At 70.1% G+C, this 55310-nt stretch carries 54 protein-coding genes (1 of these 54 running past the window's edge); 26 read left to right on the top strand and 28 right to left on the bottom strand.

Going from position 1 to position 55310, the window contains the following annotated elements:
- Nucleotides 1-104, bottom strand: the beginning of a protein-coding gene (gene phnF, locus HW577_RS01350; RefSeq protein ID WP_198374248.1) for a phosphonate metabolism transcriptional regulator PhnF. Its footprint begins 628 nt before the window's first position; 104 of the gene's 732 nt are visible here — the first part of the coding sequence; the start codon lies at nt 102-104; its stop codon lies beyond the left edge, outside the window.
- An 87-nt stretch (nt 105-191) separates the two neighbouring features.
- On the opposite strand from phnF, the gene phnG reads away from it, so the two are divergent.
- Genes phnG through HW577_RS01310 form a run of 8 tightly spaced genes read left to right on the top strand, consistent with a single transcriptional unit; the run spans nt 192 to nt 6428 of the window.
- Nucleotides 192-647, top strand: coding sequence for a phosphonate C-P lyase system protein PhnG (phnG, locus tag HW577_RS01345; RefSeq protein ID WP_232474592.1), 456 nt, complete (start codon nt 192-194; stop codon nt 645-647).
- A gap of 2 nt (nt 648-649) precedes the next feature.
- On the top strand, nt 650-1219 hold the full coding sequence (gene phnH / locus HW577_RS01340; protein ID WP_198374247.1) for a phosphonate C-P lyase system protein PhnH: 570 nt from the start codon (nt 650-652) through the stop codon (nt 1217-1219).
- 3 nt (nt 1220-1222) lie between these two features.
- Nucleotides 1223-2311: a carbon-phosphorus lyase complex subunit gene (locus HW577_RS01335; RefSeq protein ID WP_198374246.1), complete on the top strand. Its 1089-nt coding sequence runs from the start codon at nt 1223-1225 to the stop codon at nt 2309-2311.
- Nucleotides 2308-3162: an alpha-D-ribose 1-methylphosphonate 5-phosphate C-P-lyase PhnJ gene (locus tag HW577_RS01330; protein WP_198374245.1), complete on the top strand. Its 855-nt coding sequence runs from the start codon at nt 2308-2310 to the stop codon at nt 3160-3162. The genes HW577_RS01335 and HW577_RS01330 overlap by 4 nt, the downstream gene beginning before the upstream one ends.
- Nucleotides 3159-3917, top strand: coding sequence for a phosphonate C-P lyase system protein PhnK (gene phnK / locus HW577_RS01325; protein ID WP_198374244.1), 759 nt, complete (start codon nt 3159-3161; stop codon nt 3915-3917). The genes HW577_RS01330 and phnK overlap by 4 nt, the downstream gene beginning before the upstream one ends.
- The gene (gene phnL, locus HW577_RS01320; protein WP_198374243.1) at nt 3914-4612 is read left to right on the top strand and encodes a phosphonate C-P lyase system protein PhnL; all 699 of its coding nucleotides are present in this window, start codon (nt 3914-3916) and stop codon (nt 4610-4612) included. The genes phnK and phnL overlap by 4 nt, the downstream gene beginning before the upstream one ends.
- Nucleotides 4609-5751 carry an alpha-D-ribose 1-methylphosphonate 5-triphosphate diphosphatase gene (locus tag HW577_RS01315; protein WP_198374242.1) on the top strand — a complete coding sequence of 381 codons (1143 nt, stop codon included), beginning with the start codon at nt 4609-4611 and terminating at the stop codon, nt 5749-5751. Before phnL ends, HW577_RS01315 begins: the two co-directional genes overlap by 4 nt.
- On the top strand, nt 5748-6428 hold the full coding sequence (locus tag HW577_RS01310) for a DUF1045 domain-containing protein (RefSeq protein ID WP_198374241.1): 681 nt from the start codon (nt 5748-5750) through the stop codon (nt 6426-6428). Before HW577_RS01315 ends, HW577_RS01310 begins: the two co-directional genes overlap by 4 nt.
- Here the strand turns inward: HW577_RS01310 and phnN are convergent.
- Complete coding sequence (gene phnN, locus HW577_RS01305; RefSeq protein ID WP_198374240.1) at nt 6394-6945, bottom strand: phosphonate metabolism protein/1,5-bisphosphokinase (PRPP-forming) PhnN; 552 nt, start codon at nt 6943-6945, stop codon at nt 6394-6396. The genes HW577_RS01310 and phnN overlap by 35 nt on opposite strands.
- Before the next feature lie 77 nt (nt 6946-7022).
- Between phnN and HW577_RS01300 the strand changes: the two genes are divergently transcribed.
- From HW577_RS01300 to HW577_RS01290, 3 genes are read left to right on the top strand one after another with little or no spacing between them, the layout of a single operon-like run.
- Nucleotides 7023-8861, top strand: a complete 1839-nt coding sequence (locus HW577_RS01300) for a gamma-glutamyltransferase family protein (protein WP_332837304.1) — start codon at nt 7023-7025, stop codon at nt 8859-8861.
- On the top strand, nt 8861-9703 hold the full coding sequence (locus HW577_RS01295; RefSeq protein ID WP_198374239.1) for a hypothetical protein: 843 nt from the start codon (nt 8861-8863) through the stop codon (nt 9701-9703). The genes HW577_RS01300 and HW577_RS01295 overlap by 1 nt, the downstream gene beginning before the upstream one ends.
- Nucleotides 9704-9705: 2 nt before the next feature.
- On the top strand, nt 9706-10527 hold the full coding sequence (locus HW577_RS01290) for an amidohydrolase family protein (protein WP_198374238.1): 822 nt from the start codon (nt 9706-9708) through the stop codon (nt 10525-10527).
- Here HW577_RS01290 and HW577_RS01285 read toward each other — a convergent pair.
- Nucleotides 10524-11015, bottom strand: coding sequence for a flavodoxin family protein (locus HW577_RS01285; protein WP_198374237.1), 492 nt, complete (start codon nt 11013-11015; stop codon nt 10524-10526). The two genes, HW577_RS01290 and HW577_RS01285, sit on opposite strands and share 4 nt — an antisense overlap.
- Nucleotides 11016-11065: 50 nt before the next feature.
- Here HW577_RS01285 and HW577_RS01280 point away from each other — a divergent pair, with 50 nt between their 5' ends.
- Nucleotides 11066-11461, top strand: coding sequence for a carboxymuconolactone decarboxylase family protein (locus tag HW577_RS01280; protein WP_198374236.1), 396 nt, complete (start codon nt 11066-11068; stop codon nt 11459-11461).
- Here HW577_RS01280 and HW577_RS01275 read toward each other — a convergent pair whose 3' ends face one another.
- From HW577_RS01275 to HW577_RS01255, 5 genes are all read right to left on the bottom strand, one after another.
- On the bottom strand, nt 11462-13225 hold the full coding sequence (locus tag HW577_RS01275) for a thiamine pyrophosphate-dependent enzyme (RefSeq protein WP_198374235.1): 1764 nt from the start codon (nt 13223-13225) through the stop codon (nt 11462-11464).
- Nucleotides 13226-13288: 63 nt separating this feature from the next.
- Nucleotides 13289-16414 carry an efflux RND transporter permease subunit gene (locus tag HW577_RS01270; RefSeq protein ID WP_198374234.1) on the bottom strand — a complete coding sequence of 1042 codons (3126 nt, stop codon included), beginning with the start codon at nt 16412-16414 and terminating at the stop codon, nt 13289-13291.
- Nucleotides 16415-16432: 18 nt separating this feature from the next.
- Nucleotides 16433-17545, bottom strand: a complete 1113-nt coding sequence (locus tag HW577_RS01265; RefSeq protein ID WP_198374233.1) for an efflux RND transporter periplasmic adaptor subunit — start codon at nt 17543-17545, stop codon at nt 16433-16435.
- Between the two features lie 74 nt (nt 17546-17619).
- A complete protein-coding gene (locus HW577_RS01260) occupies nt 17620-18612 on the bottom strand; it encodes an ABC transporter ATP-binding protein (RefSeq protein WP_232474591.1) in 993 nt (330 codons plus the stop codon).
- Nucleotides 18609-19661: an ABC transporter ATP-binding protein gene (locus HW577_RS01255; RefSeq protein WP_198374232.1), complete on the bottom strand. Its 1053-nt coding sequence runs from the start codon at nt 19659-19661 to the stop codon at nt 18609-18611. The genes HW577_RS01260 and HW577_RS01255 overlap by 4 nt, the downstream gene beginning before the upstream one ends.
- 164 nt (nt 19662-19825) lie before the next feature.
- Here HW577_RS01255 and HW577_RS01250 point away from each other — a divergent pair, with 164 nt between their 5' ends.
- Entirely contained in the window at nt 19826-20080 is a 255-nt protein-coding gene (locus tag HW577_RS01250; RefSeq protein ID WP_198374231.1) for an Lrp/AsnC ligand binding domain-containing protein, read from the top strand.
- A gap of 101 nt (nt 20081-20181) precedes the next feature.
- Entirely contained in the window at nt 20182-20445 is a 264-nt protein-coding gene (locus tag HW577_RS01245; RefSeq protein ID WP_198374230.1) for a hypothetical protein, read from the top strand.
- 152 nt (nt 20446-20597) lie between these two features.
- Here the strand turns inward: HW577_RS01245 and HW577_RS01240 are convergent, their stop codons facing one another.
- From HW577_RS01240 to ggt (HW577_RS01230), 3 genes are read right to left on the bottom strand one after another with little or no spacing between them, the layout of a single operon-like run.
- Nucleotides 20598-22094, bottom strand: a complete 1497-nt coding sequence (locus HW577_RS01240; protein ID WP_198374229.1) for an amidase — start codon at nt 22092-22094, stop codon at nt 20598-20600.
- Entirely contained in the window at nt 22091-22594 is a 504-nt protein-coding gene (locus HW577_RS01235; protein WP_198374228.1) for a macro domain-containing protein, read from the bottom strand. The genes HW577_RS01240 and HW577_RS01235 overlap by 4 nt, the downstream gene beginning before the upstream one ends.
- Nucleotides 22595-22604: 10 nt before the next feature.
- On the bottom strand, nt 22605-24209 hold the full coding sequence (gene ggt, locus HW577_RS01230) for a gamma-glutamyltransferase (RefSeq protein ID WP_198374227.1): 1605 nt from the start codon (nt 24207-24209) through the stop codon (nt 22605-22607).
- A 122-nt stretch (nt 24210-24331) separates the two neighbouring features.
- Here ggt (HW577_RS01230) and HW577_RS01225 point away from each other — a divergent pair, with 122 nt between their 5' ends.
- Together HW577_RS01225 and gpt are read left to right on the top strand one after the other, a co-directional pair.
- Nucleotides 24332-24673, top strand: a complete 342-nt coding sequence (locus tag HW577_RS01225; RefSeq protein WP_198374226.1) for a tRNA-binding protein — start codon at nt 24332-24334, stop codon at nt 24671-24673.
- Nucleotides 24673-25149 (top strand): xanthine phosphoribosyltransferase, encoded by a 477-nt coding sequence (gene gpt, locus HW577_RS01220; protein ID WP_198374225.1) that lies wholly within the window; start codon nt 24673-24675, stop codon nt 25147-25149. The genes HW577_RS01225 and gpt overlap by 1 nt, the downstream gene beginning before the upstream one ends.
- Before the next feature lies 1 nt (nt 25150).
- Here gpt and HW577_RS01215 read toward each other — a convergent pair whose 3' ends face one another.
- On the bottom strand, nt 25151-26449 hold the full coding sequence (locus tag HW577_RS01215; protein ID WP_198374224.1) for a hemolysin family protein: 1299 nt from the start codon (nt 26447-26449) through the stop codon (nt 25151-25153).
- A gap of 253 nt (nt 26450-26702) precedes the next feature.
- Between HW577_RS01215 and HW577_RS01210 the strand changes: the two genes are divergently transcribed.
- The 3 genes from HW577_RS01210 to HW577_RS01200 all read left to right on the top strand — a co-directional run bounded on the left by HW577_RS01210 (nt 26703) and on the right by HW577_RS01200 (nt 28625).
- Nucleotides 26703-27002, top strand: coding sequence for a hypothetical protein (locus HW577_RS01210; RefSeq protein WP_198374223.1), 300 nt, complete (start codon nt 26703-26705; stop codon nt 27000-27002).
- A gap of 62 nt (nt 27003-27064) precedes the next feature.
- Nucleotides 27065-27691: a bifunctional 4-hydroxy-2-oxoglutarate aldolase/2-dehydro-3-deoxy-phosphogluconate aldolase gene (locus tag HW577_RS01205; RefSeq protein WP_232474590.1), complete on the top strand. Its 627-nt coding sequence runs from the start codon at nt 27065-27067 to the stop codon at nt 27689-27691.
- Nucleotide 27692: 1 nt separating this feature from the next.
- The gene (locus HW577_RS01200) at nt 27693-28625 is read left to right on the top strand and encodes a sugar kinase (protein ID WP_198374221.1); all 933 of its coding nucleotides are present in this window, start codon (nt 27693-27695) and stop codon (nt 28623-28625) included.
- Nucleotides 28626-28658: 33 nt separating this feature from the next.
- Here the strand turns inward: HW577_RS01200 and HW577_RS01195 are convergent, their stop codons facing one another.
- Genes HW577_RS01195 through HW577_RS01155 form a run of 9 tightly spaced genes read right to left on the bottom strand, consistent with a single transcriptional unit; the run spans nt 28659 to nt 39455 of the window.
- Entirely contained in the window at nt 28659-30146 is a 1488-nt protein-coding gene (locus HW577_RS01195; RefSeq protein WP_198374220.1) for a M81 family metallopeptidase, read from the bottom strand.
- A 2-nt stretch (nt 30147-30148) separates the two neighbouring features.
- Nucleotides 30149-30640, bottom strand: coding sequence for a GNAT family N-acetyltransferase (locus HW577_RS01190; protein ID WP_332837307.1), 492 nt, complete (start codon nt 30638-30640; stop codon nt 30149-30151).
- A gap of 5 nt (nt 30641-30645) precedes the next feature.
- On the bottom strand, nt 30646-31884 hold the full coding sequence (locus tag HW577_RS01185; protein WP_198374218.1) for a Zn-dependent hydrolase: 1239 nt from the start codon (nt 31882-31884) through the stop codon (nt 30646-30648).
- A complete protein-coding gene (locus HW577_RS01180; protein ID WP_198374217.1) occupies nt 31881-33119 on the bottom strand; it encodes a M20 family metallo-hydrolase in 1239 nt (412 codons plus the stop codon). The genes HW577_RS01185 and HW577_RS01180 overlap by 4 nt, the downstream gene beginning before the upstream one ends.
- Nucleotides 33116-34411, bottom strand: coding sequence for an ArgE/DapE family deacylase (locus HW577_RS01175; RefSeq protein WP_198374216.1), 1296 nt, complete (start codon nt 34409-34411; stop codon nt 33116-33118). Before HW577_RS01175 ends, HW577_RS01180 begins: the two co-directional genes overlap by 4 nt.
- 9 nt (nt 34412-34420) lie before the next feature.
- Nucleotides 34421-36031 (bottom strand): ABC transporter ATP-binding protein, encoded by a 1611-nt coding sequence (locus tag HW577_RS01170; RefSeq protein ID WP_198374215.1) that lies wholly within the window; start codon nt 36029-36031, stop codon nt 34421-34423.
- Nucleotides 36028-36873, bottom strand: a complete 846-nt coding sequence (locus tag HW577_RS01165; protein ID WP_198374214.1) for an ABC transporter permease — start codon at nt 36871-36873, stop codon at nt 36028-36030. The genes HW577_RS01170 and HW577_RS01165 overlap by 4 nt, the downstream gene beginning before the upstream one ends.
- A complete protein-coding gene (locus HW577_RS01160; RefSeq protein ID WP_198374213.1) occupies nt 36870-37856 on the bottom strand; it encodes an ABC transporter permease in 987 nt (328 codons plus the stop codon). Before HW577_RS01160 ends, HW577_RS01165 begins: the two co-directional genes overlap by 4 nt.
- A gap of 9 nt (nt 37857-37865) precedes the next feature.
- Nucleotides 37866-39455, bottom strand: coding sequence for an ABC transporter substrate-binding protein (locus tag HW577_RS01155; RefSeq protein ID WP_232474589.1), 1590 nt, complete (start codon nt 39453-39455; stop codon nt 37866-37868).
- Between the two features lie 91 nt (nt 39456-39546).
- Between HW577_RS01155 and HW577_RS01150 the strand changes: the two genes are divergently transcribed.
- The 4 genes from HW577_RS01150 to HW577_RS01135 are packed head-to-tail and all read left to right on the top strand — an operon-like array spanning nt 39547 to nt 44808.
- Nucleotides 39547-40581, top strand: coding sequence for a histone deacetylase family protein (locus HW577_RS01150; RefSeq protein WP_198374212.1), 1035 nt, complete (start codon nt 39547-39549; stop codon nt 40579-40581).
- The gene (locus HW577_RS01145; RefSeq protein WP_198374211.1) at nt 40578-41588 is read left to right on the top strand and encodes a dipeptidase; all 1011 of its coding nucleotides are present in this window, start codon (nt 40578-40580) and stop codon (nt 41586-41588) included. The genes HW577_RS01150 and HW577_RS01145 overlap by 4 nt, the downstream gene beginning before the upstream one ends.
- 47 nt (nt 41589-41635) lie before the next feature.
- Nucleotides 41636-43210: a YifB family Mg chelatase-like AAA ATPase gene (locus tag HW577_RS01140; protein WP_198374210.1), complete on the top strand. Its 1575-nt coding sequence runs from the start codon at nt 41636-41638 to the stop codon at nt 43208-43210.
- A complete protein-coding gene (locus tag HW577_RS01135) occupies nt 43207-44808 on the top strand; it encodes a hypothetical protein (RefSeq protein WP_198374209.1) in 1602 nt (533 codons plus the stop codon). The genes HW577_RS01140 and HW577_RS01135 overlap by 4 nt, the downstream gene beginning before the upstream one ends.
- Nucleotides 44809-44823: 15 nt before the next feature.
- On the opposite strand, the gene HW577_RS01130 is transcribed toward HW577_RS01135, so the two are convergent.
- Nucleotides 44824-45216, bottom strand: a complete 393-nt coding sequence (locus tag HW577_RS01130) for a YraN family protein (protein WP_232474588.1) — start codon at nt 45214-45216, stop codon at nt 44824-44826.
- A gap of 62 nt (nt 45217-45278) precedes the next feature.
- Here HW577_RS01130 and ggt (HW577_RS01125) point away from each other — a divergent pair, with 62 nt between their 5' ends.
- Both ggt (HW577_RS01125) and HW577_RS01120 read left to right on the top strand, forming a co-directional pair.
- Nucleotides 45279-46916: a gamma-glutamyltransferase gene (gene ggt / locus HW577_RS01125; protein WP_332837298.1), complete on the top strand. Its 1638-nt coding sequence runs from the start codon at nt 45279-45281 to the stop codon at nt 46914-46916.
- The gene (locus HW577_RS01120) at nt 46909-47649 is read left to right on the top strand and encodes a hypothetical protein (RefSeq protein WP_198374207.1); all 741 of its coding nucleotides are present in this window, start codon (nt 46909-46911) and stop codon (nt 47647-47649) included. Before ggt (HW577_RS01125) ends, HW577_RS01120 begins: the two co-directional genes overlap by 8 nt.
- Nucleotides 47650-47655: 6 nt before the next feature.
- On the opposite strand, the gene HW577_RS01115 is transcribed toward HW577_RS01120, so the two are convergent.
- The 6 genes from HW577_RS01115 to HW577_RS01090 are packed head-to-tail and all read right to left on the bottom strand — an operon-like array spanning nt 47656 to nt 54353.
- Complete coding sequence (locus tag HW577_RS01115; protein ID WP_198374206.1) at nt 47656-48687, bottom strand: ABC transporter ATP-binding protein; 1032 nt, start codon at nt 48685-48687, stop codon at nt 47656-47658.
- Nucleotides 48680-49666 (bottom strand): ABC transporter ATP-binding protein, encoded by a 987-nt coding sequence (locus HW577_RS01110; RefSeq protein WP_198374205.1) that lies wholly within the window; start codon nt 49664-49666, stop codon nt 48680-48682. The genes HW577_RS01115 and HW577_RS01110 overlap by 8 nt, the downstream gene beginning before the upstream one ends.
- Nucleotides 49666-50580, bottom strand: a complete 915-nt coding sequence (locus HW577_RS01105; protein WP_198374204.1) for an ABC transporter permease — start codon at nt 50578-50580, stop codon at nt 49666-49668. The genes HW577_RS01110 and HW577_RS01105 overlap by 1 nt, the downstream gene beginning before the upstream one ends.
- 3 nt (nt 50581-50583) lie before the next feature.
- A complete protein-coding gene (locus HW577_RS01100; protein WP_198374203.1) occupies nt 50584-51567 on the bottom strand; it encodes an ABC transporter permease in 984 nt (327 codons plus the stop codon).
- A 54-nt stretch (nt 51568-51621) separates the two neighbouring features.
- Complete coding sequence (locus HW577_RS01095) at nt 51622-53205, bottom strand: ABC transporter substrate-binding protein (protein WP_198374202.1); 1584 nt, start codon at nt 53203-53205, stop codon at nt 51622-51624.
- Nucleotides 53206-53264: 59 nt separating this feature from the next.
- Entirely contained in the window at nt 53265-54353 is a 1089-nt protein-coding gene (locus HW577_RS01090) for an AI-2E family transporter (RefSeq protein ID WP_198374201.1), read from the bottom strand.
- Between the two features lie 105 nt (nt 54354-54458).
- On the opposite strand from HW577_RS01090, the gene otnI reads away from it, so the two are divergent.
- Nucleotides 54459-55235, top strand: a complete 777-nt coding sequence (gene otnI, locus HW577_RS01085; protein WP_198374200.1) for a 2-oxo-tetronate isomerase — start codon at nt 54459-54461, stop codon at nt 55233-55235.
- Nucleotides 55236-55310 lie beyond the last annotated feature (75 nt).

The raw sequence follows: 55310 nt of genomic DNA, 5'->3' as shown, positions 1-55310 counted from the left end.
TCGCCCGCACCCTTGCCGCCGCCGGCAATCTCGCCTTCCAGTGCCGCCGCGATCTGGCGCCACAGCGCGACGCCCTGGCCGCGGGCGAGCGGCGTGCCTGTCATCGAAACTTCAACCATGGGCGGTCAGGTCCGTGGGATATCCGTGTGGACTTTGTGCCGGGCGGATGTCTATTTGTCTAGATAAGTCAGATGAGCACCATGGACACCGCCCACACCGAACAGCGCCGCCATTGGATGGCCGTGCTCGCCCGCGCCTCCGGCGAGGACATCGCGGGACGTCTCGCGACGCTGCCGCCGCTGCCCCCGCACACACCCCTGCGCCCGGCCGAGACCGGCCTTGTCATGGTCCGCGGGCGCGCCGGGGGCGACGGCGCGGCCTTCAACCTCGGCGAGATGACCGTCACCCGCTGCGCCGTGCGCCTCGGCGAGCGGGTCGGCCATGCCTATGTCGCCGGGCGTGACAAGCGCCAGGCGGAACTCGCCGCGCTACTCGACGCGGCGTTGCAGGACCCCGCCTGGCATGACGCGCTGATGGGCGGTGTGGTCGTCCCCCTCGCCGCGGGCCAAGCGGCACGACGGGATGCGGAAGCGCGCCGCGCGGCGGCGACGAAAGTGGAGTTCCTCGCCATGCAGACGACGCGATAACGATGCTGACGCCAGGTTTCGCCGATCCGGTCCTCCACGCTCAGGCAGCCTTCCGCGCCGTGCTGGACGCGATGAGCCGCCCGGGCCGCGTGCAGCTTGCGGGCCCGGGCCTCGCACCCCCTGCGCCGCTGATGCGGGCATCAGCGGCCGTGCTGCTGAGCCTCGCCGATGCCGCAACGCCGGTGTGGCACGACGCCGGCGCCGATGCGGATGCCTGGCTGCGCTTTCATGCCGGCGCGCCAGTCGCGACGACGCCACGCGACGCTGCCTTCGTGCTGGCCACGGGCGCGCCGCCCACGCTTGCCGCGCTGGATGCGGGAACGGAGGAAGAACCCGAGCGCGGTGCGACGCTGCTGATCCAGGTCGAGGCCATCGAAGAAGGAACCGGCCTGCGCCTGACGGGCCCGGGGATCGAGCATGAGCACCGCCTGCTGGTGCGTGGCCTGCCGGATGGCTTCGTCGCGGCCTGGGCGGCAAACCGCGCGCTGTTTCCTCGCGGCGTCGATGTCATCCTGTGCGCGTGGGACCGGCTCGCCGCCCTGCCGCGTACCGTCGCGATCGCGGAGGGCTGATCCATGTATGTCGCGGTGAAGGGGGGCGAGCGCGCGATCTCCGCCGCCCATGCCTGGCTCGACGAGACGCGGCGCGGCGACCCGGCCGTGCCGGAACTCACCGTCGCGCAGATCGAGCAGCAGATGGGTCTCGCGGTGGATCGCGTGATGGCGGAAGGATCGTGCCATGACCGGTTCCTCGCTGCGCTCGCGATCAAGCAGGCGAAGGGGGATCTGATCGAGGCCGCCTTCCTGCTCCGCGCCTACCGCACCACGCTGCCGCGCTTCGGCGCGAGCGAACCGCTGGACACGGGCGCGATGCGGCTGCGCCGGCGGATCAGCGCCACCTACAAGGACCTCCCCGGCGGCCAGGTGCTGGGGCCGACCTTCGACTACACGCACCGGCTGCTCGATTTCGCGCTGGCCGCGGAGGGCGCGCCGCCGCCAGCCGCCCCGGAAGCCGCGGCGCCGGTCGCGCCCACGCCGCGCGTGACCGAACTCCTGGCGCGCGAGGGGCTGATGCAGCGCGAGGCGGCGGAACCCGGCGAGCCTGGCGACCTGACGCGCCAGCCCCTCACCTTCCCGGCCCCGCGCGACGTGCGGCTGCAGAATCTCGCGCGCGGGGATGAGGGCTTTGTGCTCGCCCTCGGCTATTCGACGCAGCGCGGCTATGGCGGCAACCATCCCTTCGTCGGCGAGATCCGCGTCGGCCACGTCACGGTGGAATTCACGCCGCCCGAGCTCGGCTTCCCGATCGAGATCGGCGAGATCGGCATCACCGAATGCCAGATGGTCAACCAGTTCAAGGGCAGCCGGACGGAGCCGCCGCAATTCACCCGCGGCTACGGGCTGGTGTTCGGGCATGGGGAGCGGCGCGCCATGTCGATGGCGCTGGTCGACCGCGCGCTGCGCTCCGCCGAACTGGGGGAGGACGTGACTGCGCCGGCGCAGGACCAGGAATTCGTGCTGTATCACTCCGACAACATCGAGGCGACCGGCTTCGTCGAGCACCTGAAGCTGCCGCACTATGTCGATTTCCAGTCGGAGCTCGAGAATCTGCGCACCATCCGCGCCGCGCTCGCCCGCGACAGCATGGCCGAGGCCGCCGAATGAACGCCCCCCTGGCAGGATACAACTTCGCCTATCTGGACGAGGCGACGAAGCGCATGCTCCGCCGCACCATCCTCAAGGCCGTCGCCGTCCCGGGCCACCAGATCCCCTTCGGCGCGCGGGAGATGCCGCTGCCCTATGGCTGGGGCACCGGCGGGATCCAGGTGACGGCGGCGATCCTCGGCCCTGCGGACACGCTGAAGGTCATCGACCAGGGCGCGGACGACACGACCAACGCCATCTCCATCCGTCGCTTCTTCACCCGCGTCGCCGGCGTGGCGACGACGGAGCGGACGGAGGAGGCGACGATCATCCAGACGCGCCACCGCATCCCCGAAGCGGCGCTGCGGGAGGACCAGATACTTGTCTACCAGGTGCCGCAGCCCGAGCCGCTTTCGAAGCTCGAGCCACGCCGCGCCGAGACCAAGCGCCTGCATGCGCTGGCCGATTACGGGCTAATGCATGTGCGGCTCTATGAGGACATTGCGCGGCTCGGCCACATCGCCAAGGCCTACGACTATCCGGTGATGGTGAACGGGCGCTACCTCATGTCCCCCTCCCCCATCCCGGCCTTCGACAATCCGAAGATGCACCGCATGGCCGCGCTGCAGTTGTTCGGCGCGGGGCGGGAGAAGCGCATCTACGCGATCCCGCCCTACACGGAGGTCCGCAGCCTCGACTTCGAGGACCATCCCTTCCGCCCGATCCGCGCGCCGCAGGCCTGCGCGCTGTGCGGCTCGCGCGAAAGCTACCTGGACGAGGTGATCACCGACGATCGCGGCGGGCGGGTCTTCGTCTGCTCGGACACCGATTACTGCGGCACGCGCGTTGCCGCGCAGAAGGGGGTGGCATGACGGGCGCGCTGCTTACGGCCGAGGGGCTGGACCTTCATTTCGGCGCCATCCCCGCCCTGGTGGATGTCGCGATCGGCGTCGCCGAGGGCGAGGTCGTCGCCATCGTCGGCGAGAGCGGGTCGGGAAAGACCACGCTGCTGCGCGTGCTGTCGGGCCAGATGGCCCCCGATGCCGGGACGGTGCGTTGGCTCGGCCAGGATGTCCACGCGATGGGCGAGGCCGCGCGCCGCCGCCTGATGCGCACCGATTGGGGCTTCGTCCACCAGAACCCGCGCGATGGGCTGCGTCTCAACGTCTCGGCCGGCGGCAATGTCGGCGAGCGGCTGATGGCCGTGGGCGCGCGCCACTACGGCAATATCCGCGCCCAGGCACTGGAGTGGCTGGCCAAGGTGGAGGTGGACGCGGCGCGGATCGACGACCTGCCACGCACCTTCTCGGGCGGCATGCAGCAGCGGCTGCAGATCGCGCGCACGCTGGTGACGCGCCCGCGCCTGGTGTTCATGGACGAACCCACGGGCGGGCTCGACGTCTCGGTGCAGGCGCGCCTGCTCGACCTGATCCGCGGCCTGTCGCGCGAACTGGGGCTGTCGGTGCTGATCGTCACGCACGACATCGCCGCCGCCCGGCTGCTCGCCGACCGCATCCTCGTGATGCGCCGCGGGCGCGTCGTCGAACAGGGGCTGACCGATCGCGTGCTGGACGATCCGCAGCATCCCTACACGCAGTTGCTCGTCTCCTCGGTGCTCGCGGCATGAGCCCGCTGCTCCGCACCGAGGGCCTCGCGAAGGCCTTCACGCTGCACCTCCAGGGCGGCACGCGCATCCCAGTCCTTGGCGGCGTCGACCTTGCCGTCCATCCGGGGGAGTGCGTGGCACTCTGGGGGCCGTCGGGCGCGGGAAAATCCACGCTGATGCGCTGCCTCTATGGCAATTACGGCGCGGGTGCGGGGCGCATCCTGCTGCGCCATGGCGGGGCGGAGATCGACCTCGCCACCGCCGACCCCCGCAGCGTCATCGCGGCGCGGCGGGAGACGATCGGCTATGTCTCCCAGTTCCTGCGCGTGATCCCGCGCGTGGCGACGCGCGACATCGTCGCCGAGCCGATGATCGCCCGCGGCGTGCCGAAGGCCGAAGCGGCCGCGCGCGCCTCGGCGCTGCTGCATCGGCTGAACCTGCCCGAACGGCTGCACGGGCTGCCGCCCGCCACATTCTCGGGCGGGGAGCAGCAGCGGGTGAACCTGGCGCGCGGCTTCGCGCCGGGCTATCCGGTGTTGCTCCTCGACGAACCCACCGCCAGCCTCGATGGCGCCAACCGCGCCATCGTCATCGCCATGATCAACGAGGCCAAGCAGGCCGGCGCCGCCATCGTCGGCATCTTCCACGATGCCGAGGTGCGCGAGGCCGTGGCCGACCGCCTCTTCGACGTGCTCCCCCAGCAGGACGCCGCATGACCGCCGAGACCATCCTGACCAACGCCCTCCTCGTCCTGCCCGGGGAGGTGCTGCACGGGACGATCGTGATCCGCGAGGGGCGCATCGCCGAGGTGCAGCCCGGCCGCAGCCATGTCGCCTCCGCGCGCGACCTCGAAGGCGATCACCTGATCCCCGGCGTGGTGGACGTGCACACGGACAATCTCGAGCGCCAGGTCCAGCCGCGCCAGAATGCGCGCTGGCCGTCGCGCTCGGCGATGATCGCGCATGACGCGCAATGCGCGGCGGCGGGCGTGACGACGGTGCTGGACGCGCTCTGCCTCGGCGACCTCGGCTTCGACCAGGGCCGGGGCCAGACCTTCCTCGACGGCGTGGCGGACCTCGATGCGCTGGCCGACACCGGCCTGCTGCGCAGCGAGCATTTCCTCCATCTGCGCTGCGAATTGCCGGCGGCCGACATGAAACCCGCCATGGAGCCCGTCTCCGACCATCCGCGCGTGCGGATGGTGAGCCTGATGGATCATTCGCCAGGGGTCGGCCAGTACCGCGACATCCCGCGCTATGTCGCGATGCGCCGCAAGCAGACGCAGATGACGGTGGAGCAGGTGGAAGCCCGCATCGCCTTCCTGCTTGACCAGCGCGCACGGCTGCGGGAGCCGCAGCGCGCCTGGCTGCTCGACCGCATCCGCCATCGCGACCTGCCGATCGCCTCGCACGACGACGAGACGGCGGAGGAGGTGCGTCGCAACCTCGCCGACGGCATCCGCATCAGCGAATTCCCGGTCACCATGGTGGCCGCCGAGGCCGCGCGCGATGCCGGGGTCGAGGTGATCGCCGGCGCGCCCAACATCGTCCGCGGCGGCAGCCATTCGGGCAATGTCGCCGCCGCCGACCTGGTGCGCGCAGGGGCGGCGGATGCCTTCGCCTCCGACTATGTGCCGGCCTCCATGATCGAGGCCGCCTGGCGCACGGTGGAGGAGACCGGCATCACGCTGCCCGCCGCCGTGGCCATGATCACGGACCGCCCGGCGCGCATGTGCGGGCTCGAGGATCGCGGCCGGCTCGCACCGGGGCTTCGGGCGGACCTCGCCCAGGTCGGCGCCGCGCACGGCATCCCGGTGGTGCGCCGCGTCTGGCGCGAGGGCCGTCGCGTCGCATGACGCCCTGGCGCATCGCGCTCTACTGGGCGCCGGAGGAGGACGACCCGCTGCACGCGCGGGGCAGCGCCTGGCTCGGCCGGGACGCGGCGACCGGTGACACTCTGGGCCAGCCCGTCCTGCCCGGCCTCGACATCGCGGAGCTCACCGCCGATCCGCGCGGCTACGGGCTGCACGCGACGCTGAAGCCGCCCTTCCGGCTGGCGTCCGGCTACGCCGCCGCGCGCGACGCGACCGCGGCCATTGCCGCGCGCATCGTGCCCTTCGACCTGCCGCCGCTCGCGGTCTTCGACCTGGACGGCTTCCTCGCGCTGCGCGAGACCGCCCCCTGCCCCGCCCTGCATGCCTTCGCCGATGCCTGCGTGGAAGCGCTGGACGAGCACCGCGCCCCGGCGACGGACGCCGAGATCGCACGCCGCCGCCCCGAGCGCCTGTCCGCGACGCAGCGCGCGCATCTGATGCGCTGGGGCTACCCTTACGTGTTCGAGGAATGGCGCTTCCACGTGACGCTCTCGCGCCGCCTTGCCGCGGCCGAGAAGGCCGTGGTGCTGCCGGCGGTGACCGAGGCCCTGGGCGGGGCGCCCGGCCATGCGCGGCGTGTCACCGCAATCAGCCTTTTCGTCCAGCCCGCCCCCGGCACGCCCTTCACGATCGCAGAGCGTCTTCCGCTGCGCGGGTGAGCGTCGCCAGCACGCGCGCGGCCCCTTCCTCCGGCGTCGCGTCGTTCATCACCGTCGCGATGTCGAGGCCAGGGGCGAGCGACATCTCCCGGGCGAGGCGCGCGGTGATGTCCTCCGTCGTCTCCCGCCCGCGCGCCGCGAGCCGCGCGGCTAGTACAGGGGTCGGCGCGGTGATCACCAACACGCGCATCCGGTAGCGGGACGCGGCCTCCGCCAGCACGCCGCGCGAAAGGTTCGCCACCACGACCCGCCGCGCCGCCACATCCGCCTCGATGTCGCGCGGGATGCCGTAGAGCAGGCCATGGACGTTCCACCAGAGCGCGAAGGCGCCGGCCTCCCGTGCCGCCTCGAACTCGTGCACGCTCAGCGCATGGTGTGTCTCCCCGCCCGCCTCGGCGGGGCGCGTGATGGCGCGCCGGACGAAGCGGAAGCGCGGATCGCCTTCCAGGCGTGCACGTGCGAGGCCCATCAGCGTGTCCTTGCCCGCGCCGGATGGCCCGACCACCGCCACCAGCATGCCCTTCGCCCCCGCAGGATTGACGGCCCCGGTTTGCTGCGCGACGAACATCCGCGCAAGACCGAGGAAGCGCTGAGATGTCCGCCGTCTCGCCGGAAATGATCGGCTTTCCCGCCAAGGAACCGCCCAGCATGTTCACCACCCGCCCCGAGATCATCGGCACCTTCGGCGCCGTCGCCTCCACCCACTGGCTCGCGAGCCAGGTCGGCATGGCGGTGCTGGAACGCGGCGGCAACGCCTTCGACGCGGCGGCGGCGGCCGGCTTCACGCTGCAGATCGTCGAGCCGCACCTGAACGGGCCGGGCGGCGACTGCCCCATCATCCTGCACAGCGCGTGCAGCGGCGCGCAGCAGGTGATCTGCGGCCAGGGGCCGGCCCCGGCCGGGCTGACGGTCGAGCATATGGGCGCCCACGGCCATGAGATCATGCCGGGCACGGGGCTGCTCGCGACGCCGGTGCCAGGCGCCTTCGACGCCTGGATGCTGATGCTGCGCGACCATGGCACCTGGTCGGTGCGCGACGTGCTGGCCTATGCCATCGGCTATGCCCGGCACGGCGCGCCGATGGTCCCGCGCATCCGCGCGACGATCGAGAGCGTCCGGCCGCTGTTCGAGAGCGAATGGGCAACATCGGCGGCGCTGTGGCTGCGCAATGGCGGGCCGGAGCCGAACGGGCTCTATGCCAACCCGACGCTGGCCGACACCTACGAACGCGTGGTGCGGGAAGCCGAGGCCGCCGGCGGCAGCCGCGAACGGCAGGTCGATGCGGCGCGGGACGCCTGGTATCGCGGCTTCGTCGCCGAGGCAATCGGCCGCTTCGCCGCCGCGACCGAGGCGATGGACACCTCAGGCCGACGCCATCGCGGCGTGATCACGGCCGATGATATGGCGCGCTGGTCCGCGCCCGTCGAGGCGCCGCTCGCCTTCGACTATCGCGGCCACACGGTGCTGAAGTGCGGCGCCTGGAGCCAGGGACCGGCGATGCTGCAGACGCTGGCGCTGCTGGCCGGCTTCGATATCGGCGCGATGGACCCGGTCGGCGCCGACTTCGTCCACCATGTGGTGGAAGCGCAGAAGCTGGCCTTCGCGGACCGGGAAGCCTTCTACGGCGACCCGGACTTCGTGGACGTGCCGATGGCGACGCTGCTCTCGCCGGCCTACACCGAGGCTCGACGCGGGCTGATCAGCGAGCGCGCCTCGATGGATTTCCGCCCCGGTTCGCCGGACGGCCGCACGCCGCGCACCGACTATGCCGCGGCGATCCGCCGGGCGCAGGAGCTCGCCGCGGCGGCGGGGTCCGGCGAGCCGACCGTCTCGCGCCTCGGCGCCTCGGGCGGCGACACCTGCCATGTCGATGTCATCGACCGGCACGGGAACATGGTGAGCGCGACGCCGTCCGCCGGCTGGCTGCAATCCTCCCCGGCCATTCCGGAGCTCGGCTTCTGCCTGGGCAGCCGCTGCCAGATGTTCTGGCTGGACGGGTCGCTGCCGAACGGTCTTGCGCCGGGCAAGCGGCCGCGCACGACGCTCTCGCCCTCGATGGTACTGCGGAACGGCAAGCCGTGGCTGAGCTTCGGCACGCCGGGGGGCGAGCAGCAGGACCAGTGGCAGCCCATCATGCTGCTGCGCATGATTCATCACGGGATGAACATCCAGCAGGCGATCGACCTGCCCTCCTTCCATTCCGAGCACTGGATCAGCAGCTTCTGGCCGCGCGGCGCGAAGCCCGGGAAGGTAGTGATCGAGGGCCGCTACGCGCCGGAGGTGCTGGACGCGCTCCTCGCCCGCGGCCATGTCGCGGAGATGGGCGGCGAATGGTCGGAAGGGCGGCTGACCGGCGCGCGGATCGAGCCCGACGGCACCATCCGCGCCGGCGCCAATCCGCGCGGCATGCAGGGCTACGCGGTAGGTCGCTGATGCGCGTCCTGCTCGCCATCGTCCACTTCTACAGGGCGGAGGAGGGGTCGACCCATTCCTCCACGGATGCGCATCGGCGCGACCAGCGCGCGGCGGTGCTGCGGCAGGTGATCGATTCCTGGCGCGGCATCTTCGGCGCGACGACGGCGATCAACATCGAGCACAAGCGCTTCGAAAGGCTGCGTGGCAGCGTCGACGGGCTCGACATCTGCGTGCTGACCAACGGGACCGACCATCTGCTGGACGAGGAGCATGCGAAGGCCCGCGGCGTGCGCCATGTGCGCGTGCAGGTGGACAACCCGCGCATGCTCGGCTTCGCCACGCGCCGACTCTTCGCCGAAGCGCGCAACGCCTACGACCTGTTCTGCTTTTCCGAGGATGACCTGCGCGTCGCGGATCCCGGCTTCGTCGCCAAGATCATGGCGTTCCAGGACGCATTCGGTCCGCGCCGAATGCTCATGCCGAACCGCTTCGAGTGGAACGCGGGCGGGCCGACGCTCAAGACCTGGATCGACGGGGATCTCCGCCCCGGGGTGATCGCGCGCTGGCGGGATGCACTGCCGGACGAGCCCTTCCTGCGGCTCGGCCGCACCGAATTCCGCCGCGCGCTGAACCCGCACAGCGGCTTCCATGCGCTCACCGCGCTGCAGCTCGCCCATTGGATGCGCCAGCCGCATTTCGCCGATGCCGATTGCGGCTTCATCGGGCCGCTCGAAAGCGCCGCGACGCTCGGGCCGCTCAAGATCTTCCCGATCTACAAGGCGTTCGGGACCGATATGGGCTTCCTCGAGATCGAACATCTCGACACGCGCTTTTCCTCCATGCGTCTTCCGGGAGCCTGACCATGCGGATCATCGACGCGCAGGTGCATATCTGGGGCAGCGGGACACCGAGCGGTGACCATCGCCAGGTCTCGGTCTTCACGGCGGAGGAATTGCTCGCGGAGATGAATGTTGCCGGCGTGGACGCCGCCGTGCTGCACCCGCCCGTCTCCTGGGACCCTGGCGCGAATGCGATCTCGGAGGACGCCGCCGCACGCTACCCGAAGCGCTTCGCGGTGCTGGGCCAGGTACCGCTCGACCAGCCGGAGGCGAGCCGCGCCGCGCTGCGCGGCTGGCGCAACCGACCCGGCCAGTGCGGCCTGCGCTATCCGCTGGTGCGTGCCGACCAGGAACGCTGGCCCTTCGACGGCACGATGGATTGGCTCTGGCCGGCGGCGGAGGAGGAAGGCCTGCCGATCGCCACCATGGCCTGGCGCTTCCTGCCGGAATTCGCGCGCATCGCCGAACGGCATCCGAGCCTGCGGCTGATCATTGACCATTGCGGGCTGATCCGCCACGCGAAGGGCACCGCAGCCTTCGAGAACCTCACCGCCGTCTGCGCGCTGGCCCGTTTTCCGAATGTCGCGCTGAAGGCAACGGGTGCGCCCGGCTATTCGCTCGATCCCTATCCCTTCCGCGACATCCATGACGGGCTGCAGCGCCTGTATGACGCCTTTGGCCCGGATCGCTTCTTCTGGGGCACGGACATCACGCGCATGCCCTGTTCCTGGCGCCAGTGTATCACGCTCTTCACCGAGGAACTGCCCTGGCTGCGCGGCCCGCAGATGGAACGCGTGATGGGCGGCGCGGTCTGCGACTGGATCGGCTGGGCGCCGCCGGCCTAGAAGATGCCCATGGCAAGGCCGGCGCCGAGCGCCGCGCCGAGCTCCTCGCAACGAGCCACATCCTCCGGCGGGATCGTCTTGGGCGCGAGGATGGCCTCCGGCGTCTGCGCATGGGTGCAGACGATCAGCGGCTCCGCCACCAGCCGCAGCCGCCAGCCCGTCGTGATGCGCGACATCTGCCGCACGGCGTTCGTCCCGTCGCTGCCCGCGCAGACCATCAGCGCATGGGGCCGGCCCTCGATGCGGCCGAGCGCGGCGTAGTAGCTGCGATCAAAGAAGTCCTTCATCAGGCCGGAGATGGCGGCGAGGTTTTCCGGCGTCCCGAAAATGTAGCCATCCGCCGCCAGCACGTCGTCCACCTGCGCCTGCGCCGCATGCAGCAGGCGCACGACCACGCCCTGCCCGGCCGCGGCGGCCGCGGCGGCCTCGGCCATCTGGCACGTACCCCCGGTCATGGAATGGAAGACGATCAGCAGCGTCTTCGTCATGGCCGCCCCCGCGCCTACACTCGCTGCGCGAACATAGGGGAGCGAACAGCATGACCGACGAGACCGCGCATAGCGCGCTGCGCAGCACCGGCCGCCAAGCGATGAGGGAAGTGCTGGGCGAAGGCTACATGGCCCGCCGCGACGCCAGCACCACGCCGCTGAACCAGGCGCTGCGGCACCTGTCTGAGGAATTCCCCTACGCCAGCCTCTGGACCCGCGACACGCTGACGCGCCGGGAGCGCAGCATGATCACCATCGGCATGCTGGTCGCGATGAGCCAGCACCACGAGCTCCGCGGACATCTCGTCGGCGCGCTGAACAATGGCTGCACTCCGGAGGAGATCGCCGAGGTCATCACCCATTCCTGCGCCTATGCTGGCTTCCCCGCCGCCATCGCCGCGATGCGGACGGCGGAGGAGGTGCTGAAGGAGCAGGGACGCGCCTGATCAGCGCGCGCGCGGCCCGGTGCGGCGCGGGGCGGGCGTACGGCTCGCCTTCGCCGTCTCGGGCGTCGCGGCGCCGCCCGCTGCCTTCGCAGCCTGGGCGCGGAGGTCGGCAATGGTGGCGCGGTTGGTCACCTGCTCGGGGTTGGTGCGGACCTCGACCAGCGCAGGCTTGCCGGACGCCAGCGCGCGCTTGACCGCGGGCACCAGTTCCTCGGTCCGCTCGACGATCTCGCCATGGCCGCCGAAGGCCTCGATGAACTTGGCGAAGTCCGGGTTGGTCAGCGCGGTGCCGGACACGCGGTGCGGATAGGTCCGTTCCTGGTACATCCGGATCGTGCCGTACATCTGGTTGTTGAAGACCAGGATCACGGGATTGACCGAATGGTGGAAGGCGGTCGCGATCTCCTGCCCCGTCATCAGGAAGCCGCCATCGCCGACGAAGCCGATCACCGCACGCTCGGGATGGGTGATCTTGGCGCCGATCGCGGCGGGCACGGCGTAGCCCATGGCGCCGTTCGTGGGCCCGAGGAAATCCTGCTTCTCGCCGAAATGCATGAAGCGGTTGGGCCAGGTCGCGAAGTTGCCCGCATCGGTCGTGAAGATCGTGTCCTTGGGCAGTTCCTTCTCCAGCGCCTGCAGCGCAGAGGCGAGGTTCAGCGGGCCCTCGTAGTCCGGCGGCACGGCCTGGGCCACGCGCAGCGCGCGCAGTTCCTTCGTCCAGGCGCCCCAGCCGGGCTTCTTCACGGCGCCGGCCGCCTTGGCCGCGGCGGCGAAGGCATTGACCTCGGAGACGATGCCGAGCGCGGGTCGATAGACGCGCCCAATCTCCGCCTGGTCGGGATAGACGTGGACGATCGGCGTCGCGCCGGCCATGTCGAGCAGGGTGTAGCCCTGGCTCACCGGCTCCCCGATACGGGTGCCGATGGCAATGATCAGGTCGCTTTCCTTCGCCTTGGCGACGAGCCCGGCATCGGCGCCGACGCCGAGGTCGCCGACATAGTTGGGCGAGGTCCCATCGAACAGCCCCATGCGTCGGAAGGCGACCGAGACCGGCAGGTCGTTGGCGAGCAGCCAGTCGCGGATGTCGGCCTTCCCCTGCGCGGTCCAGCGCGACCCGCCGAGCACCGCGAGCGGCTTCTTCGCGCGCCCGAGCATCTCCATCAGCCGCGGCAGCGCCTGCGGCGCGGGATTGGGCGGCAGCACATCCGCCGGGCAGATGTCAGGCGCCGAGGCGAGACGCTTCTGCATCTCCTCGCTGATCGCGACCACGACGGGGCCGGGCCGTCCGGAGGTCGCGACGTCGAAGGCGTGCGCCATCAGCTCCGGGATGCGCTTCTCATCGTCGATCTGCGTCACCCACTTGGCGAGCGGGCCGAACATCCGGCGGTAGTCGACTTCCTGGAACGACTCGCGATCCGTCTCCTCGACCGGGATCTGGCCGACCAGCAGCACGAGCGGCGTCGAATCCTGGAAGGCGACATGCACCCCGATCGCGGCATGGCATGCGCCCGGCCCGCGCGTGACGATGGCCACACCCGGCTTGCCGGTCAGCTTGCCGTAGGCTTCCGCCATGTGAACGGCGCCCGCCTCGAAGCGGCAGGTCACCAACTGCAGCCGGTTCCGCACTGAATAGAGGCCATCGAGCAGGTCGAGATAGGACTCGCCCGGCACACAGAAGGCATGCGTCACCCCCTGTGCCACCAGCGCATCCGCCAGCAGCTTTCCTCCCGTGCGCCCCTGAGGGGCGCGCCGCGCCTCAACCATCCGGCCGTCCTTCCCGAATCACCGTCATCGTGGCCTGGAGGCTAACGCCTCTCGCCCTGCGCGTCACTCTGCCGGCTGGGGCCCGTGCCCGGCGCGCGGCCGGCTCTCGAGCGCGGCGAGCTTCGCCGCGATGGCGCCGATCGGCTTGGTGTAGGGCGCGAGCAGCAGGTAGAGCGCCGGCACCGCGTAGAGCGTGACGAAGGTCGAGAAGCTGATGCCCCAGACGATGACCACGCCGAGCGCCTGTCGGCTTTCCGCCCCCGCGCCCGTCGCCATGGCGAGAGGCACGGCGCCAAGCACCGTCGCGATCGAGGTCATGAGGATCGGCCGCAGCCGCACGACCGAGGCTTCCAGTACCGCATCGCGCACCGACATGCCACGGTCGCGCAACTGGTTGGCGAACTCCACCACCAGGATGCCGTTCTTCGCCATCAGGCCGATCAGCAGGATCATGCCGATCTGGCTGAAGACGTTGAGCGACTGTCCCGTCCACCAGAGGCCGAGCAGCCCGCCAGTGATGGCGAGCGGTGTCGAAAGCAGGATGATCAGGGGGTGGACGAAGCTCTCAAACTGCGCCGCCAGCACGAGGAACACGACGAGCAGCGCCATGGCGAAGGTGACATAGAGCGCGCCCGACGACTCCCGGAATTCCAGCGACTGCCCGCGGTAGGAGATTCGCGCCTCGCCCGGCAGCACCTCCCGCGCGACGCCGTCGAGGAAGGCAAGCGCATCACCGAGCGAGTAGCCCGGCGCTAGGGAGGCGGTGATGGTGATGGCGCGCACGCGGTCCTCGCGCGAAAGGGTCTGCGCGCGCGCACGCTCGGACAGCGTCACCACGTTCGATAGCGGCACAAGGCCGCCGGAGGCGGTACGAACAAAGACGTTCTGTAGGTCGTAGGGCGACAGGCGGAGTTCGTCCGGCGCCTGGAGCAGTACCTTGTACTCCTGGCCGCCGACGACGTAGGTCGTGACTTCGCGCGAGCCCATCATGGTCTCGATGGTCCGGCCGACGGCGGCAATGGAGATGCCGAGATCCGCGGCCTTCCGCCGGTCGATCTCGACGCGGACCTCCGGCTTCGTTTCCTTGAAGTTGTGATCCAGGTTGAGAAGGCGCGGATTCGTCCTCGCCCGTTCGAGGAAGACGTCGCGCCACTGAACCAATGTGTCGTAGTCGGGCCCGCCGATCACGAACTGCACGGGCGGCTGGAAGCCCCGCTGGCCGAGCGAGGGCGGGTTGAGCGCGAAGCCGCGCACGCCAGGGATCTGGGCGATGCGCGGGAAGACCTCGGCGGCGATCTCCTGCTGCTTGCGCTCGCGCTCCGCCCAGGGTGCCAGGCGGATGAAGACGTTCGCGACATTGCCAACGGCCGGGCGCTGGAAGCCGCCGACGGTCGCGAAGACCGCCACCGCTTCCCCGCTGTCGACATAGCGCTGGAGCAGGCGTTCGATCTGCATCACGTGTTCCATCGTGTAGCCGAAGGAAGCGCCCTCCGGCCCCGTCGTCGGGATGATGACGACGCCACGATCCTCGGTCGGCGCGAATTCCTTCGGCAGCGCCTGGTAGAGCAGCGCGGCGAAGGCACAGACCGCTCCGGAGGCGCCAAGCACCAGCACCGGCGCCCGCAGCGCCCGGTCGAGCGTCCAGCGCAGCGCCCCGTTCATGCCGAGGAAGAAGGGCTCGGTCACGCGCACGAGCCAGGTCTCGCCCTCATGCGGCTTGAGGAGCTTCGAGCACATCATCGGCGTCAGGGTCAGCGCGATCAGCCCCGAGAAGACCACCGATGCCGCGAGGGCCAATCCGAATTCGGTGAACAGTCGCCCCGTATTGCCGCCCATGAAGGACAACGGCACGAAGACCGCCACGAGCACGAGAGTCGTCGCGATGACCGCGAAGGCGATCTCCCGCGCGCCGAGCAGGGAGGCGAGCAGCGGATCCTCCCCTTCCTCGATCCGGCGATGGATGTTCTCCAGCACGACGATCGCGTCGTCCACGACAAGGCCGATCGCCAGCACCAGGCCGAGCAGCGTCAGCACGTTGACCGAGAAGCCGAGCGCCGCAGTCGCGATGAAGGAGGCGATGATGGAGACCGGGATCGCGACCGCCGGTATGATCGTTGCGCGCACGCTGCGCAGGAACAGGAAGATGACGCCGACCACGAGCAGCAGCGCGATCATCAGCGCGTGCTCGACCTCGTAGATCGATTGGCTGATGAAGAGGCTCTCGTCGTAGCCCGTGACCACGTCCACGCCCTCGGGCAGGGAGGGACGGATCAACTCCATCTCCGCTTTCACGCCATTCGCGACCGACAGCGTGTTGGCTGTGGACTGGCGGAGGATGCCAAGCCCGATCGCCGGGCGGCCGTTGATGCGGTACGCGCCGCGCGTGTCCTCCGCCGCGACCTCGATCCGCGCGACCTCGCCGAGCAGAACCTGCGCGCCGCTCGTGCCGCGGGTGACGACGATTTCGCGGAACTGCTCGGGCCGGCTCATGCGGCTGTCTGTTCGGACCGTCAGTTCACGCTGCTGGCTCTCGATCCGCCCGCCAGGCAGTTCGACATTCTCGCGCCGGATCGCGTCCTCGATGTCCTGGACCGTCAGGTTGCGCGCCGCAAGCGCTTGGCGGTCGAGCCAGACGCGCATGGCGAAGCGCCGCTCGCCGGAGATGATGATCTGCGCTACGCCTTCGACGATCGCAAGCCGGTCGACTATGCGCCGCCGCGCGATATCGGTCAGGTCGAGCGGCGTCAGCCTGTCCGAGGCGAGCGCGATCCAGAGGATCGGCCGGCTGTCGCCGTCCACCTTCGCGACGACCGGCGTGTCTGCCTGCTCCGGCAGGCGCGCAAGGGCACGGGCGACGCGGTCGCGCACATCGTTCGCCGCGCTGTCGACATCGCGCGTGAGGCGGAATTCCAGGGTAATCTGGCTACGCTCGTCCCGTGACTGGGACGACATGGACTTGACGCCCTCGATCCCGGCCACCGCGGCTTCGAGGATCTCGGTGATCTGGCTGTCGACCACCGGGGCCGAAGCACCGCGATAGGTGGTCGTGATCTGGATGATCGGCGGGTCGATCGCCGGATACTCGCGGATCGGCATCCGCAGGAGCGCGAAGATGCCGAGGACCGTGAGCATCAGGGAGATGACGGTCGCGAAGACCGGCCGCTTGATCGAGACGTCGGAGAGGACCATCGCCCGCCGCCCTCCCTGTCAGCTCGTCGGCCGCGTGAGCGTTTCTGTGACGCGTACGGGCAGGTCGTTGCGCAGCCGCTGGATGCCGCGCACCACGACAGGCTCGCCGGCATTCAGGCCTTCGCGCACCTCGACCTCGCCCGGCAGGCGCAGGCCGAGCCGGACTTCCTGCCGCCGCGCCCGCCCGTCCCGCACCACGAAGACGAAGGCACGGTCGCCGACCGGGTCGATCGCTTCCTCGGCGATCAGAAGCGCCTGCTCGCGCTGTTCCAGGACAAGTTCGACGGTGAGGAACAGGCCGGGGCGCAGCGCCTCGTCCGAATTGTCGAACTCGCTGATCACGCGCACCGAGCGCGTGGCCGGGTCGATGCGCGTATCGATTACCGCGACCGTGCCCAGGAACCGCCGGCTCCCATAGGCATTGCTGCGTGCCGTGACGCCGCTGCCGACGCGGATGCGCGCCAGGTGCACTTCCGGTACCGCGAACTCGACGCGCACGCGCGCGGTGTCGTCGAGCGTGGTAATCGCCGTGCCCGGCTGGATCAGCGCGCCCGGGCTGACCGCGCGCAGGCCGACGCGACCGGCGAAGGGCGCGATGACGCGCAGTTCCTCGAGCCGCGCCTCGGCCTGACGGACGCGCCCCTCGGCCTGCCGTGACAGTGCCTCCAGTGTTTCCAGCCGCTGCGCCGCGATCGTCTGGCCCGCCTGCAACTGGCGTGCGCGAACCAGCTGGTTGCGCGCGTCGTCGAGCAGCGCGCGCGCCTGATCGAGCTCGGCGCGCAGCGCCGCCGCGTCGAGTTGCACCAGCGTCTCGCCCGCGGGTACGAGCTGTCCCTCGGTGAAGCGGATCGTCTCCACGATGCCGGCCACCTTGCTCGTGATGGTCACGGCTTCCCGGGCGCGGACCGTGCCGACGCTTTCGACGCGTTCCACAACGGGCGCGACGCGCACTGGCTGCACGATCACGCCGACCGGCCCGACCGGCCCGCCACCCCTCGCCTGCTGCTGCGCCGGCTGCAGCCCGAGCAGCTGCGCCGGCGCTGGAACGCCAAGCTTGTCCGCGTAGAAATGCCATCCGGCCCCGGCACCGCCGAGCAGCGCCAGTATCGCGACCTGGGTGATCGTGCGCATCGTCAGCCCGCCGAGTTACCTAAGGCTATCTGATGCCTGCGGAGGAATTCGGCAAGCCTACGGGTCTCCAGGGCTCACGGCGCGACGGCCCGGATGCAGCGCGCCATCCGCCCGGGCCCCATGGGCCGCGCCTCCGGCACCCCCTGCTGGCAGGCCGGTTCGGCGATCGGGCAGCGCGGCGCGAAGGAACATGCCTCGGGCAGTTTCTCGAGGCTCGGCGGCGCGCCCGGGATCGTCGTCAGGCGCTTGCCGCGCATGCCGCCATGGACCGTGGCGCCGAGCAGCCCCTGCGGATAGGGATGCAGCGGCCCAGCCATGAAAGGGCCGACCGGGCCTTCCTCGACGACGCGTCCGGCGTACATGACGGCCACGCGGTCGGCGATCTCGCCCGCCACGCCCAGGTCATGGGTTACGAAAATGACACCCATGCCGAGCTTCTCCTGCAACTCGCGCAGCAGAAGCAGCACCTGGATCTGCACCGTGGCATCGAGCGCCGTGGTGGGCTCGTCCGCCAGCAGCAGCTTCGGCTTGCAGGCAAGCGCGACCGCAATCATCGCGCGCTGCCGCAAGCCGCCGGACAACTCATGCGGGTAGGCCGCGAGTCGTCGCTTCGCCGAGGGGATCTGCACAAGTTCGAGCAATTCCAGCGCCCGCGCATCCGCCGCGCTGCGCGACGCCCCTTCGTGGCGCTGCACGGCCTCGGCAATCTGTCGCCCGATGGTGAAGACCGGATCGAGCGCCGTCATCGGCTCCTGGAAGATCATCGCGACGTCGCCGCCGCGGAAATCGGCGAGTTGACGCTCGCTCATCGCCTGCACGTCGCGGCCGGCGACCTCGATGCTGCCGCCGACCTTGGCCTGCTTCGGCAGCAGCTTCATCAGGGCGCGCAGCGTGACCGACTTGCCGGAGCCGGACTCGCCCAGCAGGCACAGCACCTCCCCCTGCGCGAGGTCGAGGTCGACGCCGTTGACCGCGTGGACCGTCGTGTCGCGGTTGACGAAGCGCACGCTCAGGTCCCGCGCGCGGACCAGAGGGGCCGCGGGGTCCATCTTCAGGGCGGCGCTCATGCGGCGATCCTCGGTGCGGCGCCATGGCCGCTGCCGGGCATGACGGCGTGGCAGGCGGCCTCGTGGCCCGCGGTCAGGTGGGCGGAAGGCGGCTCGCGCTCGGCGCAGACCGCCTCGGCCATCGGGCAGCGCGTGCGGAAGCGGCAGCCGGAGGGCGGGTTGACCGGGTTCGGCGGGTCGCCCGTCAATGGCGGCTCGGTCCGCCGCTTCGACGGATCCATCGACGGCCGGGAGGCGAGCAGCGCGCGCGTGTAGGGATGCGCGGGGCGGTCGTAGATCTCCTCCACCGGCCCGGTCTCGGCCACCTTGCCGAGATACATCACCAGCACCCGGTCGCTGATGTACTGCACCACGTTCAGGTCGTGGCTGATGAAGGCGTAGGTGAGGCCGAACTTCTCCTTGAGGTCCATCAGCAGGTTCAACACCTGCGCCTCGACAGACTTGTCCAGCGCCGAGACCGGCTCGTCCAGGATCACGAGGCGCGGCTGCAAAGCGAGCGCACGGGCGATGTTGATGCGCTGGCGCTGGCCGCCGGAGAGCTCGTGCGGATAACGGCGGGCGAATTGCGCAGGCGCGAGGCCGACGGCCGCGAGCAGGTCGTGCGAGCGTTCCCGCGCCTCGGTCGGGGAGACGCCATGCACCTTCGGGGCGAAGGCGATCGTCTCCTCGATCGTCAGGCGCGGATTGAGCGAGGCATAGGAATCCTGGAACACCATCTGCACCTGGCGGCGATAGTCGCGCAGCGCGATGCCGCCCGCCTGGTCGTTTCCGCCCACGGATTCGCCATCGAAGACCATCTCCCCGGCATCCGGGTCGAGAAGGCGCATGAGCAGGCGAGCGGTGGTGGACTTGCCGCAGCCGGACTCGCCGACGATTCCAAGCGTTTCCCCCTTGCGGATGGTCAGGTCCACCCCGTCCACGGCGCGGACCACCGCCACCTGCCGGCCGAACAGGCCGCCACGGATGGGGAAATGCTTCACGAGGCCACGGACTTCGAGCAGCGGCTGGGCGGGGCCGCCGCGATCGGGCGCCTGGGTGAGCTGTGTCATGTCCTCCGGACTAGCAACCATCGTGCCGCGACCTCCCGCCCCGGCGACTCCATGGCCACCGGTATGCCTGCCCAAGCCTCGGGCGTTTCGCCCATTCCCGCGCCAGCATGCCGCGTTGCCGCCGCCCGTGCTAGGAGGGAACCGGACGGGTTGGAGGCAGGCCGATGCGGGCGATCTTCGTCATGATCAAGTGCGACATGGGCCAAGCCTACCGCGTCGCCCGCGACATGGCCGACGGGATCGAGGAGCTGTCCGAGATGCATTCCATCTCCGGCCAATACGACCTGCTCGGGAAGTTCTACCTGGAGGCCGACCGCGACATCGGCCTGTTCGTGGTCGAGAAGATCCAGACCGTGCCCGGCGTGAAGGACACCTACACGCTGCAGACCTTCAACGCCTTCTCGGGGCCGCGGGGCTGATTGTGGCGCGGCGCCACGAAGGCGCCGCGGCTTCGCCAGGGCAAGGCCCCGCGCCCGACATGGCGCAGGCGAAGAATGCAGGCGTCGGGAGGTTCCCTGCCATGCGTCTCATCCCTGCCCTTGCTCTCTCCGCCAGCCTCGCGCTCGGCGCCTGCACCAATCCGGACGGTTCGACCGACTGGGGCAGCACGCTCGCTCTCGGCGGCGGCGTCGCGGCGCTGACCGGCGTCGCGCTGCTCGCCGCCAACAACAGCGACGACCGGCGCTACCGCCGCGACTACCGCAGCCAGGGTGGCTATTACCACCAGCAGCGGCGGCACGCCGGCTACTACCGGGACCGCGGCTACCAGCGATCCTACTGGTAGGCGTCACCCTCGCCGACTGAAGAACAGACCTGCGGCCGGCGCGGCCGGCGCAGCCGGCCGAGCGCCCGAATGGGCGCCGCCGCAAGTGCGGCGAAGCCAAGCGCAGCGCCGGCGCTTGAGGGGCCGAAGGTGCAACCTTCGGCCTTCAAGTTTCAGTCCCAGCCGACCGCGCCGGGCATCTCCTTGATGGCCGGCGCGGCACGCAGCGCGGCGAGGTCCGGCGCCGGCCGGCGCAGCACCGGGTCGTGAGCGAAGGCCTCCTCGATCGCCGCCGCGACGCGCAGAACCAGCGCATCGCCTCCGCGCGGTCCCACGATCTGCAGCCCGAAGGGCATGCCGAGCCGGTCCAGCCCCATCGGCAGCGAAATTGCCGGATGGCCGCAGAGCGTCGGGTAATAGGCGCAGGCGAGCCAGTGGAAGTAGGTCCGCGTCGGCTTGCCGTCGATCTCGGCCGGGTAGAGTTCCTTCCACGGCCGTGGGGAAATTGTGATCGCGGGCGTGATCAGCACGTCGTGCCGGGCGAAGAAATGCTGCCACGCACGGTACATGCGCGTCTGCGCCTGGGTCGCGTGCGCCGCGTCCTCGAGCGTGTAGCGCAGCCCTTCCTCGACATTGGCGCGGACATTCGGGCCTACATCCTGCGGGCGGGTGCGGACCTTCTCCAGATGCGCGGAGAGGAAGCCCATGGCGCGCAGCACCTCGAAGGCCTCGTCGCCGCCGCGGCAATCGGGGTCCGCCTCCTCCGCCACGCCGAACAGCTTCGCCACCGCCTGGGCGCGGCCTGCGAAGACCTCCCGGATATGCTTTTCGACCGGCGCCTGGCCGAAATCGGCGCTGACCGCGAGCCGCAGCGAGGCGAGGTCGATCGGCTTCAGCGGATGGTAGCGATCGGGCACGCCGCGCACCGCTTCACCGGGCAGCGTGTAGGCAAGCGGGTCCATCGCATCATCCGACGCCATGGCCGAGAACAGCAGCGCGGTGTCAGGCACGCTGCGCGCCATCGGTCCCAGCACCGGCAGGCCGGACCACCCATGGCCGCGCTTTTCCGAGGGCACCACGCCCGGCGAGGGCCGGTAGCCCACGATGCCGTTGAAGGCCGCCGGGTTACGGAGGGAGCCGCCCGTGTCGGAGCCGGAGCAGATCGGCGCCATGCCGCAGGCAAGCGCAACGCCCGACCCGCCGGAAGACCCGGCCGCGGACTTGGTCGGGTCGAAGGGATTGCCCGTCACGCCATAGACGGCGTTGCGCGTGTTCGCGCCGGCGCCGAATTCCGGCGTGTTCGTCTTGCCCATCACGATCGCGCCTGCGCGGCGAAGGTTCGCGACCATCCCGCAATCGGCTTCCGGGACAAAGTCCTTGTAGATCGGGCTGCCATAGGTGGTGACGAGGGCCTTCGTCTCCTCCAGGTCCTTGATGCCGACCGGAAGGCCGTGCAGGGCGCCGAGCGCCTCGCCCTTCATTACGGCCGCTTCCGCCGCCTTGGCGCCCGCGCGGGCCGCCGCCTCGTCCAGCGCGACCATGGCGTTGACGGCGTGGTTCACCTCGCCGATCCGCTTCAGGCAGGAGTCGAGCAGCTCCACCGGCGAGAGGGCACGGCGCCCGATCAGGCGGCGGGCCTCGACGGCCGAGAGGTCGCAGGGTTCGGTCATGCGCCGAGTTCCTTTTCGTAAGCATCGCGCGTGCGCTGGTCGAAGCAGGCGAAGGTGACGTCGAGGTCGCCGTCGTCCGAAGTTTCCCCCCGCATCGTCGCGACCGCAATCCGGGTCGCGTCCTGCAAGGGGTAGCCGAAGGTGCCTGTGGAGATGGCGGGGAAGGCGATGGACCGGTCGCCCGCCGCGCGGAGCAGCGCGAGGCTGTTCCGATAGCACGCGGCCAGGAGCGCCGGCTCACCCGCCCCACCGCCGCGCCACACCGGCCCGACGGCGTGGATGACGTGCCGCGCCTTGAGCGCGAAGCCCGGGGTGATCCGGGCCTCCCCCGTCGGGCAGGGCGCGAGCGGCCGGCAGGCCTCGATCAGCCGGTCCGCCCCCGCGGCGCGGAAGATCGCGCCGCAGACGCCGCCGCCCATCGCCAGGCGTTCATTCGCCGCGTTCACGATCGCGTCGACATCGAGCGTCGTAATGTCGACGACGATGGCGCGCAGCGCCATGCCCGGTGCCTCAGTAGCCGAGGGCGCAGCCATCCTTGCGCGGGTCGGAACCGCCGACGAGGCAGCCCTTCTCCCGGTCGATGAAGATGGCCTGGCCGCCGCCATGCGGCTTGTCGATCAGTTCGCAGGTATGGCCGAGCCGGTTCAGGCGATCGACCACGCTGCCGGGAATGCCGCGTTCCACCTGCACCTTGCCGTCCTGCGGCATCAGGCGCGGATGGTCGATCGCCTGCTGCACGTCGAGGCCGAACTCGAAATGGTTGGTCAGGAACAGGGTCTGGCCGGTCGGCTGGAAGCGCCCGCCCATGACGCCATAGGGCATGATGGCCTGGCCGTCCTTCATCACCATGCCGGGGATGATGGTGTGCAGCGGCCGCTTATTCGGCGCGATGCAGTTCGGATGACCTTCCTGCAGGCGGAAACCGAAGCCGCGGTTCTGCAGCATCACCCCGGCCTTCTCGGCGAGGATGCCGGAGCCGAAGCCCTCGAACAGCGAGTTGATGAAGGAACAGGCATTGCCGTCCTTGTCCACGACACACAGGTAGACCGTGTCCTTGTGCCGGGCGAAGTCGCTCTCGCCGGCCGGCGGCAGTTCGGCCATCGCGGCCTCGTCGCGGATGATCCCGGCGAGCCGGCCGAGATACTCGTCCGACAGCAGCTTCGCGACCGGCACGTCAACCATGGAGGGGTCGGCGAGGAAGGCGTCGCGGTCGCGGTAGACGAGGCGCGCGGCCTCGATGTGGCGATGGTAGCGCTCGGCGCTCCAGGGCCCCTGCTCCGGCGTCGCCTTCTTGCCGAGGATGCCGAGGATCTGGAGCACATGCATGCCGACGCCGTTCGGCGGGCACTGGAAGACCTGCATGCCGCGCCAGTCGATCGAGATCGGCTCGACGAACTCCGCGACATCGGCGCCGCGGGCGAAGTCCTCCTCGGTATGCGTGCCGCCGGCGGCGCGCAGCGTCGCGACGATGTCGGCCGCGACCTCGCCCTCATAGAAGGCCTTCTTGCCACGCGCGGCGATGGCCCGCAGCGTGCGGGCCAGTTCCGGCTGCACGAAGCGGCTGCCGAGCGTCGGCGCCTCGCCACCCTTGAGGAAGCGCCGGGCCGAGGCCTCGTGCTTCATCAGCTTGCCGACCGAGCCCTGCCAGTCAGTCGCCACGCGCGGGGAGACGGCGAAGCCTTCCTCGGCATAGCGGATCGCGGGCTGGAGGATCGCGTCGAGGCCGAGCCGCCCATGGGTGCGGTTGAGCAGTTCCCAGGCGCTGATGGCCCCCGGCACGGTGACCGAATGCGCGGAGGTGTTGACCATCGCCGTCAGCCCCGCGGCGCGCAGCGCCTCGGGCGTCGCACCGGCGGGCGCGCGGCCCGAGCCGTTCAGCGCGATCACCTGCGAGGATCCTGCCGGGACGTACAGACAAAAACAGTCGCCGCCGATGCCGGTGCTGTGCGGCTCGATCACGCATTGCACGGCGCAGGCCGCGATGGCGGCGTCCAGCGCATTGCCCCCGGCGCGCAGGATGTCGAGCGCGGCGAGCGTCGCCTGAGGCATGGAGGTGGCGGCCATGCCATTCGTGCCATAGGCGGGGCTGCGGCCGGGCAGGTGGAAGTCACGCATCTTGAATGAGTCCGTTTCCTGGGAATTGCGCACCTCATGCATCGGGACGCCCGGCAGGGAAAGCCCCGCTTGGCGCGGGTCAGCCCTTCGCATCGGAAGCGACCCGGTCTAAGGGGGGCGCCATGAGCGGCACCGCGACCATCGAGGATTTCGACCGGATCGACATCCGGGCCGGCACCATCGTCGATGCCCAGCCCTTCCCAGAGGCCCGCAAGCCATCGATCCGCCTCTGGATCGATTTCGGCGGCAGCCTCGGCGTGAAGCGCTCCTCCGCCCAGATCACGGCGCATTACGCACCGGACCGGCTGATCGGGCGGCAGGTGATGGCGGTGGTGAACTTCCCGCCGCGGAAGATCGCCGGCTTCGAGAGCGAGGTGCTCGTCCTCGGCGTGCCGGACGAGAACGGGGCGGTGGTGCTACTGAAGCCCGACCTCAGGGTGCCCGACGGGGGGAAGATGTTCTGATGGCGCAGAGATACTACACGGTCAGCTGGGACCAGTTGCACCGGGACAGCAAGGCGCTCGCCTGGCGGCTGCTGGAAAAGGGCCCCTATCGCGGCATCGTCGCGATCACCCGTGGCGGGCTCATTCCCGCCGCCATCATCGCGCGGGAACTCGACTGCCGGCTGATCGAGAGTGTTTCCATCGTCACCTATGACGAGGAGAAGCGCGGCGCGCCACGCGTCGCCAAGCCCCCGGTCGCGGCGGGCGACGGCGAGGGCTGGCTGATCCTGGACGACCTGGTGGACACGGGCACCACGGCGCGTGTCATCCGCGCCCTGCTGCCGAAGGCGCATTTCGCAACGGTCTACGCCAAGCCCGCGGGCAAGCCGACCGTGGACACCTTCATCACGGAAGTGTCCCAGGACACCTGGATCCTGTTCCCCTGGGACACGGAGCCGCAATTCGTCGCACCCATCGTGAAAAGCGCCGGCAAGTAGGTCAGGAGGCCGCTTCCTCCCGGCTGGCCATCACCTTGTCGACGCGGCGCCCATCCATGTCGACGATCTCGAAGCGCCAGCCGGCCCAGACGATGCGGTCGCCCTCCTTCGGCACGCGCTGCAGCAGGGCGAGCATCAGCCCCGCGACCGTGTGGTAGGTGCCCGCGGCGGGCAGTTCCGGCAGTTCAAGCCGCGCGCGCAGCTCATCCGACGGCATGGAGCCATCGAGCAGCAGGGATCCGTCGTGCCGCTCGACCGCAACGCCGGCCTCCATGTGCTCGGCCACGCCGAGTTCCCCGACGATCGCCTCCAGCAAATCCGAGGCCGTGACCACACCTTCGAAGGACCCGTACTCGTCCATCACCAGCGCCATGCCGAGACGGTCGCCGCGGAGCCTCTCCAGCGCATCGAGCGCGGAGAGCGTGTCCGGCAGCACCAAGGGCTGGCGCGTCGCGCTGGCAAGCGACATGGGCTCGCCGGCCAGCATCTGGTCGAGCAGGTCCTTGGCCACGACCACGCCGACCACATTGTCGACGCGGCCGTCGGCAACGATGAAACGCGTCATTTCGCTGCCGCGCAGGGCCTTCGCGATCTCCTCCGCCGTGTCGGAACGGTCGAGCCAGGCGAGATCGTTGCGTGGCGTCATCAGCGCGCGCACGGGCTTGTCGGCCAGGCGCAGCACGCGCTCGATCATGTGCCGTTCCTCGGTCTCGAGCGCGCCGGCCTGGGCGCCCTCGGCGACGACCGCCTTCACCTCCTCTTCCGTCACCGACTGCTCGGGCGGCGGCGGCGGGCCGAACAGGCCCAGCACGAGCGCAGAGGATTTTCCGAGCACCCAGACGACCGGGGCGGAGTAGCGCGCGAGCGCGGCGAGCGGGCGGGAGACGAGGATGGCGACGCGTTCGGGGTTGCGCAGCGCCACCTGCTTCGGAACCAGTTCGCCCAGGATGAGGCTGAGATAGGTGATCAGAACGACCACGATCGCGAAGGCGATCTCGTCGCCATAGGGGGCGACGCCGGGGATCGCATCGAAGACCGCGCCCAGGGTCGTCGCGAGCGTCGCGCCGCCATAGGCGCCGGCGAAGATGCCGACCATGGTAATGCCGACCTGCACCGTCGGCAGGAAGCGCTGCGGGTCCTCGGCCAGCGCGATCGCGGCCTCCGCGCCCAGGCTGCCGCGCCGCTGGAGAGCGAGCAGGCGCGACCGCCGCGCCGAGACGATGGCCAGTTCGCTCATTGCGAAGACGCCGTTGAGCAGGACGAGCAGGATGATGAAGCCGATCTCGAGGGCGATGCCCATGATGCGTGGAACCTCCGCGGCGGCTTGTAGACGAGGCCGGGGCGCAAACGAAGCCGCGACGCGGCTTGCGGCACGGACGGGGGGGGCGCGATACTTGCTCCGCGCCTTATGCGTTACCCCGCGCGGCAACGCGTAACTGGCCCGGGGATCGATTCGCGGAATTTCGCGACAATCTACGGATTAAGAGACAATTTACACTCGCCTCGGTCGCGAAAGTGGGTTAATGGTCCATTAACGCCCTGAGCGAGGTCCCATGTCCGCTACCGACACCGCCCTTCCCTCAACGCCCCAGGCGGCGATCTCGATGTTCCCGCAGCGCCCGGAGGACCGCCTCCGCCTCGCGCTGCGCCGCCTGGACGAGGCGATCGGCGAGCAGTCCCAGGCCACCGCCGGGCTGCGCAGCGCCATCGGCGACCTCTCCCGCACCATGGCCAAGCTTGGCCAGAGCGTGAACGGCTACCGCAACGCGCTCGACACCACCGCCATCGAGATCGAGAAGGCGCTCGCCTCCGCCCGTCGCCTGCAGGCGACGGCCGACCGGATGGTTGTCTAGCACCTTCCCGCTTGCCGGCGGCCCCCGCCGGCCGAAACATGGCGCGCATCCGAGGACGCGCCATGCATGACCTGATTCCCCGCCTGCGCCAGGCCCGCATCATTCCCGTGGTGCGCGCAAGCACCGCCGCCCGCGCCGCGACCGCGGTCGCCTGGTTGCAGGAAGCCGGGCTTCGTATCTTCGAAATCACCATGACCGTTCCCGAAGCGCCGGCGCTGATCCGCGCGCTGGCCGCCGACCCCGACCTGCTGGTCGGCGCCGGCACCGTGCCGGATGCGCGGACAGCGGAGGCCTGCCTCGAGGCCGGCGCACGCTTCATCGTCGCGCCCTGGGTGGATGCCTCGCTCGCCGAACCCTGCCGCGACGCCGGCGCCTGCCTCATGCTCGGCGCGCTGACGCCGACCGAGGTGCGAGCCGCGCTCGCAGCAGGGGCGGATGTGGTGAAGATCTTCCCGGCAAGTTCCGCCGGCGGACCCGCGCACATCAAGGCGCTGCGCGCGGTGTTCCCCGACATTGCCTTCTGCCCGACCGGCGGCGTCGATGCACGCAACGCGCCGGACTACCTTGCCGCCGGCGCCGCCTTCGTCGGCATCGGCGGGAAACTCGTGGACGAAGCCCTTATCGCGGCCGGCGACCGCGCCGCCATCACCCGCGCGGCCGAGGACGCGCTCGGCATCATGCGGGCCTGAGATGCCCGACCTTCTCTGCATGGGCGAACCGATGCTGGAGTTCAACCAGCAGAAGCCCGGCACGGATGGCCGCGTGCTGTACCTGGAAGGCCATGGCGGGGACACATCCAACGCCGCCATCGCCGCGGCGCGCTCCGGCGCCTCAGTCGGCTACGTGACCGCCATCGGGCAGGACGGGCCGGGAGAGTCCTTCATGGCGCTCTGGGCCCGGGAAGGCATCGACACCGAGACCGTGATCCGCCGCGCCGATGCGCCGACCGGCATCTACTTCGTCACCCATGAAGCGCGCGGCCACAACTTCACCTTCTACCGCACCGGCAGCGCCGCCGCGCGCTACCGGCCTGAGGAGGTGCCGGAGGGCGCGATCCGCGCCGCGCGCGTGCTGCACGTCTCGGGCATCAGCCAGGCGATCTCGGACAGCGCCTGCGACGCGGTCTTCCGCGCCATCGCCGTCGCGAGGGATGCCGGTGCGCGCGTCTCCTACGACACGAATCTCAGGCTGCGCCTCTGGCCCGCCGCGCGGGCGGCGGCCGTGATCCACGCCGCGATCGGCATGGCCGACATCGCCCTTCCCTCGCTCGACGACGCCACGGTGCTGACCGGCCTGTCCGACCCGGACAGGGTCGCGGATTTCTACCTCCGCCTCTGTCCGCTGGTGCTGCTGAAATGCGGCGCGGCGGGGTGCATCGTCGCGACGCGGGACGGGCGGACGCGCATCGCGCCACATGCCGTCGCAGCAGTGGACGCGACCGGTGCGGGGGACGCATTCGCCGGCGCCTTCCTCGCCAGGACGCTCGCCGGCGACGAGCCCATCATGGCGGCGCGCTATGCCAATGCCGCGGCCGCTCTCTCCACCACGGGCTACGGCGCCGTCGCGCCCATCCCCCGCGTGGCAGCGGTCCGCGCCCTGCTCAGCCAGGCAAGGGATAGCTGATCGCCGAGGCCGGCAGCGTTAGGCGCGCCCGCATCATCGATTCGCGCCGGGCCTCAGCCGCAGCCCAGGCCGCACATTCGTGAAAGGCAGCACCGCCGGGTCCGCCACCACGGGGCCGGGCGCGGCGACCACGATCACCTCCTGCGCGATGGGCTGGAAGTCGGCGCGGAAATGCACGCTCGACTTCACCGCGACGATGCGCTGCTCGGCGGGCTCCACGCCGATGAAGCGGAACAGCGCCTGGTCGTGCCCCTGCATCTTCCGCGTCACGACGATGACGCGCACGCCGGGTGCAACGCGGATCAGCGCGGAGGGGCCGAGATCGGCGGGATTGCCCTTGCCCATCGGGCCGGTCAGCGTGAAACGGCCATCCGACAGCCGTTCGACGGTGGCGGTGACGCGCAGCGGCGCGCCGTCGCTCTTGCCGCCGAGGTCGAGGGTGATGGTCGCCCCCTCCCCCGCCGCATGGCAGGCAGCGGCGGCTTCGGCGTCGTTCATGGGCGCGAGCACGGCGCCCTGCGCGCCCTGGCGGATCAGTTCCGCGAGCAGTCCCGTCGTGTCCCCATGCCCGCCGCCGCCGGGATTGTCCTGCGTGTCGGCGAGCACGACGGGGCCGCTGCCCGCGCCTTCCATGGCGCGGCGCACGCCTTCCGCCGCCTCCACCACGCCGAGGGCGAATTCCGGCTCCTTCGCGGTGATGAAGCGCGCGAGCGCATCGGCCGCCTGCGCGGCCTGCTCGTCTGTGTCCGCGAAGGATGCGATCGCCATGCCGCAGCCAGGGAAATCGGCGTAGGGAAAGCCGAAGCAGAAGCCGAGTTCCCAGACGCCGGCCGCTTCCGCGAGCCGCGCGCGCTCGGCCATCACCTCGGCCATGGGCGCCACCATGGTGCATTGGCCAGGCAGCGGGGTCCAGAAATCGAGTTCGCGGAACGCCTTCGCCGGGCGCCGCTTCTCCCGGATCATGCGCAGCAGCAGGCGCGTCGCCTGGGCGCCGGCGGGCTTCATGTCGATGTGCGGATAGGTGCGGAAGGGCACCAGCACATCCGCGTATCGCACCATGGCCACGGTCTTGTTTGCGTGCGGGTCGAGGCTCGCTGCGATCGGCACATCCGGGCCCACCACGGCGCGCACGCGGCGCAGCACTTCCCCTTCCGCATCGTCGAAGCCGACCGCGACCATCGCGCCGTGCAGGTCGAGATAGACGCCATCGAGGGGGCCGTCCTCCAGCGCATCCGACAGCGCGGCCACAAGCAGCGCCGCGATGCGCTCGAACGCCTCCGCCGTGACGGGGCCGGCCGGATTAGCGAATCCCCAGGCGAGCGGGGCGATCGCGATGCCTTCCTGCTCTGCCACCATGATGGCGCCAGCGGCGGGGCAGGAGGTCGGGCGCAGTACGCCGAGCAGCGTCGCGGACTTCTGCAGGGGTGGGAAGCCGCCGGGCTTGACGAATTCGCCCCAGCCGGTCGGAAGTGGCGCGAAGGAATGGCTTTCGTGGAGAAAGCCGCCGATGGCGATGCGCATCGTCAGAATCCCATGTCGTGACGATAGATGTCGAGGATGCGCGGCGGCACGCTGGCGCTGCCTTCGCGCTCGGCGCCGAGCCGCAACGCCACCTTCACCGAAGCGCCGTTGGCTGGCTCGATGCAACTGACGAGGCGCGTGAAGCCAAGCTCGTCGCGCGCATGGCGCCGCACGCGTCGTGCCGCCTCGGTGGCGAAGCCGCGCCCCTGATGGGCGGGAAAGACCGTCCAGTGGATCTCCGGCTCGGGCCAGCCTTCGGGATACCAGAGACCGGCCTGGCCGATGAAGGCGCCGCTCGCGCTTTCCTCGATCGCCCAGATCCCGTAACCTCGCAGCACACGGTGGCCGCTGTACATCGCCATACGGCGCCAGGCGTCGTTACGGCCGCACGGCCCGCCCACGAAGCGCGACGCCTCGCTCGCCCAGAACGCCGCATAGGGCTCGAGATCGTCGGCGCGGAATTCGCGCAGCGTCAGGCGCTCGCTTTCCAGCACCGGGGTCAACGCGCCGTCTCCAGCACCGCATCCGCCAGGACGCGCAGCCCAGCTTCCGCCCATTCCGGCGTGATGCTCTCGGCCTCGTTGTGGCTGATGCCGCCATGGCAAGGGCAGAAGATCATCGCCGCCGGCACGCGGCGCGCGACATAGACCGCGTCGTGGCCGATTCCAGTCGGCATGTCCATGTGCGGAATTCCGAGGCGCTGCGCCGCATCGCGCACGCGCCCGACCAGCGTCGCGTCGAAGGGCGTCAGCGGCGCGTGCCAGAATTCCTCGACCGCGATGCGCACGCCGCGCGCGGCCGCGATGGCAGTGGCGCGGGCGCGGATCTCCTCCCCCATGCGCGCGAGCATCGCCGGGTCGCCATGGCGCGTGTCGATGCTGAACCAGATGCGGGAGGGGCAGATGTTGCGGCTGTCGGGATAGACCGTGAGCCGGCCGACCGTCGCGCGGCCGGGCTCTCCGGTCGCGCTGACGGCGGCAAGCGCGATCTCCTCGACCGCTGCGATCAAGGGTGCGGCCGCCATCATCGCATCGCGCCGCCCGGCCATGGGGGAGCCGCCATGCGCTTCCTCGCCCTCGACCGTCACCTCGTACCAGGTCTGGCCGAGCGCATGCGTAACCACGCCCACATCAAGGCCAGCGCGTTCCAGCAGCGCGCCCTGCTCGATATGCAGTTCGAAATAGGCCTCGACGTCCTGCAGCGCCGCCGGGTCGGCCTCGCCCTGCCAGCCGATGCGGGCGAGTTCGGCACCGAACGCCTTGCCATCCGGGTCCTGCTTCGCCAGCACCTCGGCCTCTGTGAAGAGGCCCATGGCGGCGCCGCTGCCCATCATGGGGGGCGAGAAGCGCGCGCCTTCCTCGTTCGTCCAGTTGACGAGCATGAGTGGTGCGGCGGTCTCGATCCCCGCCTCATGCACCGCGCGCAGAATCTCAAGCCCTGCGAGGACGCCGAGCGGTCCGTCGAACTTTCCGCCCGTCGGCTGCGTATCCAGGTGGCTGCCGAAGGCGACCGGCTTGCGGGACGGATCGCGCCCCGGGCGCGTGAGCATCATGTTGCCGAGCCGATCGACACGCATGGTGCAGCCCGCCGCCTCCGCCCAGCGGCGCAGCAGGTGGCGGCCTTCGGAATCGAGATCGGTCAGCGTCTGGCGGTTGCAGCCGCCCTTCGGCGTGCCGCCGATCCGCGCCATCTCCATCAGGCTGTCCCAGAGCCTCGGTCCAGACAGGGGAACGTTCATGCGAGACCTCCCGCGGTTTCGATCACCGCCGGCGCGAGCGCGGCGAGTCCGGCGGCCGACCATTCCGGCGTGATGCTTTCGGCCGGGTTGTGGCTCAGCCCGCCATGGCAGGGAATGAAGAGCATGGCCGAGGGAACAACGCGACCGACATGCAGCGCATCGTGCCCGATCGGCGTCGGCAGGTCGCGATGCGCGAGCCCCGCCACCGCCGCCGCGTCCCTCAGCCGCTGCAGCAGGACAGGATCGAAGCGGACGGAGGGATAGCCGGAGACATACTCGATCATGATCGGCATCTGGCGCCGCCGCGCGATCTCCTCGCAGGCGGCGGCGAGCGTCGCGCGCATAGCCTCGAGCCCCTCCTGCTCGATGTTGCGCAGGCTCGCGACCAGGCGCACCTCGGAGGGGATGTTGCCGCGCGCATCGGGGGAGAGGGCGAGGCGCGTGGCCGAGGCGAGGCCTCGTCCCGCCGTGCCGAGCGCGATGCTCTCGAGCGTCAGGATCACCTCCGCCGCGCCGAGCAGCGCGTCGCGCCGGTCCGCCATGGCGCCGCCGATATGCCCGTCGCGCCCCGTGATGGTGATGGTGCAGTAGGCGACGCCGTAGCCATGCGTGACGATGCCGAGCGGGATGCCCTCGCGCTCCAGCACCGGGCCTTGCTCGATGTGCGCCTCGAAATACGCGCCGAAGCCCCGTGCTGCGGTGGGGTCGTCGGGGCCCTGCCAGCCGCAATCGGCAAGAGCCGCGGCGAAAGTCGTCTCGCCGAAGCGGTCGGGCGTTTCCAGCAATCGTTGCTCGCTGGCGAACCCCATCGCGACCTCGCTCGCCGCCATGGGCGGGGCGAAGCGCGCGCCTTCCTCGTTGGTCCAGTTGACGATGCCGATCGGCGCCCGCGTCCTTGCGCCAACCGCGTGCAGGGCGCGGACGATCTCGAGCCCGACCAGCACGCCATAGGCGCCGTCGTACTTGCCGCCCGTCGGCACGCTGTCGAGGTGGCTGCCGATCGCGACCGCAGGCAGTGACGTATCGGCGCCCGGATAGGTCAGCACCATCGATCCGAGCCGATCGACGGAAAGCGTGCAGCCCGCCGCGAGCGCCCAGTCGCGCAGCAGGGCCCGCGCCGCGCCGTCTTCCGGCGTCAGCGCCAGGCGGTTTACGCCGCCATCGGGCCGCGCGCCGATGCGCGCCATCTGCGCGAGGCTGTCCCAGAGCCTCGCGGCATCGAAACGCAAGTTCATGCCGCTTTCTCCAACCCGCACCATTCGGCCATGGTCAGCGCAATGGTGCGCGTGATGTCGTGCATGGAATCGAGCCCGACGCTCTCGTCGATGCCATGGATCTCCTGCGCATCAGGCCCGAAGCAGGCGACCGGCGTGTCCTGATAGAGCGTGAAGAAACGGCCGTCCGTGAGCCCGGTCGCGGGATAGTCCCGAAGGAAGCCGCCGGAAACATCCGCGAAGTTGCGCTTCGCCAGGGTCACGATCGGCGCGTTCATGTCGAAGACGCAGGGATCGGCCATGAAGCCCTTGAATTCGAGTTTCACCGTCGCGCCCTTCAGCGCCGGGTCGGCCGCCGCCTCGGCGACCAGCCGCTCGATGTCCGCCTTCGTCTGCGCGGCGGTGTAGCCCATCATCACGCCCACGCGCATGCCGATGCGCGCTCGCGTGGGCACGGAGGAATTCCATTCCCCGCCCTCGATGGTGCCGAAATTCACGTTCACCGGGTGGTTCACGCCGCGGAAGGATGCATGGATGCGCTCGGCGCGGTTCATCTCGCGCTGGTAGTCCTCGAAGCGCGCGGCGATGGCGTTGGCTGCCTTGATGGCGTTGAGGCCAGCCTGCATGTCGCGCACATGGGCCGGGCGGCCGGAGACGGTCACCCAGGCCCAGACCACGCCGACCTCGGCCGAATACATGGCAGGCAGGCCGGGGCCGGGTTCGGGGATGATAACCGCGTCGGTGCGCGGCAAGGCGAGCATGGCGGCTAGCGCGCCGTTGCCGGTGCATTCCTCCTCGATCACGGACTGCATCTGCACCTCGGCGGCAGGCTGGACGCCGGCAAGCCGCAACGCGCGGAAGGCCGTGACGTAGGAGACGATGCCCGCCTTCATGTCCCCCGCGCCGCGCCCGTACATCCGCCCGTCGCGGATGGACGGCGCGAAGGGCGGCGTTTCCCACATGTCGGCCGCGCCCTCGGGGACGACGTCCACATGCCCCTGCAAGGCGAGGCTCCGCCCCTTGCGTTCGCGCGGCGTGTGGACCGCCACGACATTGTCGCGGCCGTCATAGGAGATCAGCGGGGGCGAGAAGCCGGGATGCGCGGCGAGCGCCGCCGGGTCCGTCGGCACGCGGCGCGGCGCGAGGCCCAGCGCCTCGTAGATCCGCGTCATCTCGTTCAGCGCCGACTGCTCGTTGCCAAGCGTGGAGGGGCAGCGGACCAGCCGTTCCAGCACCCGCACGGAGTCCTCGCGCAGCGCCTCCACCGCATCCAGGATTGCGCGGCGCAGGCCGGGGTCGGTCGCATCGGTCATGTCGGATCCTCAGGCGGCGATCACGGGCGGCGTCCAGTGGCGCCCCGGGATGCTGTCCAGCAATTGCTGCGTATAGGGGTGGCGGGGGTTGCCGAAGACCTCGACGGTCGGCCCCTGCTCCACGATCGCGCCGCGCTGCATGACGGCGATGCGGTCACAGACCTGCGCCGCAACGCGCAGGTCATGCGTGATGAAGAGCATGGTGAGGCCGAGACGCGCGCGGATGTCGGCCAGCAGTGCCAGAACCTGCGCCTGCACGCTGACGTCGAGCGCACTGACCGGCTCATCCGCGATCAGCAATTCAGGCTCCATGGCAAGCGCGCGCGCGATGCCGATGCGCTGGCGCTGTCCGCCGCTGAACTCGTGCGGGTAGCGGTCCATCGCGCCAGGATCGAGTTGCACCAGCCGCAGGAGGTCCCGTGCACGGGCCAGAGCCGCGCCACGCTCCATACCATGCGTGATCGGTCCTTCGGCGATGATCTCGCCAACGCGCCGGCGGGGATTCAGCGACGCGAAGGGATCCTGGAAGACCATCTGGATCTTCTTGCGATAGGGCTTCCAGGCGCCGCGCGAGAGTGGGCGGAGATCGGCGCCTTCGAAGATAATCTCGCCCTTCTCGGGTTCCACCAGGCGCACGACGCAGCGCGCGAGGGTGGACTTGCCCGAACCCGATTCACCGACCAGTCCGAGTGTCTCCCCCTTCCGCAGCGTGAAGTCCGCATCGTGCACGGCACGCACCACGGGCTTCGGCCCGAACCAGCCGCCAGACCGCCGATAGGTCTTTTCCAGCCCGCGCGCTTCGAGCACCAGCGGCGCGCTGCTCGGCGGCGCCACCGAGGATGCGGCGCCGTGCGGCACGGCGGCGATCAGGGCACGGGTGTAGGGGTGCTGTGGCGTGTTCAGGATCTCCGCCGCCGCGCCCTGCTCCACGATGCGGCCATGCTGCATGACGGCGACGCGGTCCGCGATTTCCGCCACCACGCCGAAATCATGGGTGATGAACATGACGCCCGTGCCGCGGCGCGACTGGATCTCCCGGATCAGGCGCAGGATCTGCATCTGCGTGGTCACGTCGAGCGCCGTGGTCGGCTCGTCCGCGATCAAGAGCGACGGTTCGAGTGCGAGCGCCATCGCGATCATCACGCGTTGCCGCTGCCCGCCGGAAAGCCTGAACGGATAGGCGCGCGCGGTCGCCTCGGGGTCCGGCAGGTTCACCGCCGCGAGCAGTTCCGGCACACGGCGCGCGGCATCCCCGCCCGCGCCATGCACGCGCATCGCCTCGGCGATCTGCTCCCCCACGCGCATGACGGGGTTCAGCGCGGTCATCGGTTCCTGGAAGATCATCGCCAGGCGCTGCCCGCGCAGGCGGCGCATCGCCTCGGGCCCCAGGGCGAGCAGATCCTTGCCTTCGAAGCCGATGCGCCCTGCCTTCACCGGCAGGCCCTTTGGCAGCAGACCCATGACGGCATTGGCGGTGATGGACTTGCCGGACCCGGATTCACCGACGACGCAGACGATCTCCCCCGGATTCACCGACAGGGTGATCTCTTCCACCGCGTGCGGCCGGTCGCCGCCGGGCGGAAGCGCAACAGTAAGGCCCTCGACGGACAGCAGGGTCATGCCGCCCCCCCGCGCTGGCGGGCGAGCCGCGGGTTCAGCGCGTCCGACAGCCCCTCCCCCACCAGGTTCAGCGCCAGCACGGTGAGAAAGATGGCGATGCCCGGAAAAACCGACATCCACCAGGCAAGGCGGATGACGCTTCGTCCTGCGCCGATCAGGAAGCCCCAGGTCATCAGATTCGGATCACCCAGGCCGAGGAAGGACAGCGCGCTTTCCAGCAGGATGGCGGAAGCGACCATCAGCGAGGACAGAACGACGATGGGCGAAAGCGCATTCGGCAGGATGTCAGTCAGCACGATGGAGATGCGCGACTTGCCGAGCACCTCCGCGGCCTGGACGAATTCCCGGTTTCGCAGGGAGAGGAACTCCGCGCGCACCACCCGGGCCACCGGCGGCCAGGAGACGACGGCGATGGCGAAGACGACCGAGGAGATGGTCGGCGTGAAGATCGCGACCAGCAGGATGGCGAAGACGAAGGATGGAATGGTCTGGAAGAATTCGGTGAAGCGCATCACCGCATCGTCCGCGACGCCGCCGAGATAGCCTGCGAAGGCGCCGAGCGTCACGCCGATCGAAAGCGCCGCGACGGTCGAAACCGCGCCCACCATCAGCGAGATGCGCGCCCCATGCGCGATCCCCGCCGCCACGTCGCGCCCGAGGCTGTCCGAGCCGAGCAGCATCCCTTCCTCACCCGGAGGCACGAAGGGCGCGGTCGCCATGTCCCATGGGCTGCCGGGGAACAGCAGCGGCGCGAGGCCCGCCAGCGCAAAGACCAGCGCCAGGATGACGAGACCCACCACGGCGCCGCGGTTGCGGCGGTAGCGCCGCCAGAAGTCGCTCATCCCTCCACCTCCACCCGCGGATCCACCACGGCGTAGAGAAGATCCGTGACCAGGTTGAACAGCACCACCATGACCGAGGTGCAGAAGAAGACCCCGAGCAGCACCGCGTAGTCGCGCGCGAGCAACGCATCGAAGGCGAGCCGGCCGATGCCCGGCCAGGCGAAGACGGTCTCGACCAGGATCGACCCGCCGATGAGCTGCCCCGCCTGGATGCCGGCGAAGGTGATGACCGGCAGCAGCGCGTTGCGCAGCACGTGCCGCCGGACCACTTGCCCTTCCGGCACGCCCTTGGCGCGCGCCGTCTTGACGAAATCCTGGTCCGCCACCTCCAGCATCGTCGCACGCGTCAGCCGTGCATAGACGGCGAGGTAGAACAGCCCGAGCGTCGCCGCCGGCAGGATGAGGTGCTTGCCCACATCAAGCACCGCCTCGAGGCCGCTGAGCTCAACGCCGACCGACGCCATGCCGAAGCTCGGAAGCCATTCGAGCCAGACCGAGAAGAACAGCACCAGCATCAGCCCCACCCAGAACAGCGGCGTGGCGTAGAAGGTCAGGGCGAGGATGGTGATGATGCTGTCCGCCCAGCGCCCGACGCGCCGGGCGGCGAGCGTGCCGAGTGTGATGCCCGCCGTGACGGCGAAGGCGAAGGCCGCGCCGGTCAGCAGCAGCGTCGCCGGCAGGCGTTCGGAGATCAGCTTCCAGACCGGCTGCTGCTGGCGGTGCGAAAAGCCGAGGTCGAGCGTAAGCACGCCCTTGAGATAGATCCACAGCTGCACGTGGAACGGCTTGTCGAGCCCGAACTGTTCGCGCAGCTGCGCGAGGAAGCGCTCATCCGCCGCCCCGGACTGCCCGGCGATCACACTCGCCGGGTCGCCGGGCGCAGCGTGGATGAGCAGGAAGTTGCACACGACGATGGCCAGCACCACGGCCACCGCCTTCACGCCGCGCCTCAGCAGGAAGCCCGGCAGACGCGAAAGCTCCATTCCCGGCGCTCAGCCGGCGATGAAGACGTCGTCGAAGGAGGTGTGCACGCCGAGGCCCGTGGTGATCACGTTCCGGACCCTCCTGTCGTGGATGGTCGGGAAGGCAAGCTCCATCAGCCAGATCTGCGGCACTTCCTCGACGAGAAGCTTCTGCACCTCGCTGAAGGCCGCCTGGCGCTCCGCCGCGGCGGCGGAGGCGCGCGCGCGCTGGAACAACGCATCCACCTGCGGGTTGGCGTAGCCACCCGTGTTGGTGAAGGTCACGCGCTGGATATTGGTCGAGACATAGGTGCGCTCGACGCCGAGTGTCGGGTCGCCGAACTGGTAGACGAAGTTGATGGTCGTCTCGTATTCCCAGTTCCCGACGCGCCGCGCCCAGGATCCGGCATCGGTGCTCTCCATGTCGAAGGCGATGCCGACATTGCGCATCGCCTGGCGGAGATACTCCGAAAGCCGCGTCCAGATCTCGCCGTAGGGCAGCGCCATGTGCTTCAGCGTGAAGCGCACGCCCTGCGCGTTCCGCGGGTACCCCGCTTGGTCCAGGATGCGGTTCGCCTCGGCCACGTTGAAGGCAGCGAGCCGCGCGGACGAATCATGGAAGCGCGTGGTGCTCGCGACCGGGTTGGTCGCCGGCTTGCCGACGCCGAACCAAAGCCGGTTGACGATGAAGTTGCGGTCGATCGCCATCGACATGGCGCGGCGGACGCGCGCGTCGTCGAGCGGCTTCACGCGATGGTTCAGCTCGATCCACGACAGCGGCGAGAAATACTCCCAGCCATTGGTGTTCACCTCGAGATTCTGCCGCTGGCGCAGCGCCGGGATGTCGAAGGGCTCGATATCGGAGGCCTGACTCAGCAGCACCTGGCCGGATTCGACGGCGAGGCGGCGGCTCTGGCTGTCCGGGATGATGCGGTAGATGATCGTGTCGAGGTAGGGCTGGCCCGGCTTCCAGTACTCCTCGTTGCGGTCCAGGCGGATGAAGTTGCCGCGCTGCCACTCCGTGAACTTGAACGGCCCCGTGCCGACCGGCCGCTGCACCGCGGGCGCCGTGCGATAGTCCCGCCCGTCGAACAGGTGCTTCGGCACCATCGCCGCCGCGGTCGCATCGAACATCAGCAGGAAAGGCTGGAAGGGCTGCTTCAGCACGATCCGCACCGTATGCGGGTCGCGCGCCTCGCAGGTCTCGATGAGCTGGAAGATGGCGCGCGCGCGCGGCGCCAGTTCCATGTGGAACTTCATGATGGAGAAGACCACGTCCTCCGCGGTGAAGGGCTGCCCATCGTGCCATTTCACGCCCTGCTGGAGGTTGAAGACGTATTCCTTTCCGTCCGGGCTGATGGTCCAGGACCGGGCGAGCAGCGGCATCGGCTCGAGCGTCGAAGAAAAGGTCAGCAGCCCCTGGAACATCTTTGGCGCGGCCGCGAGCGTAGGCCCCTGCTGGTTCACGCCGATCTGCAGAACCGGCGGCTCCGGCGTCAGCATCATCTGCAACGTGCCGCCGCGCCGCGGTGCAACGCCCTGCGCCAGCGCTTCGGAGGCGCGCATCAGGACGGGGGCGGTGGCAGCGGTGGCCATGAAGCCACGACGCGAGACGGCCATGATCATTCTCCCTGAGCGTGAAGCCAGGGAAGGCTATCCCCCGATCGCCCGCGTGGACAAGGCACGAAGCGCTGCCTAGCCTTGGAGCACGATGAAGACCTTCGCGCACGACTCCCAGGCAGGGCATTCGCCCGGTTTCTTCCTTCAGCGCGGCAAGGTTCGCCGCAACTTCGAGATCCCGGCGCGTGCCGCGGCGCTCGAAGCGGCGCTGCACCGCCTCGGCCTGGCGCCAGAGAAGGCGCCGCCGTTCGCCCCACGCGCGCTGGAGTCGGTGCATCGCGCCGACTATCTCGACTACCTCGCCTCGGCCGCGACCGAATGGGCGAAACTCCCGGATCCCGGCCCGGAGGCGGTCGCGAACATCCACCCGGTGCCCGAGATGGTCGCCCAGGGCGGCCGCACGGGTGCGAACATCATCGCCCGCACCGGCTGGTACACGGCGGACACCGCCTGCCCGATCGGACCAGGCACATGGGAGGCGGCGAAGGGCGCCGCGGCCTGCGCCCTTGCCGCAGCGGCCGAAGCCGCAAAGGGTGGCACGGCCTATGCGCTCTGCCGCCCGCCCGGCCACCACGCCTATGCGGGCCGCGCCGGCGGGCATTGCTACATCAACAACGCGGCACTCGCCGCCCAGGCGCTGCGGGATGCGGGTGCGGCGCGCGTCGCCGTGCTCGACATCGACAGCCACCACGGCAACGGCACGCAGGGCATCTTCTGGGAACGCGGCGACGTGCTGACCATCTCGATCCATGGCGACCCCGACAACTACTATCCCTGGTTCGTCGGCCGCACCGCGGAACGCGGCGCCGGTGCGGGCGACGGGCGCAACATGAACATACCCCTGCCCTTCGGCACGCCGGACGAAGGCTGGCTCGACGCGCTGCGCTACGCCCTCGCGCCCATCCGCGACTTCAAGGCCGATGCGCTGGTCGTCGCCCTCGGCTTCGATGCCTCGAAGGACGAGCCGCTCGGCGCGCTCGCCGTGACCGAGGAAGGCTTCTCCCGTGCCGGCCAGATGATCGGCGCGCTGAAGCTGCCCACCGCCATCACCCAGGAAGGCGGCTACAATGTCGATCTCATCGGCACGCTGCTCGAACGCTTCCTGACCGGCTGGAGCCAGGCATGACCGAAGCCGCCGCCATCCACGCCGCGACGCTCACGCTCGACACGCACATCGACATCCGCTGGCCTGAGCCGCCCGATGCGACCATGGAGACTGACCGTCGCGTCGACTTCCCGAAGATGCGCCGCGGCGGGCTGAAGGCTGCGGTCTTCATCGCCTATACGCCGCAGGGAAAGCGTGACGCGGAAGGACTCGCCGCCGCCGCGGACCGCGCCGATGCGATGCTGCGCCACATCCGCACCCGCGCCGACGGCACGACGCGCCGCTTCTGCGCGACAGCGGAGGAGTTGGAGGCGGCGCATGCGGCGGGCGCCCTCGCGGTGCTCTCCGCGGTCGAGAACGGCAACGCGCTGGCGCGTGACCTCTCGCGCCTCGCTTCCTGGCGCGCGCTCGGCGCCATCTACCTGACGCTGACCCATGACGGGCACAACGACCTCGCCGACGCTGCGCGGCCGAAGCCTGAGCTCGGCGACGCCATCGCGGAACATGGCGGGCTGTCCGCCCTCGGCCGCGCCGCGATCGCCGAGATGAACCGCGTGGGGCTGCTGGTCGATGTCTCCCATTCCGCCAAGTCTACGATGATGCAGGCGGCGGAGCTCTCCCGCGTGCCGATCGTCGCCACCCATTCCTGCTGCCGCGCGCTGTGCGACCATCCGCGCAACCTCGATGACGAGCAGCTCGACATGCTGCGCGCGACCGGCGGGCTCATCCAGATCACCGCGCTCGACGCCTTCCTCCGCTCCGCCCCGCCCGGCGGCAAGTCCCCCGCCACGGTCAGGGACATGGCCGACCATGTGGACCATGCCGTCCGGCGGATCGGAATCGACCATGTCGGCCTGTCTTCCGATTTCGACGGCGGCGGCGGCATCCCGGGCTGGAAGGACGCCTCCGACACGGCGAACCTGACGGCGGAACTCGTCGCGCGCGGCTATGGGGCGCGGGAGATCGACCTGCTCTGGTCCGGGAATTTCCGTCGCCTGATGCGCCTGGCCGCCCGCGCCGCACGATAACTCGCGGTTGAAATTTGCCGTTCGTTGCGCCACCGTTCCGTGGCGCCATGAGCATCGCCCGCATCGCCACCTTCGCCTTCGCCGGCATCGACCCCGTGCCGGTCGAGGTGCAGGTGCAGGTCGCGCCGGGCCTGCCCGCCTTCATCCTGGTGGGCCTGCCCGACAAGGCCGTGGCCGAAAGCCGGGAACGGGTGCGCGCGGCGCTGACGGGACTCGGCCTGTCGCTGCCGCCCAAGCGCGTGCTGGTGAACCTCGCGCCGGCGGACATCCTCAAGGAAGGATCGCATTTCGACCTGCCGATCGCGCTCGCCCTGCTGGCCGCGATGGACATCGTGCCGCGGGAGGAAGCGGCGGGCTACGCGGCGCTCGGCGAGCTTTCTCTCGACGGCGTGATCATGCCCGTCGCCGGCGTGCTGCCTGCGGCACTGGGTGCGAGCGCTCGCGGCCTCGGCCTGGTCTGCCCTGCGGCGCAGGGCGGGGAAGCGGCCTGGGCCGGGCGGATCGAGGTTCTCGCGGCACCCGACATCGGCGCCCTACTGAACCATTTCCGCGGCGTGCAACTGCTCGCACCGCCGCAGCCGCCGCCGCTCGCCACGGGGCCGCGCATCGGCCCGTGCCTGTCGGATGTGAAGGGCCAGGAGAGCGCCAAGCGCGCGATCGAGGTCGCGGCGGCCGGCGGGCACAACCTGCTGATGATCGGACCGCCGGGCGCCGGCAAGTCGATGCTCGCCGCGCGGCTGCCCGCGCTGCTCCCGGATCTGACGCCGTCGGAGGCGCTGGAGGTCTCCCTCGTGCATTCCGTCGCGGGAATGCTGGAAGGCGGGCGGCTCGTCACCCGGCCGCCCTTCCGCGACCCGCATCATTCGGCCTCGATGCCCGCGCTCGTCGGCGGCGGGGCGCGGGCGCGGCCCGGGGAGATCAGCCTGGCCCATCGCGGCGTGCTCTTCCTCGATGAATGGCCGGAATTCCCACGCCCCGCGCTGGAGGCGCTGCGTCAGCCCATGGAGACCGGGCGCACCGTGATCAGCCGGGTCCACGCGCATGTGGCCTATCCGGCGCGCTTCCAATGCATCGCGGCGATGAACCCCTGCCGCTGCGGCTACCTCGGCGAGGCCGGGCGCGAATGCGGCCGCGCCCCGCGTTGCGGGGAGGACTACCGCAACCGCCTGTCGGGTCCGTTGCTCGACCGCATGGACCTCACGATCGAGGTTCGCCCGATCCCGCCCGCGGAACTGACGCGCGCGCCCGCCGGCGAGACGAGCGCGATGGTCGCGCGCCGCGTGCAGGCCGCGCGGGATGCGCAGCGCGCCCGCTGGGGCGAAGCGGGGCCGGCGAGCAATGCGGAAGCCCCGATCCAGGACCTGCAGCGGCTTCTGGCGCCCGAGGCGGAGCAGTTGATGGAGACGGCGGCGACGCGCCTCGGCCTTTCCTCCCGCGCGCATGTCCGCACGCTGCGGGTGGCGCGCACCATCGCCGACCTGGCCGGGAACGCCGCGATCGGCCGGATGCATGTGGCGGAGGCGCTGGCCTTCCGGCAGCGGCTGCGCACGCCCGCAGCCGACAGGGATCCCGCGCGCGTGACGCTCACGCGCGCGCCGACGGATAAGGAGAACATTCCATGAGAGCCGTTCGCTGGACGCTCGCATTGTCCTTGCTGGCTGCCGGCTGCGGCGCGCCACGCGCCCCTGAATTGGATGTCGAGAGCCAGTGGTCGGACGCCATGCGGCGGCTCGGCCTCTTTGCGTTCTACCCGGCGACCGAGGACGTGCGGCCGGGCGACATCTACCTTCTCGTTCCGCCGCCGAGCGGTCTTTCGCCATGGTGGGGAAGGCAGGAGACGGCGCTCGTGCCTTGGGCGCGGCCCGACCACGATGGATCGCGGTTCAGTCTGCTTCGCATGGCGTCGCTAGGCCCTCTGCCGGCACGTCCGCGCACGTCACCTGATCCGATGACGGCGCTCGATCACTTGCGGGCCCAGCAGGAAGAACGTTTCCGTATTCAGCCCCTGCCCAGGGAAGAGGACAAACCTGCCGAGGGCGAGCGCCGCCAGCCTGGACAGCCGCCGCGCGGCCGCATCACCGACGCGCCGCCTGCCGATGCCCCCTATCACCTCGGCCACGCCGACCAGGCTTCGCTTCCGTTACGCCTGCAACGCAGCGCCATCCCAGCCCTGACAGTCGCGCGACTCACCGAGGCACAACTCGGCGCCGCCGGCATCTTCGGCAATTTCGCAGGCAATCTCGGGGTCTCCACTTCGTCCGAAGTTGCGCTGACGATCGCCCTCAGGGACGTCCAGGAACTCAACCTGGAAGCATGGCGCACCATCGCGCTCTACGAAGCGCATGCCCATGCGACGCTGCGCGATCGCGTTGGGCCGAACGAAATGCTGCTGTGGCTTGCCGCGCTCCGCGGCGGCCGCAACTGGCGCTACGACCTCGTCGACGAGGCCTGCAATGGCGATGTCGATGAATTGCGCGACCAGGGCGTCCAGGTCGCGGTGGTCACGCGCGTCATCTACGCCGGCGGCATCGAGTACAGCTTCTCCCGACGCGCTGCGACGGCGGTGCAGGCGGCGCTCGACCTGCAGGGGGCGCTGGCGCAGAACGTTCGCCAGCCGCCGCAGGTGCCTAGCGTCGTCGTGAACAACAACGGCGCGGGTGCACCGCGGCCTGACAGCCAGTCGCAAAACCAGACTCCGGGACAGACGACACCAGCAGCGCAGATTCGGGATGCGCTGGCCGCGCGCCTGGCTGGCCTGACCGGCGTGACGTCGGGAGAGAACGCGCGCGCCGGCGTCCGCACCAGCCTTGGCATCGGGACCTTCGGCAGCCTTAGCCTCATCGAGACCTTCAACCGCCCTATCGCGGTCGGCGCAGGCAGTCGTTTGGTCCTCGCCTTCCACCACGTCCTGGCCGGTGAAGAGGCGCCGGGGGCGCGCGGCACTCCGCAACTGAATGCTCGCTTCCGCGAGGCAGAGGCCTTCTGCCTCGCGCATTTCCGGATGCGCGGGAGGCAGGACTTCGACCGCGACGCGCTGTGGCGTGCCATGGCAAGAAATGACGCACCCGCCCCATCGACGGAGCGCTCAAGCCTTCTCGACGGCGGCGGACCGATTTCGGGACTCCGTGAACTCGGGCCTCGTGCGTCCGCCGCTGCTGCGCCGGCCGCCATCGCGCGAAATCCACGCGACACGCCCGAGCGCGTCCTGCGTGCACCGTAGCAGGAGGGTGGAGCCTCAATCCCCCACCCGGAACGCGTCGGCGATCCGTCGTGCCGTCCCGTCCGCGGCCACGATCACCACGTCGAATCGCACCCCGGCCGCGCCATGCCCGGGGTTCGCCGCCAGCCAGCATTCCGCCGCCGCCAGCAGCCGCGTCCGTTGCCGCGCGCCGAGCGCCAGCGCCGCCTCGCTCAGCGAAGGCCGCGCCTTCACCTCGATGAAGGCGAGCAACCCGTCGCGCTCGGCCACGAGGTCGATCTCGCCGGCCGGGGTCCGGGCGCGGCGGGAGAGCACCGCCCAACCTTCCCGCGTCAACGCCGCTGCGGTGATCGCTTCCGCATCGAGCCCCGCTGCCTGGGCACGCCGCCCGCGGATCAGGCGCCGCGTCCTGTCGCCGAAATCCATCATGGCGTTATGCTCGCGCGATGATCTGCCGCGCCGCCACCCTCCTTCTCCTGCTTCTCGCAAGCGTGACCGCCACTGCCGAACCGGCGCGGCGACACATGGTCGCGGCCGCGCATCCGCTGGCCGCCGAGGCGGGGCTCGCCGTGCTGCGGGATGGCGGCTCGGCCGTCGATGCCGCGGTCGCGGTGCAGATGGTGCTCACACTCGTCGAGCCGCAGTCCTCCGGTATCGGCGGCGGCGCCTTCCTGCTGCACTACCAGTCCGGTACCGGACGCATCGCGGCCTGGGATGGGCGGGAGACGGCGCCTGCCGCCGCGGGTCCGGACCTGTTCCTGCGCGACGGCCGGCCGATGCCGTTCCTCCAGGCGGTAGTGGGCGGTCGCGCCGTTGGCGTGCCGGGCGCAGTCGCGATGCTCGAGGCCGCGCATCGCGAGCACGGCCGCCTGCCATGGGCCCGGTTGCTCGACCCCGCCATTCGTTTGGCCGAACAGGGCTTCCCGATCAGCGCGCGGCTCGCGCGCGACATCGCGGGCGACATGCTGTTGCTGCGGCGAGATCCAGGGGCCTCCGCCTACTTCTTCGACGCGCAGGGGCTGCCGCTACCGGCCGGACATGTGCTGCGCAACCCGGCGCTGGCCGCGACGCTGCGCGCAATCGCCGAGCAAGGCGCCGCAGCGCTCGCGCGCGGCCCGATCGCGGAGGACATCCTCGCCGCGGTCACGCGCCATCCCTCCAACCCCGGCGTGATGGCGGCGACCGACCTGTCGACCTACGCGCCGCGCCGGCGGGATGCGGTCTGCACGCCCTATCGCCGGTATCGCGTGTGCGGCTTCCCGCCGCCCTCATCGGGCGGCGTCGCGGTGGCGCAGATCCTCGGCCTGCTCGGGCATTTCGACATGGCGCGGCTCGATCCGCGCGGCGCCGAGGCAGCGCATCTGATCGGGGAGGCTGGGCGCTTGGCCTTCGCCGACCGCAACGCCTACCTGGCCGATCCGGACTTCGTCTCGGTGCCGGTGCGCGGGCTGACGGATCCGGGCTACCTGACCGCGCGCGCGCAACTCGTCGACCGCGACCGTGCGATCGCCACGCCTCGCCCCGGCAATCCACCCTGGCGAGAGACGCGCTTCGCGCCCCAGGCGCAGGAGTTCGAGGCCGGCACGAGCCATCTTTCCATCGTGGACGCGGACGGCAACGCAGTCGCCATGACGACGACGATCGAATCGCTGTTCGGCGCGCGCGTCGTGGTGCGCGGCTTCCTGCTGAACAACGAGCTTACCGACTTCTCCTTCGCGCCGGAGCAGAACGGCCGGCCTGTCGCGAACCGCGTCGAAGGCGGCAAGCGGCCCCGTTCGTCCATGTCGCCCACCATCGTGCTCGACGATCAGGGGCGGCTGCATGCCGTCGCCGGCTCGCCGGGCGGTGCGCGCATCATCGGCTATGTTGCGCAGGCGCTGGTCGCACTTCTTGACTGGGGCATGACGCCGCAGGAAGCCGCCGCCCTGCCGCATGTGGGCACCATCGGCGGCGCGGTGGAACTGGAGGCCGAGACGCCGGCCGCCGCGCTGGCATCCGCGCTCCGCGCGCGCGGGCATGAGGTGCAGATCCGCGACATGGTCTCGGGCCTGCAGATCATCCGCGTGACGCAGGATGGGATGCTCGGCGGGGCGGATCCGCGGCGGGAAGGTATCGCGATCGGTGACTGAGGCCGCTCCCTACGGCGTCGCGAAGGTCCCGGCGCCGCCCGAGGTGCTGGAGCGCATCCGGCGCACCGCGGACGAGAACGCCGAGGGAGAAGGCCGCACGCTGCTGCGCGGCCTCCTCGCCGTCGCGCCCGTGCTGCTCATCGTCTATGGCGCGATCGTGCTGCTTGACCTGGCCTTCGGCATCATCGAGCCGGCGCACTGGATCGTCCTCGTCATGGGCAGCACGATCCTGATCGTGCCGATGCTGCTGATGCACCTGCGCGACGCGCGGGAGGCGAAGGCGGCCATGGCCGCGACCGCCGCGGCGCAGCGCCGCGCGGCCGAAGCCGGCGAGGCGATGCGGCACGAACTCCGCCGCGACACGCGCCACTGGTTCGTCGAACACGAGCACGGCGTGATGCTGGTCTGCCCCGCCGATGACCGCCGCACACTGTTCCTCGACGTCTCCAGCATCAGCGACGACGAGCGCCACGAGGCCTGGTTCGCGCCGGGCCGCATCCACACGGATCGCTGGGTGTGGTTCACCGCGGGCGATGCCAGCCCACCGATCGGCTTCGAGGCGACCGGCACGCCCTTGCCGCCCAACAGCCTGGAAGCCGCGGCGGGGCGCTACGACCCCGAGGATGCCGTGGCGCTGTTCGAATTCCTCGGCAGTCCCGCCGATGGCGGCCTTGTGCGCAAGCCCTTCGCGACGGTCGATGCCTTCCTCCGCGCGCGGATCGCGCAGCGCTAACCCGGATCAGGCGGCGTCGCGCACGATCGCGGGCATCGGCATGGCGTCGTCCCGCCCTTCCTCGACCGCGTGGCAGGCGACCATCGCATCCCCCGCCGGCTTCATCTCCGGCCGTTCCCGCTTGCAGCGGTCGTTCGCGAGGGGACAGCGGGGATGGAAGGCGCAGCCAGAGGGCGGCGTGATGGGTGACGGCACCTCGCCACCCACCGGGATGCGTTCCCGCCCCGTCATGTCGAGGTCCGGGATCGCTTCCATCAGCGCGCGCGTATAGGGGTGTCGTGGGCGCCGGAACAGGCTCTCCGCCGGCGCGAGTTCCGCAAGGCGGCCGAGATACATCACCCCGATCCGGTCGCTCACCTGCCGGACCACGGCAAGGTTGTGGCTGATGAACAGGAAGGTCAGCCCGAGCCGCTGCTGCAGTTCCTTCATCAGGTTCAGGATCTGCGCCTGCACCGAGACGTCGAGCGCGCTGGTCGGCTCGTCGCACACCAGGAATTCCGGGTTCGAGGACAGCGCCCGCGCGATCGAGATGCGCTGCCGCTGCCCACCCGAGAATTCATGGGGGAACTTGTCGCCGTCCAGCGGCGAGAGGCCCACCTGGGTCAGCAACTCCGCGACGCGCGCTTCCTCCTGCGCCTTCGTCGTCACCAGGCCGAAGGCGCGGATCGGCTCGGCGACGATGTGCTTCACGCGCCAGCGCGGGTTCAGCGACGCGTAAGGGTCCTGGAAGATCATCTGCATGCGCCGGCGCTGGTCCGCCGAGGCGCGCGCAGCGCCGAGATCCCGCCCGTCGAAGCGCACGGAACCGGCCGTCGGCGTGTAGAGGCCGACCGCCAGCCGCGCGACGGTGGACTTGCCGCAGCCGGACTCACCCACGAGCGACAGCGTCCTGCCCTTCGGAATGTCGAAGGAGATGCCATCGACCGCGCGGAGCGTACGCCGCCCCTCCCGCGCGACCATACGCTGGAGCAGCGGGCGGGAGACGTCGAAATGGCGCGAAAGGTCGCGCGCCTCGAACATCGGCGGGGCGTCAGCCATGGGGCACCTCCGACGCGTAGAGCCAGCAGGCGGCGCGCGTCGTGCCGGCGTCCATCAGGTCCGGCCGTTCGTCGGCGCAGCGGGAGAACACCTTGGGGCAGCGCGGATTGTACGCGCAGCCGCGCGGGATGGCGGAGAGGCGCGGCATGGCGCCGTCGATCTGCGCAAGCCGCTCGACGCGCCGGTCGAGCGGCGGGATCGAGGCCATGAGTCCGGCGGAATAGGGATGGTTGGCGTGCTTCACCACCTCCCGCACCGGGCCGATCTCGGCGATACGGCCGGCATACATCACCGCGACGCGGTCCGCGGTCTCCGCGATCACGCCCATGTCGTGGGTGACAAGCATCATGGCTGTCCCCTTCTCCCGCGCCAGGGTCTTGAGCAGCGCGATGACCTGCGCCTGGATCGAGACGTCGAGCGCGGTCGTGGGTTCATCCGCCACGATCAGGCGCGGTTCCGCGCAAAGCGCGAGCGCGATCACCACCCGCTGGCGCATCCCGCCCGAGAATTCATGCGGGTAGCTATCGATGCGCTGCGCCGCGGCCGGGATGCCCACCAGTTCCAGCCACTCGATGGCGCGCCTGCGTGCTTCGGCCGGGTTGATGGGCAGGTGGGTCGTCATCGTTTCGGTCAGCTGCTGGCCGACCGTGTAGAGCGGGTTCAGCGTCGTCAGCGGGTCCTGGAAGATCGCGCCGATCTCCTTGCCGCGGATGCGGCGCATCTGCTCGTAGCGGAGGTTGTCTATTCGCTTCCCATTGAGCAGGATCTCGCCCCTCGCAATCCGCCCGGGCGGCTCCAGCAGGCCGATGATGGCGGCCCCTGTCATGGACTTGCCGGCGCCGGATTCGCCGACCACGCCAAGAACCTCGCCCGGCGCAATGGAGAAGGACACGTCGTCCAACGCGACCAACGTTCCCCGCCGCGTGGGAAATTCCACGCGCAGGTTGCGCACTTCCAGCAGGGGGGCGGCGTTCGACATCAGCGCAGCTTCGGATTGAGGGCGTCGCGCAGCCAGTCGCCCAGCAGGTTGACGGAGAGCACCATCGCGATCAGCGCGACGCCGGGGAAGATCGTGATCCACCACTCGCCCGAGAACAGGAAGTCGTTGCCGATCCTGATCAGCGTGCCGAGCGATGGCTGGGTCGGCGGTACGCCGACGCCGAGGAAGGAGAGCGTCGCCTCCGACAGTATGGCGAGGCCGAGATTGAGCGTCGCGACCACCAGCACAGGACCGATCACGTTGGGCAGCACGTGGCTGACCATGATCCGCGCCTTGGGCACGCCGATCACGCGCGCCGCCTGGACGTATTCCTTGTTACGCTCGACCAGCGTCGAGCCGCGCACGGTGCGAGCGAATTTCGGCCATTCGCTGATGCCGATGGCGAAGATCACGACGAAGAGCGCGATGTCGGCATGCACTTCCCGCGGCAGCACGGCGCGCACCACGCCATCGACCAGCAACGCAACAAGGATCGAGGGGAAGGTCAGTTGGATGTCGCAGATGCGCATCAGCAGGCTGTCGATCGCACCACCGACATAACCGGCCAGAAGCCCGAGCGAGACGCCGAGCAGCGTCGCGAAGACGGTGGCCGAGATGCCCACCAGCAACGAGACCCGCGCGCCGTACATGATCGCCGAGAGCACGTCCCGCCCCTGGTCGTCGGTGCCCAGGACGTAGTCCCGCGCCCCTTCCTCGGTCCAGGCCGGCGGCTTGAAGGCGTCGATCAGGTTGAGGCTGGCGAGGTCGAAGGGATTGTGCGGCGCGATCCACGGCGCGAACACCGCGCCCAGGATGCAGATAGCGGCCACGATCGCCGAGAGGACGGTGACCGGCGAGCGGGTGAAGGAAAACCAGAGGTCGCTGTCGAAGAAGCGGCGGAGGGTCTCGGCCATGGCTCAGTGCCCCCCCTTCCCGCGCCCGATGCGCAGCCGCGGATCGACCGCGTAGTAGAGCAGGTCCACGATCAGGTTGATCGTCACGAAGACCAGGGAGATGAGCAGCAGGTAGGCGCTCATCACCGGAATGTCGGCGGCACCCACCGACTGGATGAACAGCAGCCCCATGCCCGGCCACTGGAACACCGTCTCGGTCACGATAGCGAAGGCTATGATCGCGCCCAGCTGCAAGCCGACGATGGTGATGACGGGCACGAGCGTGTTCTTGAGCGCATGGCCGAAATGCACCGCGCGGTTCGGCAGGCCGCGGGCGCGGGCGAACTTGATGTAGTCCGCGCGCAGCACCTCAAGCATCTCGGCCCGCACCAGGCGCATGATCAGCGTCAGCTGGAACAGTCCGAGCGTAATCGCCGGCAGCACCAGCGCCTTGAGGCCCGAGACCGTCAGGAAGCCCGTGGTCCAGGCGCCGAGCCGCACCGTGTCCCCTCGCCCAAAGGAGGGCAGCCAGCCGAGCCAGACGGCGAAGACGAGGATCAACAGGATACCGATCAGGAAGGTCGGCAGCGAGACGCCGATCAGGCTGAAGGTCAGGAAGAAGCGCGACAGCCAGGAATTGCGATACAGCCCCGTGTAGACCCCCATAGGCACGCCCACGAGCAGCGCGAGCACGGCCGCGGTGAAGGCGAGTTCGAGCGTCGCCGGCGCGCGTTCCGCGATCAGGTCGGCCACCGGCCGCGACAGGCGGTAGGACAGGCCGAATTCCCCCTGCGCCGCATTGCCGATGAAGGTCGCGAACTGCACCCAGAAGGGGCGATCCAGGCCAAGCTCGGCCACCAGCGCGTCACGCTGCGCCTGGGTGTAGTCCTGGCCCAGCATGATCGCGACCGGGTCGCCGACATAGGCGAACATTGCGAAGGAGATCAGCGCGACCGAGAGAAGGACGGGCAGCGCCTGGAGGATGCGGCTGACGATGAAGGCGAACATGGGTGCACTCCGATCCGGGCGCGGCCATGCAAGCGCCGCGCCCGGTACGCTGCTTCAGTTCATTCGCGCCCAGCGGAAATAGGGCTGGTTGTTCGCCATGTGCGGGATCTGGAAGTTGGACCGCATCGCCCATGGGATCATCTGGTGGTGCAGCGGGATGTGCGGGACGTCCTCGCGATAGATGCGCAGCGCCTCGCGGATCGCGTTGTTCCGCGCCTCGCCCGACTGGTTCACCATGATGTCGATCAGCTGGTCCATCCGCGGGTTGGAATAGCGCCCATAGTTCCAGATGCCGTTGCCCTGCCCGCCGTCGCGGGAGCGCAGCAGCGACTGGAAGGAGTAAAGCGCGTCGAGCGTCGGCACGCCCCAGCCGAGCAAATAGATCGAGCTGTCGTCGCGCTGGATCTTTGGGAAGAACAGGTTCAGCGGCATGGCGTTCAACTGCGCCCGCACGCCGACCCGCGCCCACATGGCGACAATCGCCTGGCAGATCTGCTCGTCGTTGATATAGCGGTTGTTCGGGCAGTCCAGCGTGATGCCGAAGCCGTTCGGATAGCCCGCTTCGGCCAACAGCGCGCGGGCGCGCGCCTGGTCGTAGGGCAGGCGCACATCCTCCTCCTGCACATAGCCGTTGACCTGGGGCGGGAAGAAGGTGCCGGTCACGACCGATTGGCCGCGCATCGTCGTGCGATGGATCGCCTGGATGTCGATCGCTTGGTAGAGCGCCTGGCGAACGCGCAGGTCGCGCAGCGGGTTGCGGCCGCGGACATCGCTGTAGAGAAGTTCGTCGCGGTGCACGTCCATCGCGAGGAAGATGGTGCGAACCTCCGGTCCCTCCAGCACGCGGATGCCCTGGGCGGCGCGCAGCCGGTTCAGGTCCTGCAGCGGCGGGTCGAGCACGAAGTCGATCTCGCCCGACAGCAGCGCCGCGATGCGCGTCGCGTCGGAGGAGATGGGGCGGTAGATGATCTCGGTGACGTTGCCTTCGCGGCTCGCCGGTTCCTGCCAGCCCCACCAGTCATTGTTGCGGACAAGGATGGTCCGCACGTCGGGCTCCCGCGTCTGCAGGCGGAAGGCGCCGGTGCCGTTGGTGGCACGGACCGTGTGCATCTCCTCGCGCGCGCGGGTGTTTTGCGGGCGGGTCGCGTTGTGCTGCTCCGACCAGGCGCGGGACATGATGAAGACCGAGGCGATCTTGTTCGGCAGGATCGGGTCGGGCACGCGGGTGATGACGTCGACCACGAAGGGCTCGGCCTGCACGGCGCGGTCGATCGTGTCGACGAAGATGCCGTAGTTCGAGGTCGGCGCCTGCGCGCGGGTGATGCTGAACACCACGTCTTCGGCGGTGAAGTCCTGGCCCTCATGGAACTTCACGCCCTCGCGCAGCCAGAAGCGCCAGCGATTGGGCTCCACCTGCTCCCACCGCGTGGCGAGGCCGGGGGCGAGGCCTAGGTCCTGGGTGCGCTGGATCAGCGGATCGTAGATCTGCTGCAGCACCATGGTGACGGTGCCGAGGTTCTGGCTGTGCGGATCCATGGTGTTCGGATCGCCCGAGGCCGACCAGCGCACGGTCCGCGCCTCCACCATCCCCGCGCCGAGCGCCAGGCCCAGCGCAGCCGCCATCAGCAGCTTCCGCATCCCTTTTTCTCCCTCGTGGCGCCAGCCCGGCAGGCCGGCACGTCCCTGGAAGCCGGCGCCTATAGGGCCGGCGGCGACGGGGGGGAAGGGGTTTCGCCCTTCCGCCCCCCCGTCCCGGCGAATTGCAGCATGAGCGTATAGCCGACCGCCAGAACCACGGGGCCGAGGAACAGCCCAAGGAAGCCGAAGGCCAGCACGCCGCCGAGCGCTCCCATCAGCGTCAGCAGCAGCGGCAGGTTCGCCCCCCGGGCGATCATCCAGGGCCGGATGAAGTTGTCCACCGAGGAGATCACCAGCCCGCCATAGAGCCCCATGAAGATCCCCCAGCCTGTCTGCCCCTGGGTCAGCAGCCAGAGGCTCGCCGGTATCCAGATGAGCGGCGCGCCGACCGGCAGGATCGAGATGACGCCCGCCACCACGGCGAGCAACACCGGCTGCGGCACGCCCGAGATCGCGAGGCCGATCCAGGTGAGCACCCCCTGCGCCACCGCGGTGCCGACCAGGCCCCAGACCACGCCGCGCGTCACGTCGGCCGCCAGGCGCAGCATCCGGATGCCGGTCGCCCCGCCCAGCCGCCGCATCAGCGCCTTCACATGCACGGCCATCGCCGGCCCGTCGCGATAGAAGAAAAAGGCGAGGAAGATCGCGAGCAGCAGTTCCGCGAGGCCCGACAGTACCGCGAGCAGGATCGACAGCGTCTGCTGCGTGATGGTCCCGGCATAGGGGCGCAGCAGGCCGGTCAGGCCCAGAAGGTCGAACTCCCCCTCCCCGATCCAGCCGCGGATGTATCCGCCCACCAGCGGCAGCCCGGTCAGCCAGGCGCCGAGGCCGGGCAGGCCCTCGGTCAGCAGCCCCTCGATATCCGCGCGCAGCGCCTCGACCTCGTCGCGGCTCGTCGGTGCGGCAAGCACGATCGGCAGCCCGACCAGCAGGAACATCGCCAGCACCATCAGCGCAGCGGCCCAGGACGGACGGATGCGGGCCCTGTCGCGCAGGAAGGCGAAGATCGGCCAGGTGGCGAAGCTCAGGATGACGGCCCAGAGCAGCGCCGAGATGAAGGGCCGCAGCACGAGTAGGCAGGCGACGCCGAGCGCCGCGAGCGCCGCCATCCCGACCAGGCGCGCCGCGCGCGGTGTATCCATGGGCATGGACGATATCTTGCATGAAGCGCGTCAGTGGCGCGAGGCAGGGCTGGCCCGCGCGCCGGCGCGCGACTAGCCTCCGCCCGAGAACGCCCAGGGGGAACACCAGCCATGCCGCGCTTCGCCGCGAACCTCTCCATGATGTTCAACGAAGTCCCCTTCCTCGACCGGTTCGACGCGGCGGCGAAGGCCGGGTTCAAGGCGGTGGAGTTCCTTTTTCCCTACGACTTCCCGGCCGCAGACATTGCCGCGCGGCTGAAGGCCAACGGTCTGTCGCAAGTGCTGTTCAACGCGCCGCCCGGCGACTGGACGAAGGGGGAGCGCGGCATGGCCGCCCTGCCCGGCCGCGGCCAGGAATTCCGCGAAGCGATCCTCAAGGCGCTCGATTACTGCGCGGCGCTGTCCTGCCCGCGCCTGCACGTCATGGCCGGGCTGAAGCCTGATGGCGTGCCGATGGACACGTTGACCGCGACCTACGGCGCCAACCTCGCCTGGGCGGCGGAGGAATGCGCCAAGGCCGGCGTCAAGCCGGTGATCGAGCCGATCAACCACCGCGACATCCCCGGCTTCTTCCTCAACACCACCGACCAGGCGGCGGCGATCATCAACGCGGTGGGGCCGGACAAGGTCGGCATGCAGTTCGACCTCTACCACTGCCAGATCACGGAAGGTGACATCGTCAAGCAGGTCGAAAAGCACCTGCCGCTGATTGCGCACATGCAGGTGGCCGACAATCCCGGCCGCAACGAGCCCGGCACCGGCGAGGTGAACTGGCCCTTCGTGTTCCGCCGGATCGACGACCTCGGATTCCGCGGCTGGATCGGCTGCGAGTACCGGCCGGCGGCCGAGACGGTCGCAGGCCTCGGCTGGTTCGCGCCCTATCGCTGAGAGGCCGCTACCGCGCCTGCGCCACGCGGCCCGGCGCCGCGCGGGGCGCGGCCTGCTGCGGCGCGGCGCGGCGCG

This window comes from Neoroseomonas rubea (assembly GCF_016106015.1).
GTDB classification, from domain to species: Bacteria; Pseudomonadota; Alphaproteobacteria; order Acetobacterales; family Acetobacteraceae; genus Neoroseomonas; species Neoroseomonas rubea.
This window is presented reverse-complemented; position numbering and strand designations above follow the sequence as displayed.

Excerpts from the sequence above, each read along its gene's own strand:
- phnG (WP_232474592.1), top strand. The coding sequence starts at position 192 with ATGAGCACCATGGACACCGCCCACACCGAACAGCGCCGCCATTGGATG.
- phnH (WP_198374247.1), top strand. The coding sequence starts at position 650 with ATGCTGACGCCAGGTTTCGCCGATCCGGTCCTCCACGCTCAGGCAGCC.
- HW577_RS01335 (WP_198374246.1), top strand. The coding sequence starts at position 1,223 with ATGTATGTCGCGGTGAAGGGGGGCGAGCGCGCGATCTCCGCCGCCCAT.
- HW577_RS01330 (WP_198374245.1), top strand. The coding sequence starts at position 2,308 with ATGAACGCCCCCCTGGCAGGATACAACTTCGCCTATCTGGACGAGGCG.
- phnK (WP_198374244.1), top strand. The coding sequence starts at position 3,159 with ATGACGGGCGCGCTGCTTACGGCCGAGGGGCTGGACCTTCATTTCGGC.
- phnL (WP_198374243.1), top strand. The coding sequence starts at position 3,914 with ATGAGCCCGCTGCTCCGCACCGAGGGCCTCGCGAAGGCCTTCACGCTG.
- HW577_RS01315 (WP_198374242.1), top strand. The coding sequence starts at position 4,609 with ATGACCGCCGAGACCATCCTGACCAACGCCCTCCTCGTCCTGCCCGGG.
- HW577_RS01310 (WP_198374241.1), top strand. The coding sequence starts at position 5,748 with ATGACGCCCTGGCGCATCGCGCTCTACTGGGCGCCGGAGGAGGACGAC.
- phnN (WP_198374240.1), bottom strand. The coding sequence starts at position 6,945 with ATGCTGGTGGCGGTGGTCGGGCCATCCGGCGCGGGCAAGGACACGCTG.
- HW577_RS01300 (WP_332837304.1), top strand. The coding sequence starts at position 7,023 with ATGTCCGCCGTCTCGCCGGAAATGATCGGCTTTCCCGCCAAGGAACCG.
- HW577_RS01295 (WP_198374239.1), top strand. The coding sequence starts at position 8,861 with ATGCGCGTCCTGCTCGCCATCGTCCACTTCTACAGGGCGGAGGAGGGG.
- HW577_RS01290 (WP_198374238.1), top strand. The coding sequence starts at position 9,706 with ATGCGGATCATCGACGCGCAGGTGCATATCTGGGGCAGCGGGACACCG.
- HW577_RS01285 (WP_198374237.1), bottom strand. The coding sequence starts at position 11,015 with ATGACGAAGACGCTGCTGATCGTCTTCCATTCCATGACCGGGGGTACG.
- HW577_RS01280 (WP_198374236.1), top strand. The coding sequence starts at position 11,066 with ATGACCGACGAGACCGCGCATAGCGCGCTGCGCAGCACCGGCCGCCAA.
- HW577_RS01275 (WP_198374235.1), bottom strand. The coding sequence starts at position 13,225 with ATGGTTGAGGCGCGGCGCGCCCCTCAGGGGCGCACGGGAGGAAAGCTG.
- HW577_RS01270 (WP_198374234.1), bottom strand. The coding sequence starts at position 16,414 with ATGGTCCTCTCCGACGTCTCGATCAAGCGGCCGGTCTTCGCGACCGTC.
- HW577_RS01265 (WP_198374233.1), bottom strand. The coding sequence starts at position 17,545 with ATGCGCACGATCACCCAGGTCGCGATACTGGCGCTGCTCGGCGGTGCC.
- HW577_RS01260 (WP_232474591.1), bottom strand. The coding sequence starts at position 18,612 with ATGAGCGCCGCCCTGAAGATGGACCCCGCGGCCCCTCTGGTCCGCGCG.
- HW577_RS01255 (WP_198374232.1), bottom strand. The coding sequence starts at position 19,661 with ATGACACAGCTCACCCAGGCGCCCGATCGCGGCGGCCCCGCCCAGCCG.
- HW577_RS01250 (WP_198374231.1), top strand. The coding sequence starts at position 19,826 with ATGCGGGCGATCTTCGTCATGATCAAGTGCGACATGGGCCAAGCCTAC.
- HW577_RS01245 (WP_198374230.1), top strand. The coding sequence starts at position 20,182 with ATGCGTCTCATCCCTGCCCTTGCTCTCTCCGCCAGCCTCGCGCTCGGC.
- HW577_RS01240 (WP_198374229.1), bottom strand. The coding sequence starts at position 22,094 with ATGACCGAACCCTGCGACCTCTCGGCCGTCGAGGCCCGCCGCCTGATC.
- HW577_RS01235 (WP_198374228.1), bottom strand. The coding sequence starts at position 22,594 with ATGGCGCTGCGCGCCATCGTCGTCGACATTACGACGCTCGATGTCGAC.
- ggt (WP_198374227.1), bottom strand. The coding sequence starts at position 24,209 with ATGCGTGACTTCCACCTGCCCGGCCGCAGCCCCGCCTATGGCACGAAT.
- HW577_RS01225 (WP_198374226.1), top strand. The coding sequence starts at position 24,332 with ATGAGCGGCACCGCGACCATCGAGGATTTCGACCGGATCGACATCCGG.
- gpt (WP_198374225.1), top strand. The coding sequence starts at position 24,673 with ATGGCGCAGAGATACTACACGGTCAGCTGGGACCAGTTGCACCGGGAC.
- HW577_RS01215 (WP_198374224.1), bottom strand. The coding sequence starts at position 26,449 with ATGGGCATCGCCCTCGAGATCGGCTTCATCATCCTGCTCGTCCTGCTC.
- HW577_RS01210 (WP_198374223.1), top strand. The coding sequence starts at position 26,703 with ATGTCCGCTACCGACACCGCCCTTCCCTCAACGCCCCAGGCGGCGATC.
- HW577_RS01205 (WP_232474590.1), top strand. The coding sequence starts at position 27,065 with ATGCATGACCTGATTCCCCGCCTGCGCCAGGCCCGCATCATTCCCGTG.
- HW577_RS01200 (WP_198374221.1), top strand. The coding sequence starts at position 27,693 with ATGCCCGACCTTCTCTGCATGGGCGAACCGATGCTGGAGTTCAACCAG.
- HW577_RS01195 (WP_198374220.1), bottom strand. The coding sequence starts at position 30,146 with ATGCGCATCGCCATCGGCGGCTTTCTCCACGAAAGCCATTCCTTCGCG.
- HW577_RS01185 (WP_198374218.1), bottom strand. The coding sequence starts at position 31,884 with ATGAACGTTCCCCTGTCTGGACCGAGGCTCTGGGACAGCCTGATGGAG.
- HW577_RS01180 (WP_198374217.1), bottom strand. The coding sequence starts at position 33,119 with ATGAACTTGCGTTTCGATGCCGCGAGGCTCTGGGACAGCCTCGCGCAG.
- HW577_RS01175 (WP_198374216.1), bottom strand. The coding sequence starts at position 34,411 with ATGACCGATGCGACCGACCCCGGCCTGCGCCGCGCAATCCTGGATGCG.
- HW577_RS01170 (WP_198374215.1), bottom strand. The coding sequence starts at position 36,031 with ATGACCCTGCTGTCCGTCGAGGGCCTTACTGTTGCGCTTCCGCCCGGC.
- HW577_RS01165 (WP_198374214.1), bottom strand. The coding sequence starts at position 36,873 with ATGAGCGACTTCTGGCGGCGCTACCGCCGCAACCGCGGCGCCGTGGTG.
- HW577_RS01160 (WP_198374213.1), bottom strand. The coding sequence starts at position 37,856 with ATGGAGCTTTCGCGTCTGCCGGGCTTCCTGCTGAGGCGCGGCGTGAAG.
- HW577_RS01155 (WP_232474589.1), bottom strand. The coding sequence starts at position 39,455 with ATGGCCGTCTCGCGTCGTGGCTTCATGGCCACCGCTGCCACCGCCCCC.
- HW577_RS01150 (WP_198374212.1), top strand. The coding sequence starts at position 39,547 with ATGAAGACCTTCGCGCACGACTCCCAGGCAGGGCATTCGCCCGGTTTC.
- HW577_RS01145 (WP_198374211.1), top strand. The coding sequence starts at position 40,578 with ATGACCGAAGCCGCCGCCATCCACGCCGCGACGCTCACGCTCGACACG.
- HW577_RS01140 (WP_198374210.1), top strand. The coding sequence starts at position 41,636 with ATGAGCATCGCCCGCATCGCCACCTTCGCCTTCGCCGGCATCGACCCC.
- HW577_RS01135 (WP_198374209.1), top strand. The coding sequence starts at position 43,207 with ATGAGAGCCGTTCGCTGGACGCTCGCATTGTCCTTGCTGGCTGCCGGC.
- HW577_RS01130 (WP_232474588.1), bottom strand. The coding sequence starts at position 45,216 with ATGATGGATTTCGGCGACAGGACGCGGCGCCTGATCCGCGGGCGGCGT.
- HW577_RS01115 (WP_198374206.1), bottom strand. The coding sequence starts at position 48,687 with ATGGCTGACGCCCCGCCGATGTTCGAGGCGCGCGACCTTTCGCGCCAT.
- HW577_RS01110 (WP_198374205.1), bottom strand. The coding sequence starts at position 49,666 with ATGTCGAACGCCGCCCCCCTGCTGGAAGTGCGCAACCTGCGCGTGGAA.
- HW577_RS01105 (WP_198374204.1), bottom strand. The coding sequence starts at position 50,580 with ATGGCCGAGACCCTCCGCCGCTTCTTCGACAGCGACCTCTGGTTTTCC.
- HW577_RS01100 (WP_198374203.1), bottom strand. The coding sequence starts at position 51,567 with ATGTTCGCCTTCATCGTCAGCCGCATCCTCCAGGCGCTGCCCGTCCTT.
- HW577_RS01095 (WP_198374202.1), bottom strand. The coding sequence starts at position 53,205 with ATGCGGAAGCTGCTGATGGCGGCTGCGCTGGGCCTGGCGCTCGGCGCG.
- HW577_RS01090 (WP_198374201.1), bottom strand. The coding sequence starts at position 54,353 with ATGCCCATGGATACACCGCGCGCGGCGCGCCTGGTCGGGATGGCGGCG.
- otnI (WP_198374200.1), top strand. The coding sequence starts at position 54,459 with ATGCCGCGCTTCGCCGCGAACCTCTCCATGATGTTCAACGAAGTCCCC.